The sequence below is a fragment of the Nereida sp. MMG025 genome (assembly GCF_021654165.1).
In the GTDB taxonomy this organism is placed as follows: domain Bacteria; phylum Pseudomonadota; class Alphaproteobacteria; order Rhodobacterales; family Rhodobacteraceae; genus Nereida.
In genome coordinates this window covers 799534-855383 of sequence record NZ_JAKFZN010000001.1, presented here as the reverse complement: position 1 = coordinate 855383, position 55850 = coordinate 799534, and the positions used below count along the sequence as shown (strand labels likewise).

At 57.3% G+C, this 55850-nt stretch carries 55 protein-coding genes (1 of these 55 running past the window's edge); 35 read left to right on the top strand and 20 right to left on the bottom strand.

The genetic code is table 11. The annotated features are described in order from the left end of the window. On the top strand, window positions 1-1753 hold the 3' portion of the coding sequence (locus L1065_RS04170; RefSeq protein WP_237094178.1) for an SLC13 family permease. Its footprint begins 29 nt before the window's first position; the window shows 1753 of its 1782 coding nt (coding positions 30-1782); its start codon lies beyond the left edge, outside the window; its stop codon occupies window positions 1751-1753. Here L1065_RS04170 and L1065_RS04165 read toward each other — a convergent pair. Then, a complete protein-coding gene (locus L1065_RS04165) occupies window positions 1750-3525 on the bottom strand; it encodes an SLC13 family permease (protein ID WP_237094177.1) in 1776 nt (591 codons plus the stop codon). The two genes, L1065_RS04170 and L1065_RS04165, sit on opposite strands and share 4 nt — an antisense overlap. Before the next feature lie 107 nt (window positions 3526-3632). Between L1065_RS04165 and L1065_RS04160 the strand changes: the two genes are divergently transcribed. Continuing rightward, on the top strand, window positions 3633-4382 hold the full coding sequence (locus L1065_RS04160; RefSeq protein ID WP_237094176.1) for a YebC/PmpR family DNA-binding transcriptional regulator: 750 nt from the start codon (window positions 3633-3635) through the stop codon (window positions 4380-4382). 17 nt (window positions 4383-4399) lie between these two features. Here the strand turns inward: L1065_RS04160 and L1065_RS04155 are convergent, their stop codons facing one another. After that, window positions 4400-5272, bottom strand: a complete 873-nt coding sequence (locus L1065_RS04155) for a LysR family transcriptional regulator ArgP (RefSeq protein ID WP_237094175.1) — start codon at window positions 5270-5272, stop codon at window positions 4400-4402. 68 nt (window positions 5273-5340) lie between these two features. Here L1065_RS04155 and L1065_RS04150 point away from each other — a divergent pair, with 68 nt between their 5' ends. The 6 genes from L1065_RS04150 (at window position 5341) to L1065_RS04125 (ending at window position 10855) form a co-directional block, all read left to right on the top strand. Continuing rightward, a complete protein-coding gene (locus tag L1065_RS04150; RefSeq protein ID WP_237094174.1) occupies window positions 5341-5952 on the top strand; it encodes a LysE/ArgO family amino acid transporter in 612 nt (203 codons plus the stop codon). Window positions 5953-5978: 26 nt separating this feature from the next. Next, window positions 5979-6860 (top strand): DMT family transporter, encoded by an 882-nt coding sequence (locus tag L1065_RS04145; protein ID WP_237094173.1) that lies wholly within the window; start codon window positions 5979-5981, stop codon window positions 6858-6860. After that, the gene (gene betC, locus L1065_RS04140) at window positions 6857-8365 is read left to right on the top strand and encodes a choline-sulfatase (RefSeq protein WP_237094172.1); all 1509 of its coding nucleotides are present in this window, start codon (window positions 6857-6859) and stop codon (window positions 8363-8365) included. Before L1065_RS04145 ends, betC begins: the two co-directional genes overlap by 4 nt. A 1-nt stretch (window position 8366) precedes the next feature. Further along, window positions 8367-9821, top strand: a complete 1455-nt coding sequence (gene betB / locus L1065_RS04135; RefSeq protein ID WP_237094171.1) for a betaine-aldehyde dehydrogenase — start codon at window positions 8367-8369, stop codon at window positions 9819-9821. A gap of 62 nt (window positions 9822-9883) precedes the next feature. Then, window positions 9884-10531 carry a thermonuclease family protein gene (locus L1065_RS04130; protein ID WP_237094170.1) on the top strand — a complete coding sequence of 216 codons (648 nt, stop codon included), beginning with the start codon at window positions 9884-9886 and terminating at the stop codon, window positions 10529-10531. Window positions 10532-10609: 78 nt separating this feature from the next. After that, window positions 10610-10855 carry a YdcH family protein gene (locus L1065_RS04125; protein WP_237094169.1) on the top strand — a complete coding sequence of 82 codons (246 nt, stop codon included), beginning with the start codon at window positions 10610-10612 and terminating at the stop codon, window positions 10853-10855. A 4-nt stretch (window positions 10856-10859) separates the two neighbouring features. Here L1065_RS04125 and L1065_RS04120 read toward each other — a convergent pair whose 3' ends face one another. The 3 genes from L1065_RS04120 to L1065_RS04110 are packed head-to-tail and all read right to left on the bottom strand — an operon-like array spanning window position 10860 to window position 14006. After that, on the bottom strand, window positions 10860-11339 hold the full coding sequence (locus L1065_RS04120; protein ID WP_237094168.1) for a CoxG family protein: 480 nt from the start codon (window positions 11337-11339) through the stop codon (window positions 10860-10862). A gap of 38 nt (window positions 11340-11377) precedes the next feature. Continuing rightward, complete coding sequence (locus tag L1065_RS04115; RefSeq protein ID WP_237094167.1) at window positions 11378-12760, bottom strand: short-chain fatty acyl-CoA regulator family protein; 1383 nt, start codon at window positions 12758-12760, stop codon at window positions 11378-11380. Window positions 12761-12812: 52 nt separating this feature from the next. Next, entirely contained in the window at window positions 12813-14006 is a 1194-nt protein-coding gene (locus L1065_RS04110) for a multidrug effflux MFS transporter (protein ID WP_237094166.1), read from the bottom strand. A gap of 177 nt (window positions 14007-14183) precedes the next feature. Between L1065_RS04110 and L1065_RS04105 the strand changes: the two genes are divergently transcribed. The 8 genes from L1065_RS04105 to L1065_RS04070 all read left to right on the top strand — a co-directional run bounded on the left by L1065_RS04105 (window position 14184) and on the right by L1065_RS04070 (window position 23032). After that, window positions 14184-15716, top strand: a complete 1533-nt coding sequence (locus L1065_RS04105) for an acyl-CoA carboxylase subunit beta (protein WP_237094165.1) — start codon at window positions 14184-14186, stop codon at window positions 15714-15716. Between the two features lie 4 nt (window positions 15717-15720). Beyond that, complete coding sequence (locus L1065_RS04100) at window positions 15721-16446, top strand: DUF6497 family protein (RefSeq protein ID WP_237094164.1); 726 nt, start codon at window positions 15721-15723, stop codon at window positions 16444-16446. 211 nt (window positions 16447-16657) lie between these two features. Further along, complete coding sequence (locus L1065_RS04095; protein ID WP_237094163.1) at window positions 16658-16807, top strand: hypothetical protein; 150 nt, start codon at window positions 16658-16660, stop codon at window positions 16805-16807. A 66-nt stretch (window positions 16808-16873) separates the two neighbouring features. After that, a complete protein-coding gene (locus L1065_RS04090; RefSeq protein ID WP_237094162.1) occupies window positions 16874-17221 on the top strand; it encodes a hypothetical protein in 348 nt (115 codons plus the stop codon). A gap of 376 nt (window positions 17222-17597) precedes the next feature. Further along, window positions 17598-17801 (top strand): hypothetical protein, encoded by a 204-nt coding sequence (locus tag L1065_RS04085; RefSeq protein ID WP_237094161.1) that lies wholly within the window; start codon window positions 17598-17600, stop codon window positions 17799-17801. A gap of 126 nt (window positions 17802-17927) precedes the next feature. Further along, a complete protein-coding gene (locus tag L1065_RS04080) occupies window positions 17928-19928 on the top strand; it encodes an acetyl/propionyl/methylcrotonyl-CoA carboxylase subunit alpha (protein WP_237094160.1) in 2001 nt (666 codons plus the stop codon). Window positions 19929-19932: 4 nt separating this feature from the next. Next, entirely contained in the window at window positions 19933-21465 is a 1533-nt protein-coding gene (locus L1065_RS04075) for a hypothetical protein (RefSeq protein WP_237094159.1), read from the top strand. Window positions 21466-21478: 13 nt separating this feature from the next. Beyond that, the gene (locus tag L1065_RS04070) at window positions 21479-23032 is read left to right on the top strand and encodes a hypothetical protein (protein ID WP_237094158.1); all 1554 of its coding nucleotides are present in this window, start codon (window positions 21479-21481) and stop codon (window positions 23030-23032) included. Between the two features lies 1 nt (window position 23033). On the opposite strand, the gene L1065_RS04065 is transcribed toward L1065_RS04070, so the two are convergent. Continuing rightward, window positions 23034-23501: a DUF4174 domain-containing protein gene (locus L1065_RS04065; RefSeq protein WP_237094157.1), complete on the bottom strand. Its 468-nt coding sequence runs from the start codon at window positions 23499-23501 to the stop codon at window positions 23034-23036. A 51-nt stretch (window positions 23502-23552) separates the two neighbouring features. Between L1065_RS04065 and scpA the strand changes: the two genes are divergently transcribed. The 6 genes from scpA to L1065_RS04035 are packed head-to-tail and all read left to right on the top strand — an operon-like array spanning window position 23553 to window position 28917. Continuing rightward, window positions 23553-25694 (top strand): methylmalonyl-CoA mutase, encoded by a 2142-nt coding sequence (gene scpA / locus L1065_RS04060; RefSeq protein ID WP_237094156.1) that lies wholly within the window; start codon window positions 23553-23555, stop codon window positions 25692-25694. Further along, window positions 25694-26302, top strand: coding sequence for a VOC family protein (locus L1065_RS04055; RefSeq protein ID WP_237094155.1), 609 nt, complete (start codon window positions 25694-25696; stop codon window positions 26300-26302). The genes scpA and L1065_RS04055 overlap by 1 nt, the downstream gene beginning before the upstream one ends. Further along, on the top strand, window positions 26299-26784 hold the full coding sequence (locus L1065_RS04050; RefSeq protein ID WP_237094154.1) for a GNAT family N-acetyltransferase: 486 nt from the start codon (window positions 26299-26301) through the stop codon (window positions 26782-26784). The genes L1065_RS04055 and L1065_RS04050 overlap by 4 nt, the downstream gene beginning before the upstream one ends. 32 nt (window positions 26785-26816) lie before the next feature. Continuing rightward, window positions 26817-27509 (top strand): molecular chaperone DjiA, encoded by a 693-nt coding sequence (locus L1065_RS04045; RefSeq protein ID WP_237094153.1) that lies wholly within the window; start codon window positions 26817-26819, stop codon window positions 27507-27509. A gap of 7 nt (window positions 27510-27516) precedes the next feature. Further along, the gene (locus L1065_RS04040) at window positions 27517-28521 is read left to right on the top strand and encodes an endonuclease/exonuclease/phosphatase family protein (protein WP_237094152.1); all 1005 of its coding nucleotides are present in this window, start codon (window positions 27517-27519) and stop codon (window positions 28519-28521) included. Between the two features lie 36 nt (window positions 28522-28557). After that, on the top strand, window positions 28558-28917 hold the full coding sequence (locus L1065_RS04035) for a hypothetical protein (protein ID WP_237094151.1): 360 nt from the start codon (window positions 28558-28560) through the stop codon (window positions 28915-28917). Here L1065_RS04035 and L1065_RS04030 read toward each other — a convergent pair. The 5 genes from L1065_RS04030 to L1065_RS04010 all read right to left on the bottom strand — a co-directional run bounded on the left by L1065_RS04030 (window position 28914) and on the right by L1065_RS04010 (window position 35216). After that, on the bottom strand, window positions 28914-30476 hold the full coding sequence (locus L1065_RS04030) for a Ppx/GppA family phosphatase (RefSeq protein ID WP_237094150.1): 1563 nt from the start codon (window positions 30474-30476) through the stop codon (window positions 28914-28916). The two genes, L1065_RS04035 and L1065_RS04030, sit on opposite strands and share 4 nt — an antisense overlap. 79 nt (window positions 30477-30555) lie before the next feature. Next, complete coding sequence (locus L1065_RS04025; RefSeq protein ID WP_237094149.1) at window positions 30556-32721, bottom strand: RNA degradosome polyphosphate kinase; 2166 nt, start codon at window positions 32719-32721, stop codon at window positions 30556-30558. A 69-nt stretch (window positions 32722-32790) separates the two neighbouring features. Beyond that, complete coding sequence (locus L1065_RS04020; RefSeq protein WP_237094148.1) at window positions 32791-33459, bottom strand: DnaA ATPase domain-containing protein; 669 nt, start codon at window positions 33457-33459, stop codon at window positions 32791-32793. Next, complete coding sequence (locus L1065_RS04015) at window positions 33456-34565, bottom strand: AI-2E family transporter (RefSeq protein WP_237094147.1); 1110 nt, start codon at window positions 34563-34565, stop codon at window positions 33456-33458. The genes L1065_RS04020 and L1065_RS04015 overlap by 4 nt, the downstream gene beginning before the upstream one ends. A gap of 135 nt (window positions 34566-34700) precedes the next feature. After that, on the bottom strand, window positions 34701-35216 hold the full coding sequence (locus tag L1065_RS04010) for a fasciclin domain-containing protein (RefSeq protein WP_237094146.1): 516 nt from the start codon (window positions 35214-35216) through the stop codon (window positions 34701-34703). Window positions 35217-35442: 226 nt separating this feature from the next. On the opposite strand from L1065_RS04010, the gene proS reads away from it, so the two are divergent. From proS to L1065_RS03975, 7 genes are all read left to right on the top strand, one after another. Continuing rightward, window positions 35443-36783 carry a proline--tRNA ligase gene (gene proS / locus L1065_RS04005; protein WP_237094540.1) on the top strand — a complete coding sequence of 447 codons (1341 nt, stop codon included), beginning with the start codon at window positions 35443-35445 and terminating at the stop codon, window positions 36781-36783. Between the two features lie 3 nt (window positions 36784-36786). Beyond that, on the top strand, window positions 36787-37290 hold the full coding sequence (locus L1065_RS04000) for a DUF2937 family protein (RefSeq protein ID WP_237094145.1): 504 nt from the start codon (window positions 36787-36789) through the stop codon (window positions 37288-37290). A gap of 115 nt (window positions 37291-37405) precedes the next feature. Further along, window positions 37406-38686, top strand: a complete 1281-nt coding sequence (locus L1065_RS03995; RefSeq protein ID WP_237094144.1) for a lipoprotein-releasing ABC transporter permease subunit — start codon at window positions 37406-37408, stop codon at window positions 38684-38686. After that, on the top strand, window positions 38679-39362 hold the full coding sequence (locus L1065_RS03990) for an ABC transporter ATP-binding protein (protein ID WP_237094143.1): 684 nt from the start codon (window positions 38679-38681) through the stop codon (window positions 39360-39362). The genes L1065_RS03995 and L1065_RS03990 overlap by 8 nt, the downstream gene beginning before the upstream one ends. Window positions 39363-39520: 158 nt before the next feature. Beyond that, window positions 39521-40423 (top strand): calcium-binding protein, encoded by a 903-nt coding sequence (locus L1065_RS15765; protein WP_239029948.1) that lies wholly within the window; start codon window positions 39521-39523, stop codon window positions 40421-40423. Window positions 40424-40534: 111 nt separating this feature from the next. Beyond that, entirely contained in the window at window positions 40535-41524 is a 990-nt protein-coding gene (locus tag L1065_RS03980; protein WP_237094142.1) for an Ldh family oxidoreductase, read from the top strand. 171 nt (window positions 41525-41695) lie between these two features. Continuing rightward, a complete protein-coding gene (locus tag L1065_RS03975) occupies window positions 41696-41983 on the top strand; it encodes a hypothetical protein (protein WP_237094141.1) in 288 nt (95 codons plus the stop codon). On the opposite strand, the gene L1065_RS03970 is transcribed toward L1065_RS03975, so the two are convergent. Next, complete coding sequence (locus L1065_RS03970; protein WP_237094140.1) at window positions 41980-42423, bottom strand: DMT family transporter; 444 nt, start codon at window positions 42421-42423, stop codon at window positions 41980-41982. The genes L1065_RS03975 and L1065_RS03970 overlap by 4 nt on opposite strands. 847 nt (window positions 42424-43270) lie before the next feature. Here L1065_RS03970 and L1065_RS03965 point away from each other — a divergent pair. Continuing rightward, on the top strand, window positions 43271-43921 hold the full coding sequence (locus tag L1065_RS03965) for a 3'-5' exonuclease (RefSeq protein WP_237094139.1): 651 nt from the start codon (window positions 43271-43273) through the stop codon (window positions 43919-43921). 9 nt (window positions 43922-43930) lie between these two features. On the opposite strand, the gene L1065_RS03960 is transcribed toward L1065_RS03965, so the two are convergent. Next, complete coding sequence (locus tag L1065_RS03960; RefSeq protein ID WP_237094138.1) at window positions 43931-45889, bottom strand: type IIA DNA topoisomerase subunit B; 1959 nt, start codon at window positions 45887-45889, stop codon at window positions 43931-43933. A 148-nt stretch (window positions 45890-46037) separates the two neighbouring features. Between L1065_RS03960 and ppk2 the strand changes: the two genes are divergently transcribed. After that, complete coding sequence (gene ppk2 / locus L1065_RS03955; protein WP_237094137.1) at window positions 46038-46907, top strand: polyphosphate kinase 2; 870 nt, start codon at window positions 46038-46040, stop codon at window positions 46905-46907. 47 nt (window positions 46908-46954) lie between these two features. Then, the gene (locus tag L1065_RS03950; RefSeq protein WP_237094136.1) at window positions 46955-48313 is read left to right on the top strand and encodes an MATE family efflux transporter; all 1359 of its coding nucleotides are present in this window, start codon (window positions 46955-46957) and stop codon (window positions 48311-48313) included. Between the two features lie 5 nt (window positions 48314-48318). Here the strand turns inward: L1065_RS03950 and L1065_RS03945 are convergent, their stop codons facing one another. After that, on the bottom strand, window positions 48319-48729 hold the full coding sequence (locus tag L1065_RS03945) for a hypothetical protein (RefSeq protein WP_237094135.1): 411 nt from the start codon (window positions 48727-48729) through the stop codon (window positions 48319-48321). Window positions 48730-48738: 9 nt separating this feature from the next. After that, window positions 48739-49941 carry a pyridoxal phosphate-dependent aminotransferase gene (locus L1065_RS03940; RefSeq protein ID WP_237094134.1) on the bottom strand — a complete coding sequence of 401 codons (1203 nt, stop codon included), beginning with the start codon at window positions 49939-49941 and terminating at the stop codon, window positions 48739-48741. A 75-nt stretch (window positions 49942-50016) separates the two neighbouring features. On the opposite strand from L1065_RS03940, the gene L1065_RS03935 reads away from it, so the two are divergent. The 3 genes from L1065_RS03935 to L1065_RS03925 all read left to right on the top strand — a co-directional run bounded on the left by L1065_RS03935 (window position 50017) and on the right by L1065_RS03925 (window position 51303). After that, a complete protein-coding gene (locus L1065_RS03935; RefSeq protein WP_237094133.1) occupies window positions 50017-50409 on the top strand; it encodes a helix-turn-helix domain-containing protein in 393 nt (130 codons plus the stop codon). Between the two features lie 2 nt (window positions 50410-50411). Then, window positions 50412-50711: a succinate dehydrogenase assembly factor 2 gene (locus L1065_RS03930; protein ID WP_237094132.1), complete on the top strand. Its 300-nt coding sequence runs from the start codon at window positions 50412-50414 to the stop codon at window positions 50709-50711. 70 nt (window positions 50712-50781) lie between these two features. Continuing rightward, window positions 50782-51303, top strand: a complete 522-nt coding sequence (locus L1065_RS03925) for a MarR family winged helix-turn-helix transcriptional regulator (RefSeq protein WP_370641134.1) — start codon at window positions 50782-50784, stop codon at window positions 51301-51303. On the opposite strand, the gene L1065_RS03920 is transcribed toward L1065_RS03925, so the two are convergent. The 5 genes from L1065_RS03920 to L1065_RS03900 form a co-directional block, all read right to left on the bottom strand. Further along, window positions 51297-52004: a DUF1194 domain-containing protein gene (locus L1065_RS03920; RefSeq protein ID WP_237094131.1), complete on the bottom strand. Its 708-nt coding sequence runs from the start codon at window positions 52002-52004 to the stop codon at window positions 51297-51299. The two genes, L1065_RS03925 and L1065_RS03920, sit on opposite strands and share 7 nt — an antisense overlap. Then, window positions 51994-52653, bottom strand: coding sequence for a DUF1194 domain-containing protein (locus L1065_RS03915; protein ID WP_237094130.1), 660 nt, complete (start codon window positions 52651-52653; stop codon window positions 51994-51996). The genes L1065_RS03920 and L1065_RS03915 overlap by 11 nt, the downstream gene beginning before the upstream one ends. A 38-nt stretch (window positions 52654-52691) precedes the next feature. Next, window positions 52692-53120 carry a VOC family protein gene (locus L1065_RS03910; protein WP_237094129.1) on the bottom strand — a complete coding sequence of 143 codons (429 nt, stop codon included), beginning with the start codon at window positions 53118-53120 and terminating at the stop codon, window positions 52692-52694. A gap of 71 nt (window positions 53121-53191) precedes the next feature. Then, window positions 53192-54577, bottom strand: coding sequence for a surface lipoprotein assembly modifier (locus L1065_RS03905; RefSeq protein WP_237094128.1), 1386 nt, complete (start codon window positions 54575-54577; stop codon window positions 53192-53194). A 16-nt stretch (window positions 54578-54593) separates the two neighbouring features. Continuing rightward, window positions 54594-55835 carry a hypothetical protein gene (locus L1065_RS03900; RefSeq protein ID WP_237094127.1) on the bottom strand — a complete coding sequence of 414 codons (1242 nt, stop codon included), beginning with the start codon at window positions 55833-55835 and terminating at the stop codon, window positions 54594-54596. Window positions 55836-55850 lie beyond the last annotated feature (15 nt).

The window sequence follows — 55850 nt, the reverse complement described above, 5'->3', positions numbered from 1 at the left end:
GGGCCAGGCGGTTTTGACACTGACCGTGGTGATCATGATGTTCGTGCTGTTTGTGCGCGAGACGTTTCCAACGGAAGTGACCGCCATTTTGGGCGTTGCGCTTATGCTGATCCTGGGTGTTCTGCCCTATGACAATGCGCTGGCGGTTTTGTCCAACCCCGCACCCTGGACGATTGCGGCAATGTTTATCGTGATGGGGGCTTTGGTGCGCACGGGCGCGTTGGCGGCCTTTACGCAATATGCCGAAAAGAACGTTGATAGTAACCCGCGCATGGCTGTTGCGGCTCTTATCGCCTTTGTCGTGATTGCGAGTGCGTTTGTATCAAATACGCCTGTGGTTGTTGTGATGATCCCTGTGTTTATCCAATTGGCCAAAAAGCTTGGCACGAAGCCTTCCAAACTACTGATCCCGCTGAGTTATGCGGCGGTTCTGGGCGGCACGCTGACGCTGATCGGCACGTCCACGAACCTGTTGGTTGACGGTGTGGCGCGCGAGCAAGGCTTGGAGCCCTTTAGCATTTTTGAGGTCACCCCTCTGGGCATTATTCTGGTCATCTGGGGCATGGTCTATCTGGGCGTGATTGCGCCCGCACTTTTGCCTGATCGCGACTCAATGGCGGGGATGCTGAGTGACCGGTCAAAGATGAAATTCTTTACCGAAGTTGCCTTGCCCGAAGGGTCAAACCTCATTGGGCAAAAGGTGGTCAATGTTGATTTGTTCAAACGCGAAGGCGTGCGGTTGATCGATGTGCTGCGCGGTGACGCATCGCTGCGCCGCGATCTGCCAAGTGTCGAATTGCAAGGCGGGGACCGCGTGGTTTTGCGCACCGAAATGTCCGAGCTGTTGGGCCTGCAGGCCAGCCGCGAGGTGACAACGGTGGATAAACTTTCGTCCGTTGAAACCTCTACCGTCGAGGTGCTGATCACTCCGGGGTGCAAAATGGTGGGCCGTTCGCTTGGCGCAATGCGTCTGCGACGGCGCTATGGCGTCTATCCGTTGGCGGTGCATCGGCGAAATCAGAACATCGGGCGCCAGTTGGATGATCTGGTCGTGCGGGTGGGTGACACGCTTTTGATCGAAGGGGCACCGGCAGATATCCAAAGACTGGCCAGCGAAATGGATCTGGTGGATGTCAGCCAACCGACAGAACGTGCGCTGCGCCGCCGTCATGCGCCTATCGCGATTGCGGCCCTTGTGGGGATCGTTGCACTTGCAGGCTTTGGCGTTGCGCCCATTTTCCTTCTGGCAATCCTTGCAGTGGCCTTGGTTCTGGTCACGCGGTGCATCGATGCAGAAGAGGCCTTTGGTTTTGTCGATGGGCGTTTGCTGGCGTTGATTTTCTCGATGCTGGCAATTGGTGCGGCGCTGGATGCGTCGGGTGCGGTTGCGCTGATCGTTGGCGCGGTGGAACCTGTTTTGCGTGTGCTGCCCCCATTCCTGTTGGTCTGGGTCATCTATCTGATCACGTCGGTGCTGACCGAACTGGTCAGCAACAATGCGGTGGCTGTGGTTGTGACGCCCATCGCGATTGGCGTGGCCGCGCAGCTTGGGATTGATCCGCGTCCTTTGGTGGTCGCCGTGATGGTCGCAGCCAGTGCAAGTTTCGCAACGCCGATCGGCTATCAGACCAACATGCTGGTGTACGGACCAGGCGGTTATTCCTTCACCGATTTCATGCGGGTCGGGATCCCGCTTAATTTGTCGGTCGGCATACTGGCCTCGGCGGTTATCCCGCTCATCTGGTCGTTTTAGAGCGGCCAGAACACCAAGATGGCGGGGATAGAAACACCCACCACGATGATCTCAAGCGGCAGCCCCATGCGCCAGTAGTCCCCAAACCCATAGCCGCCGGGGCCAAGGATCAGCGTATTATTCTTGTGACCAATCGGGGTCAGGAAGGCGGCCGAGGCTGCAATCGCCACGGCCATTAAAAAGGGATCAGGGCTGACGCCAAGCGATTGCGCCATCTGAATGCCAATGGGTGCGGCGACAATGGTGGTGGCGGTGTTGTTCAGCACATCGGACAAGGTCATCGTGACGACCATCAGAACGGTCAAAATCGCCCAAGCGGGCAGCCCTTCGGTCAATGTCAAAAGGGAGCCTGCGATCAACTGCGTCCCGCCGCTTGTTTCAAGTGCGGCCCCCAACGGGATCATGGACCCAAGCAGCACCACAACGGGCCATTCGATGTGGTCATACACTTCCGTAATCGGAATAATTTTCAAAAGCACAAAACCGACGACCACGATGCCAAGCGCGATGGGAAGGTAGACCCATCCAAGCGACGCCGCGACAACTGCGGCAGCAAACAGGCCAATGGCGATCCAGACCTTTTCGTCCTTTGTCACGGCCAAGCCGCGGTCGGCCAGTGGCAGACATCCAAGCCAATCGGTGACATCTGCTTCGGTCCCTTCGGGCACCAGCAACAGCAGGATATCGCCTGCCCGCAAGGGGGTTTTGCGGATCTGGCTGGTAATGGCTTTGCCTTCGCGGCTGATGCCCATCAGAACCGTGCGGCGCCGCCATGCAAGCCCCACCGACTGCGCTGTCCGTCCGTTCAAGCGGGAGTTTTCGGCGACGACAACTTCAATCACATTCAGGCCCGCGCCATCCGCACGCAGCAATTCTTCGCGCTTTTCATCCGCAAAATCGAGCGATAGGGCCGCGCGAAATTCATCCAAGGCATCGGGGGTTGCCTCAATGACCAGTGCATCGCCTGCGCGCAACGCGCGGTTGCGGGCCAAGCCGCGCAACCTTTTGCCATCGCGGATCAAGCCAATCAGGGCCACATCGTTTTTTTCAGCCAGCTCTTCAAGATCGGTAAGGGTTTGATCAATGAATTTCGAGCCCTCTGGCACCGTCAATTCTGCAAGATAGCTGGCGAAATCTTCGGAAAGTGCGTGGTCTTGGACGTTGCGCTGCGGGATAAATCGCCACCCCACAAGGGCCACAAAAGCAAGCCCTGCCAGCGCGGTGATCCCGCCGACGGGGGCAAAGTCGAACATCTTGAATGGTGCGCCAAGGCTTTCTTCGCGGATGGTTGCAATAATGATGTTGGGGGGCGTGCCGATCAGTGTGACCATGCCGCCCAAAATGGTGCAAAATGACAAAGGCATAAGTGACAACCCTACGCCGCGCCCTGCTTTTCGGGCCGTTTGAATGTCGACCGGCATCAGCAAAGCCAGGGCTGCCACGTTGTTCATAAAGGCCGACAGCACACCGCCAATCCCGCCCATCAGCGCAATGTGCGCGCCCAAAGAGCGGCTGCTGTCCACCAGCGTGCGTGTGATTAGATAGACCGCGCCAGAGCGAACCAGCCCTGCCGACACAACCAGCACCAAGGCCACAACAAGCGTGGCGGGATGGCCAAATCCGCTAAAGGCGTCCTTGGTCGGAACAACACCAAGGACAACACCAATCATCAACGCGGCGAAGGCCACCAGATCATAACGAAAGCGCCCCCACAGCAGCATGGCAAACACGCCGCCAAAGAGCGAAAAAAGGATAATCTGGTCACTGGTCATCATCGTCTCTCCCTGCGGGTATGGGAAAGGAAGCGGCGCGCCATTGCAACCCGCAAAGTGCCAAGGCTATAAGGCGGTCAACCGAATGATAACGATGGGGATGGACCATGGCTGGCCACTCAAAATGGGCAAATATTCAACACCGCAAAGGGCGTCAGGACAAGCTGCGCTCAAAGCTGTTTTCCAAACTGGCAAAGGAAATTACCGTTGCTGCGAAAATGGGTGACCCCGATCCCGAGAAAAACCCCCGTCTGCGTCTGGCTGTGAAAGAGGCCAAATCGCAATCGGTGCCCAAGGATGTGATCGAACGCGCGATCAAGAAATCGCAAGGTGGTGACGCGGAGAACTACGACGAAATTCGCTATGAAGGATATGGGCCCAACGGTGTGGCCGTGATTGTTGAGACGATGACAGACAACAAGAACCGCACCGCCAGCACCGTGCGTTCGACGTTTTCAAAAAACGGTGGCAACCTTGGTGAAACAGGCAGTGTCGGCTTTATGTTCGACCGTAAAGGACAGGTCAGCTACCCTGCATCTGTGGGCGATGCCGACACAGTTATGATGGCCGCAATCGAGGCGGGTGCCGAGGACGTCGAAAGCGACGAGGACGGCCACGTGATCTATTGCGCAGACACGGATTTGCACGCCGTCTCAACGGCTCTTGAGGCGGAATTGGGCGAGTCCGACAGCACCAAACTGGTGTGGAAGCCCACAACAACGACCGAGCTGGACCTTGAAGGCATGACCAAGCTGATGAAGCTGATCGAAGCGCTGGAAGATGACGATGACGTTCAAACTGTCACTGCCAACTTTGAAGCCAGCGATGATGTGATGGAGCAGCTTGGGGCGGAATAAAAGCCACTCCATATTTTTTAGAAAGCCGTCAGAGTTCTGGCGGCTTTTTCTTTGATGTGTTTGGTCAACGGGCTAAGCGCATCGCCCAAAAGTCGGCTGACTTGCCAATAAAGCGGCGTCGAAAACGGGGCATTGGCCAGCGCTACCAAACGGCCGGTATCCAGATGGTCTTGGACCAGAGGTGTCGGATTTAGTCCCCATCCCATCCCCAAAAGACAGGCCTCAACAAAGCCATGCGAACTGGCCAGATGATGGGTTGGTAGGGCAACGCGCTGACCTGTCACCTTTTCGACCCATCGGCGTTGCAGCGCGTCCATCGCATTGAATGTCAGGGCAGGGGCCGCCGCCAAGCTGGTGGCATCGACGCCATCTGCAAAGTGGCGTGCCATGAAATCCGGGCTGGCTGTGGCGACATAGGGCAAGACACCCAACGGCGTGCAATCGCATCCCTGAACGGGATCTGCGCGGCTGGTAATCGCGGCAGCCACATCGCCAGAGCGCAGCCATCTGGCGGAATGATCCTGATCGTCGATGGTGATATCGAACAACAGATCGTCGCTTTGCGCCAAAGCGGGCAGAAGCCATGTTGCCAGACTGTCGGCATTGGCCGCGATACGGATTTGCTGGCGCGGCGTTTGCACAGGCGTGTCGCGCAGGGCTTTGGCTTCCAGAACGGCAATGTCTTGATAATGACGAATCAGACGCGCGCCAATCTGCGTGGCAACGCAAGGTTGGCTGCGTATGACAACGGGCGCACCGATATGATCTTCCAACGCTTTGATACGTTGTGAAACGGCGGAAGCGGTGACCGATAATTGGCCAGCCGCCAGATCAAAGCTGCCAGTCTGGACAACCGCGTTCAGCGCACTCAGGTGACTTGGATCAATCATTAGTAATACTTAATCAAATAAAGAAGCCTTAATTTGAATAATGAAATTGCGTGCAGTAATCAACCGCCATGACCTTTCTTGAATCAAGCACCTTCGCGGCAGGTTTCCTCCTGTCGATTTCCCTTATCCTCGCAATTGGGGCGCAAAATGCGTTTGTGTTGCGTCAGGGATTGCGCCGCGAACATGTGCTGGCGCTTGTTTTATTTTGTGCAGCCTGTGACGCGCTGCTGATCACGCTTGGGGTGCTAGGCTTTGGGGCTATTTCCAAAGCGGCGCCGTGGATCACACCTGCTTTCACCTACGGCGGGGCGGCGTTTTTGTTTGTCTATGGCTTACGCAGTTTTATGGCCGCACGCAAAGGCGGGGCGGCTTTGATGCCAAGCGAAAATGCATCCATCAGTCTAACCAAAGCGCTTTTGACCTGTGCGGCTATCACCTTCCTGAACCCGCATGTTTATCTGGACACCGTCGTGCTGATCGGGTCCATCAGTGCCAATTATGACAACAAACTGGCCTTTGCGATTGGCGCATCTTTCGCCAGCTTCAGTTTCTTCTTCGCTCTGGGCTACGGTGCGCAGCTTTTGCGCCCGTTTTTTGCCAACCCACGCAGCTGGCAGATTTTAGAGATCATCGTGGGTGCCTTTATGTGGTCCATCGCGCTCAAGCTGCTCTTGTCTTAAGGGGCGGATTGGCGTCAGGTGCGTTTATGGATAGCGCATCACATTCACCTGCACGCGGCATTTTCTGGATGGTTGTCACGGGTCTGATGTTTGTGGCGGTCACGGCGCTTGTGAAATACACAGGCGGGCGGGTGCCTGCCGCGCAAGCCGCGTTTCTGCGCTATGTGCTTGGCTTGGTCTTTTTGATCCCGATGATCCCCACGATCCGTGCCGTCATACTTAGCCGCCAGCAATGGATCCTCTTTTCATGGCGCGGCGTGGTTCACACGCTTGCTGTGATCTGTTGGTTTTATGCCATGACCCGCATTCCCATCGCAGAGGTCACAGCGATGAATTACATGGCGCCCATTTACGTGACGATCGGTGCGGCGTTGTTTCTGGGCGAGCGTCTTGCGTTTCGCCGTATTATGGCCATCGGCATTGCGATGGTCGGTGCATTGATCATCCTGCGCCCGGGATTTCGAGAGGTGGATCTGGGCCATCTGGCAATGCTGTTTACCGCGCTGATGTTCGGGGTGGGTTACCTGATTACCAAGCTTTTGTCGGGCCAGGTCTCTGCCACCGTGATTGTCTTTATGCTTTCAGTGACCGTGACCATCGGCCTTGCGCCCTTTGCCATTGCGGTTTGGGTTCCTGTGTCTTGGTATGATCTGGGCATCCTTTTTTTGGTGGCGTGCTTTGCCACGGCGGGCCACTACTCGATGACACTGGCCTTTGCAGCAGCCCCTGTGACGGTCACGCAACCGGTGACATTTCTACAGTTGCTTTGGGCAACTATTCTGGGCGCGGTGGTCTTTGCCGAACCTGTGGACATCTGGGTGATTGCGGGCGGGCTCTTGATCCTTGGATCGGTTCTGTTCATCACATGGCGCGAGGCAGTGCTGAAAAAGGGAACCCTTGCAAAATGAGCAAACCGAATATTCTGATCCTGATGGTCGACCAGTTGAACGGTACGCTGTTTCCCGATGGTCCTGCCGATTGGTTACATGCGCCCAACCTCAAGAAACTGGCAGCACGATCCACACGGTTTGCCAATGCATACACGGCTAGCCCGCTGTGTGCACCGGCACGCGCATCGTTCATGTCGGGGCAGCTGCCGTCGCAGACGGGTGTCTATGACAATGCGGCCGAGTTTGCCTCAAGCATCCCCACCTATGCGCATCACCTTCGTCGTGCAGGATATTACACGGCCCTGTCGGGCAAGATGCACTTTGTCGGGCCAGATCAGCTGCACGGCTTCGAAGACCGCCTGACAACTGATATCTATCCCGCCGATTTCGGCTGGACGCCAGACTACCGCAAACCGGGGGAACGGATTGACTGGTGGTATCACAATATGGGCTCGGTCACGGGCGCAGGCGTCGCCGAGACGACGAACCAACTGGAATATGATGACGACGTGGCCCACCACGCCAAGGTCAAACTTTATGACCTGTCGCGGGGGACAGATGAACGCCCGTGGTGCCTGACCGTCAGCTTCACGCACCCGCATGACCCTTATGTCGCCCGCAAGAAGTACTGGGATCTCTATGAGGATTGCGCCCATCTTGATCCGCCTGTGCCCGCGATGGACTACGACGATCACGACCCGCACAGTCAGCGTATTTTTGATGCGAACGACTGGCGCAACTTTGATATCTCAACCCAAGATATCCGTCGCTCGCGGCAAGCCTATTTTGCCAACATCAGCTATCTGGACGACAAAATCGGAGAAATCCTTCAGGTGCTTGAAGACACGCGACAAGAGGCCATTATCCTGTTTGTCAGCGACCACGGCGATATGCTTGGGGAACGTGGTTTGTGGTTCAAGATGTCGTTCTTTGAAGGGTCTGCGCGTGTGCCCATGATGATTGCGGCCCCTGAAATGCAGGTTGGGTTGCAAAGAACTGCGGTCAGCACAATCGATGTGTGCCCGACGCTGTGTGATCTCGCGGGCGTCAGCATGGATGAGGTCATACCATGGACCACGGGCCAATCGCTTAAGCCTATGGGGCAAGGCGTTGAACGCACAGAACCCGTTGCAATGGAATACGCGGCCGAGGCATCTTATGCGCCGCTTGTATCGCTGCGATATGGCAAGTGGAAATTTAATCGATGCGCCCTCGATCCCGATCAGCTGTTTGATCTGGAGGCTGACCCGCATGAGCTGACCAATCTGGCGGACCACCCTGATCATCAAGGCACTCTGACAAGTTTGCGCGCCAAGGCAGAAGCGCGATGGGATCTGGACCGTTTTGACGCGCAGGTGCGCGAAAGCCAAGCCAAACGGTGGGTGGTCTATGAGGCGCTGCGCAACGGGGACTACTACCCGTGGGACTATCAGCCGCTTCAAAAAGCGTCCGAGCGGTACATGCGCAATCACATGGACCTGAACATTTTGGAGGAAAGCAAACGCTTTCCGCGCGGGGAGTAAAATGACCGAAACACAACCCAAGGCCAGCCATTTTATCGATGGCGCGTATGTGGAAGATACGGCTGGCACACCGATCCCCGTAATCTATCCCGCGACAGGCCAGCAGATCGCGCTAGTTCACAGCGCCACAGACGCGATTGTCGAACGTGCTCTGATCAGTGCAAAACGGGCGCAAAAGGAATGGGCCACATGGACAGGCACCGAACGGGGGCGGGTGCTAAAAAGGGCCGCCCAGATCATGCGCGAGCGCAACCGCGCGCTGTCGATTTTGGAAACCTATGACACAGGCAAACCGTTGTCCGAGACGCTCTATGTGGATGCGACCAGCAGTGCGGATGCGCTGGAGTATTTCGGCGGTCTTGCAGGGGCATTGACAGGCGAACACATCCCGCTTGGACAGGATTTTGTCTATACTGTGCGCGAACCGCTTGGCGTCTGCGTTGGCATCGGCGCATGGAACTACCCCACCCAAATCGCTGGTTGGAAAGGGGCGCCCGCGCTGGCATGCGGCAATGCGATGATCTTCAAACCTTCAGAGACTACGCCGCTTTGCGCCTTGAAAGTCGCTGAAATCCTGTATGAGGCGGGCGCACCTGCGGGGCTTTTTAACGTTGTGCAGGGGTTGGGTGATGTGGGCGCCAAACTGGTCAGCGACTGCCGTGTCGATAAGGTCTCGCTTACGGGATCCGTTCCGACAGGTCGCAAGGTTTACGCTGCCGCTGCGGATGGGATGAAACACGTCACAATGGAACTGGGCGGCAAATCCCCGTTGATCATTTTCGATGACGCTGATCTGGAAAATGCCGTCGGCGGGGCAATCCTTGGAAATTTCTATTCCAGCGGGCAGGTCTGTTCCAATGGCACACGGGTGTTTGTGCAAGAAGCGATGGTTGAACCGTTTCTAAGGCGTCTGTGCGAACGGTTGGACAACGCGGTGATTGGTGACCCGATGGATGAGGCCACAACATTCGGGCCGATGGTCAGCGAAAACCAGATGACAATCGTGGAAGGTTTTATTGCCAAAGGGCAGGCCGAAGGGGCGCGTCTGGTCTATGGCGGGGGGCGTGTGGCGCGAGAGGGGTTCTTTGTCCAACCGACTGTCTTTGCGGATGTCACAGATGACATGACCATCGCGCGGGACGAAATATTTGGGCCCGTTCTGTCGGTGCTGTCCTTCAAAACCGAAGAAGAGGTCATGGCGCGGGCAAACGATACGCAATTTGGCTTGGCCGCGGGCGTTTTTACAGCGGATTTGACCCGCGCGCACCGCGTGGTCGCAGGGTTTGAGGCAGGCACCTGCTATATCAACACCTATAATGACGCGCCCGTCGAAGCCCCTTTTGGCGGTAGCAAAATGTCCGGTGTGGGGCGCGAAAACTCCAAGGCCGCGATAGAGCACTACAGCCAACTCAAATCCGTCTACGTGCGGATGGGAGATGTCGAAGCACCGTTTTGACGCCTTAACCAAAACCCGCTTGGGTGGTTGCAATTCCGCTGTCTCGCCCTGATGTTAACGAAATGTTAACTTTTTGTGCTTTGTTCGGATTGCTGTGCGCGACCGCGGCGTCTGCCGATATCACGGGACCCATTCGGGTGATCGACGGTGATACGTTTGATGTTGGCACGACACGGGTGCGCATTCACGGCATCGACGCGGTCGAGATCGGCCAAACCTGTCAGACCGAGCAAGGCACGCGGTGGGATTGTGGCACCTTTGTCAAAGAGACCGTGCGCGCGCGCTACGATGGCATTCAAGCGCGCTGCGAACGTATTGAGACAGACCGCTATGGCCGCGCTGTTGCAAAGTGTTTTGTTGCAGATGAGGACATTGGCGCAACCTTGGTCAGCGATGGTTTGGCTTTGGCCTATCGGGAATATTCGATGGATTATGACCTTCTGGAAAAAGGTGCGGCCGTAAACGACCGCGGCCTTTGGGCGGGGACACTGCAAAACCCTTCCGTTGTGCGCGCGCAAAAGGCTGTGGGCCGCGTGCCGCCAAATCCCGCCTGTAACATCAAGGGGAACATTTCGGCCAACGGGCAAATCTATCATATGCCGGGCGATAAATATTATGAACGCACAGGCATTCGCACCGAACGCGGAGAGCGTTGGTTCTGCTCTGCTGCCGAGGCCGACGCAGCCGGTTGGGTGCGCGCAAAAAGGTAGCGTGTTTGATATGGCTCAAGGTCGCCTGCGACCAAGCGGCCTAGCATCTGAGTCGGAATGACAACACGGAGCGAACCCATGTCGAACACACCCCATGAATTGGCAGACGACTTCCCAGAACACGCGGCCCTTATCAGCGAGTTGAAACAATCCGACGCGCATTTTGCGGGCTTGGCCGAAGACTATCACGCGCTGAACCGTCAACTTCACCGCGCCGAAACCAATGTCGAGCCTATGGATGATTTTGCAATCGTGGAGCTGCGCAAAAAGCGCATGACGCTGAAGGACGAAATCTACGGCTTGCTGACTGGCGCGAACGCGTAACCCATCAGGCAGGCGCGGGTTCATCCTCGGCACTCTCTGCTGTGCCTTCGACCTGCGCCTGAAAATTCTCAAAAAACTGATCGGCCATCTTACGGGCAAACCCGTTGATCAGGCGGCTGCCAAGCTGCGCAATTTTACCGCCGACCTTGGCTTCGACCTCATAGGTCAGACGCGTGCCGCCATCATCGGTGTCAGCCAGCGTGACATCTGCGCCGCCCTTTGCGAAACCTGCAACGCCGCCTTTGCCCTCACCGCTGATCTTGTAGCTTTCGCCTTCAACAACATCCGACAGGGTGACGCCCCCTTTGAACGTCGCTTTTACGGGGCCGACCTTTTGTTTGACCACGGCCTCGAAACCTTCTTCGGGCGAGCCTGACAGCTCTTCACATCCCGGCACACTGGCGCGTAGCGTTTCAGCCGAGTTCAAATGCGCCCAAACCTCTGCACGCGGTGCATTGATGACGCGTTCGCCTGACATTTCCATGGGGTATCCTCCTGCTGATAGCCTAGCCGCGCGGAACCTTAGCTGTCTAGCGTATATGGCAATGTGCCGCGCGTGTTCACATCCGCCCGCAAGCGCCGCTCAAGCGGTGGGACGGACCGTTGATGACAATTTGCCCGCTCACAGATGCGACATGATACGCCAATCGGCTCAAAGGCCTGGGGCGTGTTCAAATCCAGATCATCGGCGTAAATCAAGGCATCGGCGTGTTGCACCTCGCAGCCCAAGGCGATGGCATATCGGCGCACTGGGGCATCAAATGCGCCACCTGATTTGGTGACATCACGCGCAAGGCTGATGTAGCGCACCCCGTCAGGTGTTTCGGCCAACTGCCGCAAAAACCGTCCCGGCGTTTCAAATGCGCGGTGCACATTCCAAAGCGGGCAGGCCCCACCGAAGCGTGCAAATTGCAACCGCGTCGATGAATGCCTCTTGGTGATCGTTCCCGCAGGATCCACGCGCACAAAGAAAAACGGCACACCCTTGGCGCCCGCGCGTTGCATCGTGGAAAGCCGGTGGGCGACCTGTTCTATCGACGCCCCGAAATGTGCTGCGATACGCTCAAGATCATGGCGGGTGGTTTGGGCCACCTCCAGAAATTGAGAATAGGGCATCAGCGCCGCCCCTGCGAAATAATTGGCCAAACCGATCTTTGCGATGCTGCGGGCCTCATCAGATTGGAACCGCGCCAAATCCAGCGTGGCATCAAGCAGCTTGTCTTGGGTGAGCAAAGCCAGTTGGAAAAGTGCTTGAAACCGAAAGGTGGGCAGGCTGGCGCGGGCCGAAATCGACAGGGTTTTGGACGCAGGATCATAGTGGCGCAGCGGCCCGTCTTCGGTGCGCCGAAGCTGCACGCCGACCTCGTCAAATAATTCTTGCAGCCCTTTGCCCGCTTGCACGAACCCTTCGGCCGCGCGGTCTACGGGATCAATGTAGTTGTCGCAGTAATGGAAAAAGTCGCGCACTTCCTCCCATGGGCTGACGCGCAGGGTCGATCCGTCACGTCCCAACGCTTCATCCAGAGAGGCAAGCCTGTCATGCGCCTCGCGGTACGAGCGGTGCAAATCCAAAAAGGCCTTGGCCAATCCAGGCGCGTTGGAACTGACAAGCTGCAGGTCCGCCAATGGCACGCTGTCTTTGGCAAAGACAGGGTCAGCCAGAACCTCGCGCAGGTCGGTCACCATCCGTTCGCTATCGCCAATCGACAGTTCGCGCACGTCGTAGCCAAACTCGGACGCAAGCGCCAAGACCACACCCGTCGCAAGGGGGCGATTGTTGTTTTCCATCTGGTTGAGATAGGACAGGGACACGCCCAAACGGTCCGCAAATAGCTTTTGGGTCAGACCAGCTTTGGTGCGCAATTCACGCAGCTTGACGCCCGCATAGAGTTTTTGTTGTGCCATTGGGCAAGTTTTGCAGCTTTACAGCTTTCAGGCAAGGCTTTGCAAAGCAGACTTATGCCTTCACCTGCCGGTCGCGCCGGATCGTGTAGACGATGCAACCGACCGCCGCATAGGAGGTAAGCACCATGATCCACAAAAGCGGCCAGGCACCCGTTTCGACGGTCAGCAAAGCGCCCGCCAAAGCAGACAAAGCCGCGCCGCCGCCGATCATCATGGCCCCGCCAAGGCCCGATGCAGTGCCTGCAAGGTGGGGGCGCACACTCAACATGCCTGCGGTGGCGTTCGGGATCACCATGCCGTTGCCAAGCCCCACAAAGGTCATGAACCCGAAAAAGACGAGAGCGGTTTTGAGACCTAAAGCAAAGAACAAAAGAGACAGGCTCATCCCCGTAGCGACCAGTAAAGCGCCCCAAAGCACCATGCGGTTCACACCAATGCGCACCGAATATCGGCCAGACAGGAAGTTGCCGACGAAATACCCAACAGCGGGCGAGCCAAAGTAGAGACCAACAAGCGCAGGCGACAGGCCAAAGACCTCAGACCCGACAAAAGGGGCCCCACCCAGATATGCAAAAAACGCGCCTGATGCGAAAGCCGATGTCATGCAGTATCCCCAAAACCGACGGGACGTCAGCAAGTCGGGGTAGTCTGCAAACTGGGCGCGAAAGCTGGTGGGCTGGCGTTTGGATGTTTCGCCTAAATCCCAGTAAACAAGGGCAAAAAGGAATATGCCACAGGCCAGCAACAACCAAAAATTGGCCTTCCACCCGAAAGCGCCATCCAGCACCCCACCGATGGCTGGCCCGATCATCGGCACCACGGCCATGCCCATCGTGACATAGCCAATCATCGATGCCGCTTCGTCCTGGGCATATAAATCACGCACGATCGCGCGCGATAACACCAGCCCCGCGGCAATCACGGCCTGAAAGCTACGCGCCAGCAGGAATGTCTCTGCAGTGGGCGCGATCAATGTGCCCACGGTTGCCACGCAGAACAAGGCAATCGACATCAGCAGTATCGGCCTGCGCCCAAAACGGTCAGACAGCGGCCCAAGGATGATTTGTAACAGCGCGTTAAACATCAGATAGAGCGCAACAGACAGCTGCATCACACCGTATTCCACACCGAAATGGGTGGTCATCGTTGGCAAAGACGGCAAAAAGATATTCATCGTCAGCGCCGATAGGCCAGCAAGGGCCACGAGCGTCAGGATATGTGGGGCAGAGGTGCTTGGCTGTCTCATGTGGCGGGCCTATCGCAAAGAAGGGGGAAGGCAAAGTCTCGAAGGTAGTTCGCAAGTTTGCAATTCGCAGATCATATGGTTTGCGAATTTTGCAGATACCCAAGAAATTGCTTCTGTGTCCTGCCATTGCAGCCTAAGACGGTTCCAAACGATTGCCAGCCGAAAGGGACTGCCGCCATGAAAGACATCCTGAGCGAACTCGACGACCGCCGCGCTACCGCGCGCAAAGGCGGAGGCGACAAACGCGTCGCTGCACAACACGCCAAAGGAAAACTTACGGCCCGCGAGCGTGTCGAGTTGCTATTGGATGAAGGCAGCTTTGAAGAGTTTGACATGTTCGTGGCGCACCGCTGCACCGAATTTGGCATGGAAAAGAACAAACACCCGGGCGACGGCGTCATCACAGGGTGGGGCACGATCAACGGGCGCATGGTCTATGTGTTCAGCCAGGACTTTACCGTTTTGGGCGGATCGGTGTCAGAAACCCACGCACAGAAGATTTGCAAGATCATGGACATGGCCATGCAAAACGGCGCACCTGTGATTGGCATCAACGACTCAGGCGGTGCGCGCATCCAGGAAGGCGTCGACAGTCTGGCCGCCTACGGCGAAGTGTTTCAGCGCAACATCATGGCCAGCGGCGTGGTCCCTCAGATCAGCCTGATCATGGGGCCATGCGCGGGTGGGGCGGTGTATAGCCCTGCGATGACGGACTTCATCTTTATGGTCAAAGACAGCAGCTACATGTTTGTGACAGGCCCCGATGTGGTCAAGACTGTCACCAACGAAGTGGTGACCGCAGAAGAACTGGGCGGTGCCAGCACGCACACCAAAAAGTCGTCGGTCGCGGATGCGGCGTTCGAAAATGATGTGGAGGCGCTGACCGAAGTGCGCCGTCTGGTCGATTTCCTGCCGCTCAACAATCGTGACAAATCCCCGACGCGCCCGTTTTATGATGATCCCGCCCGCATCGAAGACAGCCTTGATACACTGGTGCCTGACAACCCGAACACGCCCTACGATATGAAAGAGCTGATCACAAAGCTCGCCGACGAAGGGGACTTTTACGAAATTCAGGAAGACTTCGCCAAGAATATCGTGACAGGCTTTATCCGACTTGAGGGGCAAACCGTCGGCGTCGTTGCAAACCAGCCAATGGTGCTTGCAGGCGTTCTGGATATCGACAGCAGCCGTAAGGCGGCCCGTTTTGTGCGTTTCTGCGACGCGTTTGAAATTCCGATCCTGACCTTGATTGATGTGCCGGGCTTCCTCCCGGGAACAACTCAGGAATATGGCGGTGTGATCAAGCATGGTGCAAAACTTCTGTTTGCTTACGGCGAAGCGACTGTTCCAAAAGTCACGCTGATCACGCGCAAAGCATATGGGGGGGCCTATGTCGTGATGTCGTCCAAGCATCTGCGCGGTGATTTCAACTACGCGTGGCCCACCGCAGAAGTCGCGGTGATGGGCGCGAAAGGCGCTGTCGAAATTCTACACCGCGCCGATCTGGGGGATGCCGATAAAATCGCAGCCCACACTGCCGAATACGAAGACCGCTTCGCCAATCCCTTTGTCGCGGCGGAACGTGGTTTTGTGGACGAGGTCATCATGCCCCATTCGACGCGCAAACGCATCTGTCGCGCCTTCGCAAGCCTGCGCAACAAAAAGCTAGAAACGCCGTGGAAAAAGCACGACAACATCCCGCTTTGATCTGATGCGCAAAAAAGGCTGGCATATCACACGCGATGGCGCGCAGGTGACCCTGCGCCGCCCCGCCAATACGTCCCAGACTTGGGATGTGGCGGCGCAGGCGCATCTGCCCATGGGCACGCGTGGCGTGGGGCGTGCGCGGCTTGCCCATCTGATCCGCCAAGATGTCTGGCGCGCCCTGCAATCGCTGCGCGGGTTTTCCCCGATGGTGCAGGTGCAACGCGATGCGGATGGCTATGCCGTTCGGGCGGGAGGGTCGGTTCAGGGGGCTGTGCCATCGACGGCACAGGCAACGGTGCAATCGGTGCTTGGCAATCCGTCAAATATCAAACGGTGGGTCGGTGCGTTGGCGCTTTGTGTGGTAACCAGCACAGCTCAGTTGGCCGATGCAGCAAGCGCCGATCCGGGTGATCTGGCCCTGCCATCTGGCCAGAACGTGAGCCTGCAAGAGGTGCTGACCTCTGACACCGAGGTCAGGTTTCGCTTCGTCGCGCCCGACATCTCGCGCGACACAGGCTATCTGACCTACGCCGATGTCGAGCTGGATTTTCAAAGCCTTTGCGAGGAATTTGCCCTGCCGTGGTTGAAAGAACGTGACGCGAATGCCGGAATCGTGGTGATTTCGATGGCCGATCAGGAAACGGAATTTGGGAAGGTAAATACGCAGGTCACCCAGTTTTTCGAGGCATTTCGGCAGGAAAACGACCGCTGCATATGGGAGCAATTCTAATGCATATACAATATGTTGCGGGGCAAAGTTCATCTCGGCGGAAAATTGCGGCTTTTCGACCACAACCGCGTCAGGCGTCGCTGATTTCGTATCTTTTTGGCGCAATAAAACGTATGGTCGCCATGGAACCAAATACTTTGGTCCAAGTTGAGACACACAAGCACGGCAGTTTCGCTGACCGTGCATTCAGGATAGTGACTAGGAGAGCATCATGCCCAATTCCATCAAACTTATTGCCGTTCTTGGCCTCACAGCATTGCTGGCCGCATGTGGCGGTGGCAACAGCGAGCCAGAAGAATTCGTGGTTGTTGACCCAGAGCCCATCAGCGCTGAGCCAACATTCACTGGTAAATACAAATAAGCCAGTTTCGGGGGCGGCGGTTGCGCCGCTCCCATCCCGCTCCCTCCAATGCATTGGGGGTCGAGCATGCTAAAACACCGCGGATTTCCTGGCCGCCTTCCAGGAACAGACTTTCAATTTGTCATTCGCCGCCCGTCCAAAACAGGGCCAACCAAACTTGTCTCGCGCGAGCGGTTCAAAGATCGCCGTCCGGCCGACCGACGCGCCGACGAAGGGTTCATTCGTGCACTTTGGGAACAATTTGGTGACCAGCCTTTTGAACGCGGCAACCTTGATGCGGGACGGCTGAGCTGGTTTTTTGGCCGCGAGGTCGTGCCAGCCGAAGATCCCTTTGATCCCGAAAGCTATGATGCGCTTTTGGTGATTGATGTAAACCGTGCCCGCGCCGCCTTTCCCGATGTGATAGGTGACTGATGGGCAAATTTTGGCCGATACCGTCACAACTTGCGCGAGAACATGCGCAAAATTCAGACCTGTCTGAACGGCGCTTTTCTGTGGGTGAGAACCTTGTTCAACATAGCGGATGGGCGGCTTGGTCCCAACACGAAGGCCGCCTGGGTTTGGTAATTCCACACCCGTCCCCAACGGTTTGGCTTGGTGTGCTTCTGCTGCGCATCAAGCCAAGCTTCCTTGGTGCAAGCCCCTGTCAGATAAGCGAAAAATGGACAACTGCCGCTGAAAATGCGTGGCAAATTGCCTGTTTGCGCCCAAGCCAAGCTGCCGTGTTTTCAAACCTGCAGAACACCGTCTTTCTGGGTGACAAACGTCACCAAAGCAGAAAGGCACTGCAATGCACCTTCTTGGAAAGAAACCGGTCCTCCTTATTCCAGTCCTTCTGGCGCTTGCCGCTTGCGGCGAGACCGATCTTGAACGGGGCGTTACCGGCGCAGCCGCGGGCGCAGTCACGGCCAAGGCCGTTGATGGCGATGTCTTGCTTGGCACAGCCATTGGCGCGGCTGCTGGCGTGCTGTCGGACGATCTCGGTCTCAATTAACCACCGTTTAACCAGCGTACGCTGCGCTGATACAAAATTAACCTTACCTCTGCCAACTTACCCCAAGACGCGACTCTCGCGCCTTGGGTTTTTTGCGTCTGTGACGACGACTTGAAAGGACGAAACATGTTCAAAAAGATCCTGATTGCCAATCGAGGCGAAATTGCCTGCCGCGTCATCAAGACAGCCCGCAAAATGGGTATCCAGACCGTTGCGATTTATTCCGACGCTGACCGCAATGCCTTGCATGTCAAAATGGCGGATGAGGCGGTTCACATCGGCCCGTCCCCTGCAAACCAGTCCTATATCGTGATTGACAAAGTGATGGACGCCATCCGCCAGACAGGTGCCGAAGCGGTCCACCCCGGGTATGGTTTTTTAAGTGAAAACAAGCTCTTTGCCGAAGCATTGGCCAAAGAAGGGGTTGCCTTCATCGGCCCACCCGCGGGCGCGATTGAGGCGATGGGCGACAAGATCACCTCCAAAAAACTTGCGCAAGAAGCAGGTGTCTCAACGGTTCCTGGCTATATGGGCCTGATCGAGGATGCGGATGATGCCGTCAAAATCTCGAACCAAGTGGGCTATCCGGTGATGATCAAAGCCTCCGCTGGTGGTGGCGGCAAAGGCATGCGGATCGCCTGGAACGACGAAGAGGCGCGTGAAGGATTTCAGTCGTCCAAGAACGAGGCGGCCAACAGTTTCGGGGATGATCGTATCTTCATCGAAAAATTCGTCACACAGCCGCGCCACATCGAAATTCAGGTTCTGGCCGACAGCCATGGCAACACGATTTATCTGGGCGAGCGCGAGTGTTCGATCCAGCGCCGCAACCAAAAGGTCATCGAAGAAGCCCCGTCGCCATTCCTTGATGAAGCAACCCGCAAGGCGATGGGCGAACAATCCTGCGCACTGGCCGCCGCTGTGGATTACGCTTCGGCAGGAACGGTCGAATTCATCGTGGATGGGGACCGCAACTTCTATTTTCTTGAGATGAACACCCGCCTTCAGGTGGAACACCCCGTGACCGAGCTGATTACAGGCGTCGATCTGGTCGAGCAGATGATCCGCGTGGCCTACGGCGAAAAGCTGTCGATCACGCAAGACGACATCAAGCTGAACGGATGGGCCATGGAAAGCCGTCTGTATGCCGAAGACCCTTATCGTAATTTCCTGCCGTCAATCGGGCGTCTGCAACGCTACCGCCCCCCCGCAGAACTGGCCGAAGACACCCGCGTCGTGCGGAACGATACAGGCGTTTATGAGGGCGGCGAGATCAGCATGTATTACGACCCGATGATCGCCAAGCTTTGCACATGGGGGCCTGACCGCGCCACGGCGATTGAGCATATGCGCAACGCGCTGGACGGTTTTGAACTGGAAGGGATCGGACATAACCTGCCTTTCCTCGCCGCCGTCTATGACCACGAGAAATTCACCAGCGGCAACATCACAACCGCTTTCATCGAAGAAGAATATCCCGAAGGTTTCGAAGGGGTTACGCTGTCCGATGATAACGTCAAACGCCTGGCCGCGGCCGCGGCTGCGATGTACCGCGTGGCCGAAATCCGGCGCACCCGGGTGTCGGGGCGTATGGACAACCACGAGCGCGTCGTGGGCGCCGATTGGGTCGTCATGGCACAAGGGCATGACTTGCACGTCAGCATTGCGGCCGATCAATCGGGCGCGACAGTGACCTTTGCGGACGGCACGTCCCACCGCATCGAAAGCGATTGGACACCGGGCGACAAACTCGCAGAAGTGCATGTCGACGCAGAGGCCATGCTGATCAAGATCGGTAAGGTCACATCGGGGTTCCGCATGCGCTGGCGTGGCGCGGATGTCGCCCTCAAGGTCTATACACCCAAGCAAGCTGAAATGGCGCGTCTGATGCCTGAGAAAGTGGCGCCCGACACATCCAAAATGCTTCTGTGCCCCATGCCCGGCATGATCGTGAAGGTCGATGTCCAAGTGGGCGACGAGGTGCAGGAAGGCCAAGCCCTTTGCACGGTTGAGGCGATGAAAATGGAAAACATTCTTCGCGCCGAAAAGACCACCAAAGTGACAAAAATCAACGCCGCTGCAGGTGATAATCTGGCGGTGGACGATGTGATCATGGAGTTCGAATGATCCGATGAACGAAACGCCTGCTGCCCCCACAACACCAGCCTCGCTGGTTGTTCTTTGCGCTTTGGTTCCTGCTTTGGGGGCTTGGCTGGTGCTGATCATCTGGTCGTTTGTCAGGGCAGGTGGGTTGTTCGAATACCCCCTTGATGATGTCTACATCCACCTTGCGATGGCCGAGCAAATTCGCGCAGGCGGGTATGGTGTGAACGCGGGCGAATACACCAGCGCAGCCTCTTCGCCCATATACCCCTTCTTATTGGCACCTTTGACGGGCGGCGATTTTGCGCGGATGGTGCCTTTTGCGGTGAACCTGATTGCGCTTGTGGCGAACCTTTTGGTGTGGGCGCGGATCGTGATCAAAGCGCTGGAAGATGACGTAGCGCCCAGATGGGTCATGCTGGCTTTGGCCGCGGCGATGCCTTTGGCGCTGAACTTTGCAGGGCTGGCTTTCAACGGGATGGAACACGGGCTACACGTGTTTGCCGTTTTGCTGATTGTCGCGGGGCTCCAAACGCTAGTGCGCTCGGACCGCATCAGCGCTCTTTTGGTGATCGGCATCGCGCTTTCGCCGCTGGTGCGATTGGAAGGCGTGGCGCTATCGCTTGCGGCGGCTGGTGTGGTGTTTGTGGCAGGGCGTCGGGGTCTGGGACTTGGGCTGGCGGTGTTGGCCGTGGGGCCCGTGGCAGGGTTTATGTATTGGCTGACCACCCTTGGTCTAAGCCCGCTGCCCAATTCGGTCATGGCGAAATTGGGCGATGGTGCAGGCGGGCATGCAGGCTTTGTTCAGGGGCTTGCCGACAGTTTCGTGACCAATACCTCCAAAACGGGCGGCTTGGCGCTTCTTGGGTTCAGTATCCTCGCAATCCTTGGTGCGTCTGTCCAAAATGATCTGCGCAAATGGGTGCTTTTGGCGGTGGGGGCTGCGGCCTTTGCCCATTTGATGGCAGGACAAATCGGCTGGATGGACCGCTATGAGATTTATGCGCTTGTCATGGTGATCGCGGCCGTTGCGTTTGCCAGGCGCCTTGCGTTGCCTGCACTGGTCGCTGTCGTTGCGGCGGGGGTCTACTATGTGCCGCAAATCTATGCCTATCACTACAACCCTCGTGCCATTCATTTGCAGCATTCACAGATGGCGCGGTTCGCGCAGACTTTCGCAAATGTCCCTGTAGCGGTGAACGATCTGGGCCGCGTTGCATGGCGCAATCCCAATTATGTGCTCGACCTGTGGGGGCTTGCCAATGACGAGGCGCGCGCCTTGCGTCTTGGCGACACACCAAACGGGTGGGCAGGGCGTCTGGCGGATGAACGCGGTGTGAAGCTGGCGATGATTTACGACAACTGGCTGGACGAGGCCGTGCCCGAAGGATGGGTGCGCCTTGGCACCTTGCGGATGCTGCGCCCTGCGGGGTTCCTGGGATCGGATAAGGTGGCCTTCTACGCCACGGATCCCGCAGCCACCGAACAGCTGCGCGAGGCGATTGCCCTGTTCCAAACCGTGCTGCCAGAAGACGCGGTGTTCGAGGAGGCCGTGCAATGATGGTCGTGCGTGGGTGCCTTTTGTGACTGTGCCAGCCGCACATATGGACATGCAGCCCCGATTGGCGCAGGCGCGGCTTTGGGCTGCGACCCCTGTGGCCTTGGCCTATATGGCGCTTATCGGGTTGGCATACGTCCAAGCGGGCGTTTTTGAGTATCCATTGGACGACACCTACATTCACCTGTCGATGGCCGAACAAATCGCGGCAGGCGGGTATGGGGTAAATGCGGGCGATCCTGCCTCTGCGGCCTCGTCGCCGCTCTACCCCTTTCTTCTGGCACCTTTCGCGACGGTCGAGGCGGGACGATATATTCCGGCCTTGATCGCCGTTCTGTCGTTGGCAGGCAGCGTGCTGCTTTGGGCAGCTATCTGTGCACGTGCGGGCGATCATCACGGCATGGCGCGCTGGCAGGTCCTTGCTTTTGCAGCACTTGTCCCCTTTGGATTGAACTTTGCAGGCATTGCCATGATCGGGATGGAGCACGGGTTGCACGTGCTTGCGGTCCTTATGATCCTGCGCGGCGCACAGGATTTCTGCTATGACGGGCGTGTGTCGGGCTGGCTCTATGCAGGTGTTGCCCTTGGTCCCATGATCCGCCTGGAGGGGCTGGCATTGTCCCTTTTTGTGGCACTTGTCGTCGTCTTTTACCATAAGCGTGCGGGTGCTGTGCTGTTGGGCCTTGCCCTGACCCCCGCGATCCTCTTCGCAGGGTTCCTTGTCTCAAAAGGATTGGAGCCTTTGCCAAGCTCGGTGACGACCAAACTGGTTGGCAATGCAAATATCAGTGCGGATGCAGCTCTTTGGGTGCGTATTGCAGGAAATATGATGGCCAATGTTGGCAAGGGCGGGGGCATCGCGCTCGCGCTGTTGCTTGGCGTTTTGTTGGTGGGTCGCAAACTGCCTGATCCCAAAGCGACCTTGATCCTTGGTGCCTTTGCTTTGGCGGGCGTGGCACATTTGATGCTTGGGCGCATCGGCTGGATGGACCGTTACGAGATTTACATCCTCGTGGCCTTGGCAGGGGCTGCGGTCATGCTGGCGCGCAATTTGACAGGGCTTTTGATCGCCCTTGTGATTTGCACGCTCTTTTATGCCAAACAGCAATCGGAGTATCCGCCCTATCCACGGTCAATCTACCTGCAACAGGCGCAAATGGCTGATTTTGTGCAGAACTATGCGCAGGTGCCTGTAGCCGTGAATGACCTCGGGCGCGTTGCTTGGCGCAACCCGAACTACGTTCTGGACCTTTGGGGGCTCGCGTCATCCGAGGCGCGGTTGATCCGCCTGTCCAACCCTGAACGCGGCTGGATGACACCTTTGGTTGCACGCCACAACGTCGAATTGGCTTTGCTTTATGGAAACTGGTTTGTGGGCGAGCTGCCGGACACGTGGATCGCGCTTGGGATGCTCAAACACGTCAATCCTTCCGATATCTTGGGCGGCGATGTGGTGACCTTTTATGCGACTTCGCCTGCTGCCCGTGACACGCATCAAGACGCGCTGATATCTTGGGCTGCGAACCTGCCAGAGGGTGCGATCTTCGAGATGAAGGAGACGGCCCAGTGAGTTATTGCCGCCCCAGACTGTCTTTGATCTCTTGCTTGCGCAGTGGCATTTTGTCGATTGTGCGGGTCAATTCACGCACGTCCCACGGGAAGGGTTTGCGCAGTTTCACCCCGCCATCTTTGCCGATCAAAGCCAGCATGAACCCGCGCGGCCGCAACTTGGTGCGCAGCAGAGATTGCGCATCTGGGTCCGTATCCACCATGATCACGACATCGCGGGCCGCCAGATCATCCAGCCGCGCGTTCAGCAAATCCATCTGTTGGATGAAGCGCGGATCATTGGGCGTATCTGCAAAGACCACAATGGGACGGGCGATCCATTTGAAGTCATCCAGTGTGACCTCATCGGTTGCCAGAACGACAGCGCGATCCGCGCGCCATTCCTCTAACGGGGTGAGAACAGTGTCAGCTTTGGCGGCTGAAAAACTCAACATCAGCGCAGTCAGCGCGAGGGGCAAAAAACGTTTCATGCCCAATGATATAATCACCATTTTGCCGATGGACAGACCAGGAGGCGTCAGATGACAAAAAAGACCGAAGATAAAGCGCAATGGAAGGCTTTGGCCGAAAAGGAATTGCGCGGGCGACCCCTTGAGGACCTGACATGGCAAACGCCCGAAGGCATTGCCGTGCAGCCTGTCTATACCAGCGATGATGCTGCGGGTTTGGACCATATGGGCGGCATGCCGGGCACCGCGCCTTTCACACGCGGTCCGCGCGCCACAATGTATACGGGCCGCCCCTGGACCATCCGCCAATACGCAGGGTTTTCCACCGCTGAGGAAAGCAACGCCTTTTACCGCAAAGCGCTTGATGCCGGCCAACAGGGTGTATCCGTTGCCTTCGATCTGGCCACGCACCGCGGCTACGACAGTGACCACGAACGCGTCGAAGGGGACGTGGGCAAGGCAGGCGTGGCCATCGACAGTGTCGAGGATATGAAGATCCTGTTTGACGGCATCCCGCTTGATAAAATCTCGGTGTCGATGACGATGAACGGCGCTGTCATCCCCGTTCTGGCGAGCTTTATCGTGGCGGGTCAGGAACAGGGCGTGCCCACAGAACAGCTGTCTGGCACGATCCAGAACGACATCCTCAAGGAATTTATGGTGCGCAACACCTACATCTATCCGCCCGAGCCAAGCATGCGGATTGTGGCTGATATCATCGCTTATACGGCGTCGGATATGCCCAAGTTCAACTCGATCTCGATCAGCGGCTATCACATGCAAGAGGCGGGCGCGAACCTTGTGCAGGAACTTGCGTTCACCCTTGCAGATGGCCGTGAATATGTGCGCACAGCGATTGCCAACGGGATGGACGTTGATGCATTTGCGGGGCGTCTGTCGTTCTTCTTTGCGATCGGCATGAACTTTTTCATGGAGGCCGCCAAATTGCGCGCCGCGCGGTTCCTCTGGCACAAGATCATGGAAGAGTTTGAGCCCAAGAAGCCCGGCTCTCTCATGTTGCGCACGCACTGCCAAACCAGCGGCGTGTCCTTGCAGGAACAAGACCCCTACAACAACATCGTGCGCACCGCCTATGAGGCGATGTCAGCGGTGCTTGGCGGCACGCAATCGCTGCACACCAACTCGTTTGATGAGGCCATCGCACTGCCCACCGAATTCAGTGCCCGTATCGCACGCAACACGCAGCTGATTTTGCAAAACGAAACAGGTGTCACGAACGTCGTCGATCCACTAGCGGGCAGCTACTATGTTGAAAAGCTGACCAGCGACTTGTGCGAAGAGGCATGGAAACTGATCGAAGAGGTCGAAGAGATGGGCGGCATGACCAAAGCCGTTGCCTCTGGCATGCCCAAGCTGCGCATCGAAGAAGCCGCCGCGCGCCGTCAGGCCGCTGTGGACCGCGGCGACGAGGTGATCGTGGGCGTCAACAAGTTCCGCCTTGAGACCGAGGACGAGATCGACGTGCGCGACATTGACAACGCGTCTGTGCGCGAAAGCCAGATCGCACGTCTGAACCAGATCAAATCCAGCCGCAATCAGGCGGATGTGGACCATACCCTTCATGCTTTGACCGAAGCGGCGCAAAGTGGCGAAGGCAACCTTTTGGCATTGGCGGTCGAAGCCGCCCGCGCCCGTGCAACAGTCGGAGAAATCAGCATGGCGATGGAAAAAGCATTCGGACGTCACCGTGCCGAGGTCAAAACGCTAGCAGGTGTCTACGGTGCCGCCTACGAAGGGGACGAAGGCTTTGCCGCCATCCAGAAATCGGTCGATGATTTCGCCGAAGCCGAAGGCCGCCGCCCGCGCATGCTGGTGGTCAAAATGGGTCAGGACGGGCACGACCGCGGTGCCAAGGTGATTGCGACCGCTTTTGCTGACATCGGATTTGACGTCGATGTGGGGCCGCTGTTCCAAACCCCTGACGAGGCGGCGCAAGATGCCATCGACAATGATGTGCACGTCATCGGTATCAGCTCGCAGGCGGCGGGCCACAAGACCCTTGCGCCCAAATTGATCGAGGCGTTGAAGGCCGCGGATGCCGAGGACATCATCGTGATTTGCGGCGGCGTTATCCCGCAGCAGGATTACCAGTTCCTTTATGATGCGGGCGTCAAAGCGATCTTCGGGCCAGGCACAAACATCCCTGATGCCGCAGAAGACATCCTGAAAATCATCCGCGAGACACGGGGCTGATGCTGGCGCTGGATCATATTGCGGTGGCTTGTGATCCTCTGGAAGAGGGACGCATATGGGCCGAGCGGCATCTGGGAGGAGCGCTCGGCCCGCGGGGGGAGCATGACCACTTTGCGACCCATAACCATCTGATGGGATTGGGAGATTTGTATTTCGAGGTGATCGCCACGGACCCCGATGCAACGCCCAAGCAAAGCCCGCGCTGGTTTGACATCGACAATTTCAGCGGGCCGCCGCGTCTGACAAACTGGATCGTGCGCACCGATGATATTGACGCGGCGCTTGCGCGGCTTGGACCTGCGTACGGCGCCCCAGTTATGCTGGAGCGCGGTGACTTCCGTTGGCAGATGGCGGTGCCGTCTGACGGAAAGCTGCCCTTTGACAACTGCGCGCCAGCGATCATCAAGTGGCATGGGGATTTACACCCCGCGCCGCTGCTCGCCGATCAGGGGCATCGGTTGAAATCGCTGACAATTGTGCATCCAGAATGTGCGGAATTGGAGCGTGCGCTTGGGCCTTTGATGTCTGATGACCGCGTACGCTTTGCCACGGGTGAGGCTGCGTTGCAGGCTGTGATCGATACGCCAAACGGTCCGGTCACCCTATGATCCGCAAGGCCGAGCTGCGTGATGCGCAAGTGATCACCGACCTTTGGAACTGGTGTATCCGCGAGACAACCATCACCTTTACCAGCACCCCCAAACCCCTTGCGCAAATCAGCGAGTGGATCGAAACACGGCACACAAATGGCCATCATTTTCTGGTGCATGAGGCCGACGGAGCCGTGGACGGATTTGTGACCAGCTTCCCGTTTCGCGGTGGCGATGGCTATGCACGGGTGATCGAACATTCCGTTCTGTTGGCCAAGCCTGCTTGGGGCAAAGGTGTGGGGCGTGCATTGATGGAGGCGTTGTGCACGCGCGCCAAAGCCGATGGCATCCATTCGATTATGGCAGGGGTCAGCGGGGATAACCCCGCAGGCATGAATTTCCATGCGTCTTGCGGCTTTGAGGAGGTCGCGCGGCTGCGCGAGGTTGGCCACAAATTCGATCGCTGGTTCGATCTGGTCTTGATGCAAAAGTTCCTCTGACAATCCCAACTAAACCCGTTAGTATAGCGGCCATGTCGATCTGGTCCCGCATTGCTGACGCGCTATCCACTCTTGCCAAAGGCGAGGGTCTTTCGGCTGTGTTCGAACAATTGCGCACGCCGCCAGAACGCTCGGTCGCCTTTACGATTGCGGTGATCGCACTTGGGGCCAAGATGGCCAAGGCCGATGGATTGGTCACCCGTGATGAGGTGACGGCCTTCCGCGAGGTATTTCATATCGCGCAAGAAGATGAAGCCCAGGCCGCACGTGTCTTTGATATGGCGCGCACCGATGTTGCAGGGTTTGAGGAATACGCCAAACGCATCGCAGGGATGTTCGGGCGCGACACCAGCACCATTTGCGACCTGATGGAGGGGCTGTTCCACATCGCACTGGCCGATGGGGTTTATCACCCCAATGAGGATAAGTTTCTGACGCGCGTCGCTGATATCCTCGAAATGCCAGAGGCGAATTTCAAAAGGCTGCGCGCGCGTTTCGTGCCCGATGCAGACCGTGATCCCTACGATGTCTTGGGCGTGTCGCCCGATGCCGCTATGGACCAGATCCGCGCGGCTTGGCGGCAATTGGTGCGCGACACCCACCCCGATCGCATGGCCGCCCGCGGCGTGCCGGAAGAGGCGATCAAGATGGCTGAAAAGCGTCTGATTGCTGTCAACCGCGCGTGGGAAGAGATCAGCGAACGCCGCAGCCAGACCGCCAGCTGACAACGGGATGCGGATCGCCACCTACAACATCGAATGGTTCAACGCGCTTTTTGCCGATGATGGCAGTTTGCACAACGATGGCGATTGGTCGGCGCGGTGGAACGTCACGCGCGCGCAGCAGACCCAAAGCCTTGCCCGTGTGTTTCAGGCGTTGGATGCGGATGCGATTATGATTGTTGAAGCGCCCGATGCATCGCGCCGCCGTGACAGTGTCTTTGCGCTGGAAGGCTTTGCGCGTCATGCAGGCATTCGCGCGCGGCGGGCGCTTACGGGATTTGAAAACGACACACAGCAAGAGATTGCGCTGCTTTACGATCCCGATATCGTGGCGGTTCAACACGCGCCTTTGGAAAGCGCAGATGCCCCGCGATTTGACCAGAGCCTTTTGATCGACCTTGATATTGATGCAAAGGCCGATGAGGTGACGTTTTCCAAACCACCGCTCGAAGTGGCTCTGCAGGCGAAAGCCACGGGCGCACTTTGGCGGATGATCGGCGTCCACGTGAAATCAAAGGCGCCGCATGGGGCGCGTGATGCAGCCGAAGCGTTGCAGCGACAGGTCGCCAACCGTCGCAAGCAACTGGCTCAGTGCATCTGGATAAGACGCCGTGTGGATCACCTTGTGACGATGGGGGAAGATGTGATTGTTCTGGGCGATTTCAACGATGGCCCGGGGCTGGACAAATTCGAGGCTTTGTTCGGCAGATCGGGCGTTGAAATCGTGTTGGGGCAGGGGACGGGCGCCCTTTTTGATCCGCATGCTGCGATGGTTTTGGGCCAAAGAATTGGCGTGCAACCGACGACATCGCGCTTTTATTTGCGCGAACAGGAGCGATATTTTCAGGCGCTTCTGGACTACATCATGGTCAGTGATGGCATACGGCAACGTGGCGCGAAATGGCGTATCATGCACCCGCTGGATGACCCTGCATGCTGGCAGGATAAAACACTGTCGGATGCGCTTTTGACGGCCTCTGACCATTTTCCTGTTTTGCTGGATGTTGCGCTCTGACCTTTAAAAAACGGGTTGGCAAATTATGTAAGGGGGATGAAACACCGTGCTTTTGCCCTCGCCTTTGTCTTTTCTTTCGTCGTCGCCCCCGCCTTTGCCCAAGAGGAGGACACGGGAAAAACGCTGATGGAACGCGGCATCGAGATGTTCTTTGAAGGCTTCATGAAAGAGGTGGAGCCGCTGACCGAAGATCTTAAGCAATTTGCCGAAGACATGGAGCCGAACCTGCAGGCCTTGGCCGAACGCATGGGCCCTGCGCTGCAGCAACTGTCCGACAAGATCGATGACATGAACAACTATGAAGCGCCCGAAGTTATGCCGAACGGGGATATTATCATTCGGCGCAAGCCTGATGCGCCAGAACGCGTGAGCCCAGAAGGTGAAGTCGAGATTTAGGCTTTGGTGAAGCGCACGTGCGGTGTTGCACCCAAGCTATCGCAAAGCGAACGGAAGCGCGCATCAGCCACCTCGCCATAAAGCCGTTGGGCTTCGGGGCGCAAAAGCAGGTGGAGTTCTTTTTTCTTGGGCCGCCACTTCAACTCTCCCAGGGCTTCGGTCGTTTCCATCCAAAGCATCGCCCCAAACCGCAGTGCCTTGCCCAAAACCTCGGCTTGTTTCTGATCAACCTCTGGCAGCAATTCGGACAATTGATCAAATCGCGTGCCTTCGGCTTTGTTGCGGTAGCGGTGCAAAAGGGCCAGTCCCAGATACACCCTTTCGCCATGTTTCAATCCACCAAGGTTGGCGCGTGTAGCGGTATCAAAACAGACCTCTGCACGGTAATCGGGATGGGCACGCCAGCTGACATCATGCAGCAAGCAGGCGGCTTTCACCAAACGCATTCGGTGCTCTGGCAAGGCTTTGAACAGCGGTTTGATGAAGGTGTAAAGCGTGCGCCCCGAGCCGGGCAAACGTGCGTCTTTGTCTTCTGCAAAGCGGCACGCCTCAATCAGCGGATCGCGGGTGCGCAACCGTTCGGGCATCTGCTCATACAGCATGCCTTCGCGGATGCCATAACTTGAAATGGCAATATCTTTGGTCTTGAACTGACGGATGAGCGCCTTGAGCACCTCGGACGCCAAAGGCACCAACGCCATACGGCTTCCCGAGATGCCGCAGCGTGCGCGCAAATCTTCCAGATCGCTGTCGGCGATATATTTGACGGTGGCGCTAATCTGTTTTGGGGTCATGCGGTATTCATGCAGCACATGCAGCGGATAGCCACGCCGTTCCATATCGATGCGGGCAATCGCGCGCCATGACCCACCCACAAGAAATAACCGATCATTCTGGTCGCCCATCTTGGCGTGCAGTTTGTCCATCACCTCGTTGATATGGGCCTTACGCCCCTTTTTGCCGCCTTTGATATCCCGCAGCTTGAGCGGCCCGAGCGGGGAGGTCACACGCTTGCCGACGCGTCCATCGCGCACCTCGGCCAATTCCATTGAGGCGCCACCGATGTCACAGACCAGACCGTAGGACTTGGGCCAGCCCAGAAGCACGCCTTGCGCAGAAAGACGCGCCTCTTCCTTGCCGTCGATCACCCAAAGCTTCAGGCCTGTTTTCTGTTCGACCTCGGCACGAAAATCGGGGCCGTCGCTGGCTTCGCGCACAGCGGCGGTCGCAACGGTTGTCAGCGGCCCGATCCCAAGACCTTCGGCCAGCGCCACAAAGCGCGTGATTGCAGCGACAGCACGGATGCGGCCTTCGGGGTTCAATTTGCCAGTTTCCGACAGACCAGCGCCCAGACCACACATCAGTTTTTCATTGTAGAAATACGCAGGGCTTCGCGCTGCCCCGTCAAATATCACCAAACGGACAGAGTTTGATCCGACATCAATCACACCAACCCGAGACAAAGCCCGCGCAGACGCGTCCTTGAACAACGGACGCCCGAACGGACCCCAATCGGTTTGCTCGTCGCTTGCGGCGGTCTGATCGGTCTGTCCGTCCATGAGATCTCCCAAATCTCAGATGTGTAACGTATGCCTGATTCCCACCACACTGCAAAATGCTTCTTGCGTCTGTGTGCGGTTAATCTTCGGTGTGGGTAAGTTTGGGAACGTCTGATGCCCCTGCCGATCCGCGCCCCGAAAGTGATGGGTTTTCCATAAAGAAGCGGTGACAGTTGAAGGCGAATTTATCTTCGGGCAGGTCGGGGCGGTGCCAATCGCCGTTTGGCCCCATGATCCAGCTTTGCGCAACATCGGCCATATTGGCGGCCATCACTTGGCTTACGATTTGGGCCTTGACCGTATTGTTGTTGATTTCGACAAGTGTTTCCACGCGGCGGTTCAGGTTGCGCCCCATCCAATCGGCCGAACTGATATAGACCCGCGCCTTTTTGCTTGGCAGCCCCTTGCCGTTGCCAAAGCACACAATACGCGAATGTTCCAAAAACCGTCCAACGATAGACTTGACGCGGATGTTTTCAGACAGCCCTTTGATGCCAGGCCGCAGCCCGCAGATGCCGCGCACGACAAGGCTGATCTGAACACCTGCTTGGCTGGCGGCATAGAGCGCATCGATCACATCGCTTTCAATCAGGCTGTTCATCTTGGCCCAGATCATCGCGGGTCGGCCATTGCGCGCGTGCTCGGCTTCTTCTTCGATCCGTTCAAGGAGGGTCGATTTAAGTGTGGTGGGCGAGATCGAGAGGTTTTCCAACATCTCGGGTTCGGCGTAGCCCGACAGGTAATTGAACACTTTTGTGGCATCGCGCCCAAGGGCGGCATCGCAGGTGAAAAACGAAAGATCGGTATAAATGCGGGCCGTGTCGGGGTGGTAATTACCCGTGCCATAATGGGTGTAAGTGACCAGTTGATCGCCTTCGCGGCGCACAACGGTGCTGATCTTGGCATGGGTTTTGAACTGCATGAACCCGTAGACCACATGGGCACCCGCACGCTCAAGACGCCGTGATTGGCGGATGTTGGCCGCCTCATCAAAACGGGCCTTCAGCTCGACCAGGGCCGTAACTGATTTGCCGTCTTCGGCCGCTTCACACAGCGCGCTGACGATGGGCGAGTTTTTGGAGGTGCGGTAAAGCGTCTGTTTGATCGCCAGCACATTGGGGTCGCGTGCCGCCTGTTGGAGGAACCGCACAACCATGTCGAAGGTTTCATAAGGGTGATGCAGCAGCATGTCCTTTTGGCGGATCGCGGCAAACATATCGCCGTCATGGTCGGTGACGCGTTCAGGCACGCGCGGGGTGAAACTGGGCCACGTCAGGTCGGCGCGTTCCTTTGAAATCAGCTTGGACAGATCGGCCACACCCACCACGCCGCTGACCTCGATCACCTCGTCCTCTTCGATGTTCAGCTCTTCCATCAGCATGTCGCGCAGCGCAGCAGGTGGATTTTCCGACATCTCGGCGCGGATCACCTCGCCGCGGCGGCGCCGTTTGAGGGCCGTTTCAAATTCGCGCACCAGATCTTCGGCTTCTTCTTCGACTTCAAGATCACTGTCGCGCAGGATACGAAAGCTACATTGGCCCACGGTTTTATAGCCCGGGAAAATGCTGTCGAGACGCAACAGCATCATTTCTTCGACGGGAAGATAGCGTTGTTCCGAACCCGGCAGGCGGACAAATCGGTCGATCTGCGCAGGGATCGGCAATAGCGCTTGCAACGGTTCTTTGTCGCGGCGGCGTTGCAGTTGCAGCGCCAGCGCAAAGCCTGTGTTGGGAATAAAGGGAAACGGGTGCGCAGGATCAATCGCAAGAGGCGACAGCACAGGAAAGACCTTGTCCAGAAATTCGGTTTCCACAAAGGCCAGGTCCACCTCGTTGAGCTTGTCGCGCGACAGGATCACAATGCCTTCGCCTTCCATCTCGCGGCGCAGGGCGGCAAAAACCTGTTGTTGTTTGTCCATCAAAGCGCGGGCATTTTGATTTATCAGATCAAGTTGCTGGCGCGGGGTCAGCCCGTCGGCGGCAGGGGTCTGGTTGCCTGCATCGTCCAGTTCGCGCAGGCCCGCGACGCGCACGGTATAGAATTCGTCCAGATTGGTCGCACTGATCGACACAAAACGCAGCCTTTCCAGCAAAGGCACGCGCGGGTTTTCGGCCTCCTCCAGCACACGCCAGTTAAAAGCCAGCCATGAAAGCTCGCGGTTGAAAAACCGCTCGGGCGCGGTTGGATCAACGGCGTGGCTTTCGCCTGCTGGAAAATCGGATTTCAAAAAATCGGTAATTGTCATAAGGCGTTACGGCGCAGCTTTCTGGGTGGGCAAGGCTGCTTTATGCCCCAGATGCCTGCAAATCGCAAATCACCCTTGCGGTAGGCTGTCCAATACATCGCGGGCCAGATCACGGCTTATTTTGCGCCCTTCAGCCAAGGCGCGGCGGTCCATCTCGGCGACCAGTGTTGCCGCACTGTCGAAGCTGCGATCCATGTAGCGGATCAGATAGGTCAACAGCGGCGGGGTCGGTGACAGTTGTCTGTCATTAAACAGTTTGACCAGAACAGCCGTCAGTAGCGCATCATCAGGGGGCCCAAGGTGGGCCACATTCGTGCCCTGTAAACGGCTGGCCAAGTCGGGCAGAGTAATTGGCCAAGCCGAGGGCGCACCAGCGCCCGTCATCAGCAAACGCCCGCCGCGTGCAAGAATAGCGTTGTGCAGATGAAACAGCGCCTCTTGCGCCTGTGCGTCGGATGCGATCTTTGGCACATCTTCGACGGCCACGAAGGTGTCTTGCAAAGTTGGATCAATCTGGTCGGCCTGCACGATTGCGGCCCCTGTTTGTGCGGCCCAGACATTGGTCAGATGGGTTTTGCCCGCGCCCGTCGGGCCGCTCAGGATCAGTTTTCCCAACGGCCAGTGTGCGTGATCTTCCAGCGTGGCAAGGGCCACTGCATTGCTTGGCGAGACAAAAAAGTCATCGCGGCCCAAGGCAGGTTTGCTTGGCAAATCAAACGTCAGTTGTTCGCTGCTCATTTATCATCGGCCTGATCAAGACCGCGGTAAAGGCGCCCTGTCTTGTAGTGCTGCAAGCCAAATCGCACCAGCACGCCAATCATCGCGGCCACCGGGACCGCGACCAGCATCCCCACGAACCCGAAGATCGACCCGAACACGGACAGCGAAAAGATGAGCCACACAGGGTGCAGACCCACAGAATTTCCCACCAGTTTTGGCGTCAGAACATTGCCTTCCATCACCTGACCAAGCACGAAAATCGCGGCAACCAGACCAATGCGGACCCAATCGGTTGCAACCTGAACGCTTTGCCCGTCCACCATTTGTGTGCCGCCCCAGAACTGAAACAGCGCCAGACCAATGGCCAGCAGCCCCCCCACAAGCGCACCGACATAAGGAATGAACGTGATAAGCCCTGCAATAAAGCCAACAACCAGACCAAATTGCAGTCCCACGACCATCAGCGCGATTGCATAATACGTCCCAAGGACCAAACAGACCGTGCCCATGCCGCGTATGAAACTTGCCAGCGTATTGTCGATTTCGCGTCCCAGTCGGCGAACGGTCGGCGCGTGATCGCGGGGCAGTAAATCATCAATGCGCGCGACCATATTGTCCCAATCCAGCAGCAGATAAAACGCCACCACGGGGACCAAGACGATCAAGACGATGATGTTCAAAAGCCCCGCGGCAGAAGTCAAAACCCCTTCGATCAGCTCGCCGCCCTTGGCCTGGATCGTCTCGCCGATACTGGCAAGCTGTTTGCGCATGACTGAATCGGCGTCAATCAGGGATGGAAATCGTTCGGTCAGGGCCACGCGCAGCCGGTCGAAAAGATCGGGGGCCGTGTTGATCAGTTGGCCCGTTTGTTCAATCAAGGTGGGAATGACGAGCAAGAACGCCAAAACGAAAAACAGCACGGCGACAACCGTGATAATCACAGTGGCCAAAACGCGACTGGCCCCCATTTTTTCAAGCCTGTCGGCAATGGGATCCAAACAATAAGCGATGGCCCCGCCCAATACGAATGGCAAAATCACATCGCCCAGAAACCACAGCACGGCAAAGACGACCACAGCCGCAATGCCCCAGTATTTTGCTTGTTGTTCGACGGGTAAGGCCATGGTTGCGCTCCTGCTTGTCTCTCTACATTGCCCAAGGGATGCAGGGTTTCAAGTCAGATGCGCAAAACTGGGCCGTTCTGACAAAAGACCCCGCCTGCGATATGCGGGCGGGGTCTGTTGCAAGATACGCGTTCTTTAGTGGCAGGCGGGGCGTGTGCCGGGCAAAAGAACCTTGTCGATCACGTGGATCACACCGTTGTCCGCTTCGATATTGGCGATGATGACATTGGCCATTTCGCCAGTGCCATCCGCAATCGACACGCCATCTGCGCCTTTGGTGATGCACAGACGTTCGCTGGCAAGGATCGGTTTGAAGTAGTTCGACCCCCCCGGGATCATCTCGGCGGTCAGTTTGCGATCATCCACATGGTAAAGCAGGACATTTGTCAGATCGCCTTTGTTTTCGGGCTGCAACAATGTCTCAACCGTGCCGTCGGGCAGCGCGGCAAAGGCATCGTTGACAGGGGCGTACACCGTAAATGGGCCATCGCCCTGCAGAGTCTCGACCAATCCAGCCGCCGTTACAGCCGCAACGAGGGTCGAGAAACGCTCGTCTGCCGCTGCGATATCGACAATGGTATTTGCGCTGGCTGCGGTGCCAAATGTGACAGCCACGGCAGTGGTGGCGAAAGTCTTGAAGATCGTTTTCATGGTTCTTATTTCCCTTGTGTAAGTCAAAGCACGAAAGTTGTGTGAATGGCGCTTTGTGTATTGGCTTACGCACAGGGGCGTGATCGGGATCACCCTGGTCACGGCCCTGTGATATCACGTCATGTGGCTGTCATCGCATTGGTGCAGAGTTCATTCCCACATTGCCAAGGCCTGCGCCTTTGCCTAGACGTTTTGGCAATCACAAATCACATGAATGAGCCGTCCCATGCGCCTGAGCCGTTATTTCCTGCCCGTCCTCAAGGAAACCCCTTCCGAGGCATCCATCGTCAGCCACCGCTATATGCTGCGTGCAGGGATGATCAAACAATCCAGCGCAGGCATCTATTCATGGCTGCCTTTGGGCTACAAGGTTCTCAAAAAAATCGAAAACATTGTGCACGAAGAACAGGCGCGCGCAGGTCACATGGCGATGCTTATGCCCACGATCCAATCCGCTGATTTGTGGCGAGAAAGCGGGCGATATGATGCCTTCGGCGATGAAATGCTGCGCATCAAGGACCGCCATGACCACGAGATGCTTTTTACGCCAACCGCAGAAGAGTTGATCACCGACATCTTCCGCTCGAATGTTTCGAGCTACAAAGACCTGCCGCTGACGATGTATCAAATCCAGTGGAAATTCCGTGATGAACGCCGTCCTCGTTTCGGTGTGATGCGTGGTCGCGAGTTCCTTATGAAAGATGGCTATAACTTTGATCTGACCAAAGAAGACGCGCTGCATGCCTACAACCGCCACCTTGTTACTTACCTGCGCTCCTACGAACGTATGGGGCTTCAGGCCATCCCGATGCGCGCCGACAGTGGCGCAATGGGGGGCGACGACACGCATGAGTTTTTGGTGCTGGCCGATACAGGCGAAAGCGAAGTGTTCTATGACAGCGAAATCACAGATCTGACCTTCGGGGATCGCGCCGTGGATTTTGATGACGTGGCCCAATGCGCCGCCGTGATGGAGGAATTCACATCGCGTTACGCGCGCACCGATGAAACCCATGACGAGGCACTGTTCATGCAGGTGCCTGAGGACCGCCGCCGCACCGCACGCGGCATCGAGGTGGGTCAGATCTTCTACTTTGGCACAAAGTATTCCGAAGCGATGGGCGCGACCGTGCAGGGACCAGATGGCAAGGTCGTGCCTGTACACATGGGCAGTCACGGCATTGGCGTATCGCGTTTGCTTGGCGCGATTATCGAAGCCAGCCATGACGACAAAGGCATCATCTGGCCCGAAGGGGTCACGCCGTTCCACTGCGGGATCGTCAACCTCAAGACCGGCGATGCAGAGGCTGATGCTGCCTGTCAGGCACTTTACGACAGCATCACCGCACTTGGCCTTGAGCCGCTGTACGATGACCGCAAAATGGGCGCTGGCGGAAAATTCGCTACCATGGACCTGATCGGCCTGCCATGGCGCATCACCGTTGGTCCGCGTGGGCTCAAGAATGGGGTGGTCGAACTGACCAGCCGCCGCACCGGCGAAAGCGAAGAAATGCCGCCCGAACAGGCTGTGCTGCGCATTGCGCAAATCTACGGCAAGGCTGCCTGATCCATGCGGCTGCTGCGCTCCCTTGCTGTGGGCCTTGGTCTGTGCGGCGGGGCGTTGACTGCGCAATTCCCCGAATACGCGCAACAATACGTGCAACGCTTGGGCGGGGCCGTGGACGAGTTGAACCGCGTTGTCGAAGATTTCGACACCTCCGCGCGTGAATTCGGCCTGACCCGCGCTGCCGCCCTCGAGGCTATGGCAGGCAGTGATTTCGTGGGCCAGCGCAGTAAAGACATGTCAGCAACAATTGCACGCGCCGATAGGCTTCAGGCCGATCTTGCCGCCCTACAAGGCGCAAGCACCACGCAAAAACTGCTGCACTTTCCACGCCTGACCGATCCCGATATCGCCAAGGCCGCGTGGCATAGCTTTGAACCCGCAGTGCAACTGACCCCCCAAGGCATCCTCTTTGCGTTTGCAGGCTACGTCATCGGGTGGGGCAGCAGCACCGCAGTTGGGCGGATCATCGCGCGCCTGTTTCGCCGCAAGCAGCCCAAGCCTGCCTGATCTTCATTGTTGGCCAAATACCTCGGGGGTTTGGGGGCTGGCCCCCATGTGTAAGGTGGGTTTTAACCCACCGCCGCGTTAGATAGACTAATCCAAACAAAACAGAGACCCGAGCATGTCCAACAAACCCTTTGCCCCTTTTGAATGGATGATCGCGTGGCGATACCTGCGTGCCAAACGCAGCGAAGGGGGCGTCAGCACTATGACGTGGATCAGCCTGATCGGGATCACGCTGGCCGTTTTTGCCTTGATTGCGACCTTGGCCGTTAGGGCGGGGTTTCGGGCTGAATTTGTCGATACGATCCTTGGGGCCAATGCCCATGTGACCGTGTATCAAACCTCTGAAATTCAGGCCAATGGCGGCGCAAGCCGCGTGATTGAAGACTTCGATGCAATGGCCGCACGCCTTCGCGAGGTCGAAGGCGTGACGCGCGCAGCACCGCTGATCAAAGGCAATGTCATGGCCAACAATGCCGATCGCAACGCCGGCGTTCAGGTATACGGCATCACCTATGACGATCTTTTGGGCATCCCGCGTGTCGTAGCACCTGACGACGCGCTTGGAGACATTTCCCTGTTTGACCAAGGTGTTGCCATCGGCTCTGGTGTGGCGCGCGAGTTGGGGCTGATCCCTGGGGACCGCATCAAGATTATCTCTCCCAATGGGGCGCGCACCCCCTTTGGCACCAAGCCGCGCGTTATGGCCTATGAGGTGGTGTATATCTTCACCGCTGGCCGCTACGATATTGATCAAACACGTATCTACATGCCTTTTGCCCAAGCACAGTCCTTCTTTAACCGCGAAGGGGCGGCCGACGAGATCGAGGTAATGGTGCGCAATCCTGACCGTGTGGATGACCTTACCGTTCCTCTGCTGCGCGCGGGTGGGGATCGCGCATTGGTTTGGACATGGAAAGACGCCAGCGGCGCCTTCCTGCGGGCGCTGGATATCGAGGACAACGTGATGTTTATCATCTTGTCCATTCTCGTTCTGATCGCGGCGATGAACATTGTGTCGGGACTGATCATGTTGGTCAAAAACAAGGGGCGCGACATTGGTATCTTGCGCACCATGGGGCTTACCGAAGGGTCGGTTCTGCGGGTTTTCTTCATATGCGGGGCATTTACAGGCATCATCGGCACGGCTCTCGGTGTTGTGCTTGGGTGCCTCTTTGCGCTGTATATTGATCCGATTTTCAGCCTTGTGAACACAGTTGCAGGCGGCGGGGTCTGGGATCCGTCCATTCGCGGTATCTATCAGCTGCCTGCCAAACTACAGCTGGCCGATGTGCTGTCTGCCGTTGGTCTGTCGCTGATCCTGTCGTTTACCGTCACCATTTTTCCCGCACGCAAAGCCGCGCGGATGAACCCTGTCGAGGCTTTGCGCTATGAGTGATCCTATTCTGTCGCTCGTCGGCGTGACCAAAACCTATAACGCTGGCAAACCAAACCAGATCGATGTGCTGCGCGGCATCGATCTGTCGTTGGACGCGGGCGAAGTTGTGGCCCTTGTGGCGCCGTCGGGGGCGGGTAAATCCACTCTGCTGCATATTGCGGGACTGTTGGATACCGCCGACAAGGGCAGTGTGCATTTGGCAGGCCGCGATATGACGGATCAATCCGACCGCGTGCGCACAACCGCGCGGCGCGATGATGTTGGCTTTATCTATCAATTCCACCATCTTCTGCCCGAATTTTCGGCGCTGGAAAATATCGCGCTGCCGCAACGCGCCGCGGGCGTGTCTGTCCAGCAGGCACAAGACCGTGCCATGGCCCTTCTGGATAAGGTCGGCGTCAGCCACCGCGCCACGCACCGCCCCGCAGAACTGTCCGGAGGGGAACAACAGCGCGTTGCCTTTTGCCGTGCGTTGGCCAATGGCCCCCGCCTTTTGCTGGCAGACGAGCCGACAGGCAATCTTGATCCTGAAACCTCGGACCACGTGTTTTCAACCCTGATGGGCTTGGTGCGAGAGACAGGCTTGTCGGCCCTGATCGCGACCCACAACCTTGAGCTGGCTGGACGGATGGACCGGACGGTCCGCCTTGATACGGGACTACTTTCGCCGCAATAGCGCGTAATTGCTCCGTTTTTCAGATCAATTGGGGCAATGACATCCCACTGTTTCCATCTCATCGGCGCGAATTTGCCTTAAATGAGAGTTATCTTCTGTCTTTGAAGATCGTGCGATACCCTTGCGCGGTTACATAAGTCTGTGAAGGGAACAGCATTATGATCGACTCTGCTATTGTTCTGGCCCTGATGGGGTTGATGTTCGCAACGGGCTTCGGATTTTTCTCCGATGATGACCCGAACGAGGAAGAAGAGACGGTTGATCCCGTTGACCCGATTGACCCGATTGATCCTACTGATCCTACTGATCCTACTGATCCTACTGATCCTGTTGATCCAACGGACCCGACCGACCCAACGGACCCGACCGACCCAACGGACCCGACCGACCCAACGGACCCGACCGACCCAACGGACCCCACCGATCCAACGGATCCCACTGATCCGACAGATCCCACTGATCCGACAGATCCCACCGACCCTACGGATCCTACAGACCCCACTGATCCCACAGCGGCAGACATTACAGGTGACAATACCAACGAAACCCTGACAGGGTCTGACGTGGCCAACACAATCAATGGTTTGGGTGGCGCAGACAATATCGCGGGCTTGGCCGGTGATGATGCCCTGAACGGTGGCGAGGGCGATGATATCGTTCTTGGCGGTGCAGGTGCCGACGTCGTGAATGGCGATGCAGGCGATGATCAACTGGCTGGCAATGCGCTGTCGGGCGTGCCGTCTGACGCTGAAGCCGATACGCTGAATGGCGGCGCAGGGGATGATATTTTGTTCCTTGGTGGCTCGGACACTGGCACAGGCGGAACACAGGCCGATACCTTCCGTATCCTTTCCGATGTGACCCAGACCGTGACAATCACCGACTTCGTCAACGGCGAGGACATGTTGCTGGTTGAATACAACGGTGGCGATGCACCGACGATCACCGAAACCACGCCCGTCGTGGATGGTGTTGAACTCACGCTCAGCACAGGTGCAACGCTCATGGTGATGGGCGGTGATGTGACAACGGCGATCACCTTCATCGACATTTCAGCCTAGGCACACTTTGTAAAACCGCTCAAAGCCCTGCAGGACACTGCGGGGCTTTTTGCTTGTCTTTTTGCGCAGCCTCTGGCCACCTGCGAGGGTGATAAAAGAGGACCATGCCAGATGCCCACTATCTCTATTTCCCAGATCGAACAGACCAGCCTTGAGGCCTTGAAAGCCCATGGTGCCACGCCCGAAATTGCAAAGCATGTGGCCCGCGCGGTTGCCCGGGCGGAAAGCCTGGGCAATGTGATTTGCGGTCTGTATTATCTGGAAAGTTACTGCATACAGCTGGTCTCTGGGCGGGTGTCTGGCACGGTTACGCCTGACGTTCAGTTGCCGCGCCCGGCAACCGTGAAGGTCGATGCGCGTTTCGGGTTCGCGCAGCCTGCGTTTGCCGCGGGTCTGCAGGCGGCGGTCGAAGCGTGCCGCACCAATGGCGTAGCGACACTGGCCGTGGGCAATGCGCATACCTGCACATCGCTCGGTTTTTTCACTGAACAAATCGCAGGCCAAGGGATCATCGGGATTGGCGCCACCAATGCATCACCCGTGGTGGCCCCGCCCGGCGGCAATAAAGCGGTGATCGGCACCAACCCTTTTGCCATGTCGGTGCCCGACGCGGCAGGTGGGCTTGCGATGCATTTCGACTTTTCAACCTCCGCGGTTGCATTGGGCAAGATCACGATGGCCAAGGCCGCAGGTCAGACAATCCCGCTTGGTTGGGCCGTCGATGAGAACGGTGAGCCCACCACGGAGCCCGAAGCCGCCCTGCGCGGGGCGCTGGTCTCTGCAGGGGGCTACAAAGGGTGGGGGCTTGGTCTGATGGTCGAACTATTGGCTGCTGGCATGACAGGGTCGGTCAATTCCTTGGATGTTTCGGGCCTCAAGCTGCCCGATGGCCCGCCGCATGGTTTGGGCCAGTTCTACATCTTGATTGATCCCGCAACCTCACCCGATTTCGGCGCACGCTTTGCGCGGGTGGCCCAGGCCGTCGCGGCCCAAGATGGTGCGCGAATCCCAGGAGCCCACCGCAAAGAAATGGCGCAGGTTGATGTGCCCGACGCGCTTTGGGCGCTGGTGACAGAGCTTGCCCTGAAAAAGGCTGGTTAAGGGGCGCTTTGCACAATGAAAAGAAAGCACAGCCACGACAACGGTTTGCGCTTGAAAATATAGTTAACCATCAAATTTTAAGTCGAATTTTTTGGATCATTCGTTTCACCAATCGTCACATATCGTGCTGATTAAACCCACAATTTGGGGGCTTTAATCAGGAGCAGAATGATGAAGAATTGGATGATTTCAGGCGTGGTCGCAGTGTCGGTTATGGGCGCGGCGGGGCGGGGGGAGGCGTTTTTGTCTTTGGAGAACGACCGCAGCACGAAGCCGACGCGGGTGGGCAGTGCTGTGATGCCGCCGTCGGGATTTTCGGGCCAGCGCTGGGTGCATCCCAATGGCTGCCAATACAGCCGCGCGGGACGGCCTGGCGAGACGGTTTGGTATCTGGTGGCCACAGGCAAACGGGGCTGCGCGGCTTACATCGTGCAGAACTCGCCCTACGGCGATTACTAGGCCTTTTGGGTCAGGAAAACGCCCAGGGCCATGCAAGCAATCCCCGCTGCGCGTGTGAGTGTCAGCGGGGTGTGCTGCGCACCAAACAGTGCAAAGTGGTCGATGGCCGCGGCACTGATAAGTTGCCCTAATAAAACGAAAAAAACCGCATTGCCCACACCGAATGTGGGGGCGATGTAGGTGATCGACAGAACATAAAACGCGATGAGCACACCTGCAAAGAGCAGCCCCTTGGGCGCTGTGGCAAGCTGTGTCAGCGCGCCCGTCTGACGGGTCACTAAAATGGCGATCACAGTGGTGAAAAGCGCAATGGTAAAGAGCGCGACCGAGGCTGCTGCGGGCGCCGAGATATGCCGCCCGAGCGCCGCGTTCAAAGCGGCCAGAACGGGGACGGCGATGCCTGCGGCGAGCATGGTGAGGGCGGAAAAAGAGGGAGCCATCCGCAAAGGCTAGCACCCACAAGATGCTGTGGCGAGCCCGATATGCAGCGCAAGGGGGCTTTTGCCACAACATGTATGGCCTAGCGTATGCTCACGGTATGGCAATGCGTATGACGACTAAATTGGTCAGGTATTTGGGTAAGGTTGATTGAAATCCACCTTACGGGCAGGGAAGGGGCGACCCAGTGGCGGCGATTTTTCGAAACATGGCGGTGCTGATCGGGGCGCGGTATTGATGGGTGGTGCGTTTGGCAAAGCGAGCCGTGGCGCATCGCTGCGTATGATGTCGCGTTTTGACGTTGTTCAATCGCTGTAGTTGCCACCGCCTGTGGAGGGAGCACCCGACCTCTCGGTGTTTCCAAGCAGCTATCTGTCGGCAGTGCCTTGCTGATTACGACGGTCGTTCTTTTACGTGGATGGATGGATCGCAAGGATGGTGCCTTGCAGGCCTTTCTGATGTTCATGCCAAATCGTAGATTTGGCAGCGCCCGACCCTCCCCCATGGGAGGGCGCTTCACGCCCACCCTCGGGTGCGGGCGCTAGTTCTCGCTTTCAGTCGCGCGAGGGTTTCAAGAGCATTGAGGCTTAATAGACAAAGCTTCGCAAAAATGTCAGATCTGCAACTTCTGGTCTGGCAGGCTAAGGTGTTCACACACGACGCATTGCATATTTTCAAGCCTATCATGACGATGAATTTATGAATTTGGTGGAGTGAGATCAGTTGTGAACTAACCGAGCATCTTTGATACGCACGCAATATGACCAAGTCGCGCAACTATTTCTTTGTGCGCTAAATGATTTAAAAAGTTAGATTCAGTAAGAAATCAAACCATCGAGGACATGAAATTTGAAGTTTTGGGATCTTAGAGAAGCGGTGATATTGGACTGTGAAACTACAGGACTAAATCCTATTAAAGATAGAATTGTTTCGCTTGCACTTCATAAAATCGTTGTACCCAAATTGGATTTAAGACGTGGTGAAAGTCTCGAAATTACAGCGGAAACACAGTCGTATAAATTCAATCCTCAAATGGAAATTTCCAGCGAAGCAGAAGCAATTCACGGCTTTTCATTGGAAATGCTTAAAGATGAGCCAGTCTTTGAGGAAAAATCCTTGAAAATCCGAGACTTCATCGGTGATGCACCGATCGTGGCGCACAATATCGAATTTGATGGAGGTTTTCTTGACGCAGCTTTTCAGCGATCTGGTTGTCGTCCACTCCATGATAATGAAAGACTTTGCACAATGAAGGAGGCTCAAAAGAGAGCTTCTTTCTTTGCTAGGCGGCATGTGAAATATCCCAAACTAATGGAAGCTTTTGAGTATTCGGGCATCGCAGCGCCATTTGTTCAAAGTACAACACACAACGCGGAGCGAGATGCGTCTTTAGTTATGGGTTTAACAATTGGCTTTGCAAATTGTGATATTGATTATCGCGAGCGTAGTCTAAAATTTAAAAAGTGGACGTTTAAAGGATGGTTGTTCCCGAAGATTTGAACAAAATGTTCAAACATCCAACTCCTCAACGAACTGCGCGTTCGCCTGAATATACTCGAACCGTTTTTCGGGCTTTTTGCCCATGAGGCGCTCCACCAGATCGCCTGTTTCGCCCGGAAGGTCCTCGTCCACGGTCACGCGGATCAGTTTGCGGGTGGCCGGATTCATCGTTGTGTCTTTCAAATCCTTCGCGTCCATTTCCCCCAGACCCTTGAAGCGCGAGACATCGATTTTGCCTTTGCCGCCAAGCCCTTTTTCCAGCCACATGTCGCGTTCGGCCTCGTCCAGACAGTAGACGCGTTTGGCCCCTTGGGTCAGGCGAAAGAGCGGCGGGCAGGCCAGATAGAGGTGGCCTGTGTCGATCATGGGCCGCATCTGGGTGAAGAAGAACGTCATCAAAAGCGCCGCGATATGGGCGCCGTCGACGTCAGCGTCGGTCATGATGATGATCTTGTCATAGCGCAGGTCATCGACGTTGAATTTGGTGCCGAGCCCCACGCCAAGGGCTTGGGTCAGATCGCTGATTTCCGCGTTGCTGCCCAGTTTGGACGAGGCCGCCCCAAGCACGTTGAGGATTTTGCCGCGCAGGGGCAGGAGCGCCTGGGTCTTGCGGTCGCGGGCCATTTTGGCCGAGCCGCCCGCGCTGTCGCCTTCGACGATGAAAAGCTCGGTGCCTTCGCGGTTGGTGGCGCTGCAATCGACCAGCTTGCCTGGCAGGCGCAGTTTCTTGGTGGCCGATTTGCGGGCGGTTTCTTTTTCCTGACGGCGGCGCAAGCGTTCTTCGGCGCGTAGCACCAGAAAATCGAGTATGGCCCCTGCGGATTTGGTGTCGGCGGCCAGCCAGTTGTCGAAGTGGTCGCGCACGGAGTTTTCGACCATGCGTTGGGCTTCGACCGTGGCGAGGCGGTCTTTGGTTTGGCCCACGAATTCAGGCTCGCGGATAAAGCACGACACCAGCGCGCCTGCGCCTGTCGTCAGGTCTTCGCGGGTGATGGTGGCGGCTTTTTTGTTGTTCACCAACTCGCCGTAGGCCTTGATGCCTTTGAGGATCGCGGCCCAGAAGCCTGCCTCGTGGGTGCCGCCTTCTGGGGTCGGCACGGTGTTGCAGTAGGACTGGATGAAGCCGTCGCGGGCAGGCGTCCAGTTGATCGCCCATTCGACCTTGCCCGGTGCGTTGAACTTGTCGAATGAAACGGTGCCAGCAAAGGGCTGCTCGGCGTAGGTGGTGGCCCCTGCCATGGTTTCGGTCAGGTAGTCCGAGAGCCCGCCCGGGAAGTGGAATTTGGCCTCTAGCGGGGTGTCGCCATCGTTGATCGCGGTTTTCCAGCGGATTTCGACGCCCGAGAAGAGGTAGGCCTTGGAGCGGGCCATTTTGAACAGGCGGGAGGGTTTGAGTTTGAGCGCGCCGAAGATGTCGGCGTCGGGGTGGAAGGTGACAGCGGTGCCGCGCCGGTTGGGGGCCGCGCCGATTTTGGCCAGTGGGGCCTGTGGCACGCCGCGGCTGAATTCCATGGCGAAGAGTTCTTTGTTTCGGGCCACTTCGACACGCAGGTGATCGGAGAGCGCGTTGACCACGGAGGAGCCGACGCCGTGCAGGCCGCCTGATGTTTCATAGCTGTCGCCCGAGAATTTGCCGCCTGCGTTCAGAGTGCAGAAGATGATTTCCAGCGCGGATTTGGCGGGGTCTTTGGGGTGGGGCCCCGTGGGGATGCCGCGCCCGTTGTCGCGCACCGAGACATGGCCGTTCTCGTGCAGCTCGACCTCGATCCATGTGGCGTGGCCTGCGACGGCTTCGTCCATCGAATTGTCGATGATCTCGGCGACCATGTGGTGCAGCGCGCGTTCGTCCTTGCCCCCGATATACATGCCGGGGCGCAGGCGGACGTGTTCCATATCCTCAAGCACCTGAATGGAGGAGGCATCGTAGTCATCGGCTTTGGGTGTGCCTGACAAAAGGTCGTTGGACATGGGCGTGCTGCTTCTTTTCTTGGTGTTTGACGCAGTATGCCACGCGGCTCACGAGGGGGGAAGCAGGATTTGAGGGAGGTCAAAGCGCAGCCTGCCACAATGCGCTAAGCCAAAGGCAAGAGCCAACATGAAACGGGAGAGATGGCGCATGACCAATCAGATCGAACCAGCCAACAGCGTGGAATTGAAACGCTTTGAGGCGGGTGAATACCCATACAAAACCAAGCTGTCCAAAAAGATATATGAGGCGCAAAAGGCCAAATTGCAGGCCGAGCTTTTGAAGGTTCAGCTGTGGGCGCAGGACACGGGCCAGAAGTTTGTGTTGCTCTTTGAGGGGCGCGATGCGGCTGGCAAGGGTGGCACGATCAAACGGTTTACCGAGCATCTTAATCCACGGGCCGCACGGGTTGTGGCACTGAACAAACCCACCGACGAAGAACGCGGTCAGTGGTATTTCCAACGCTATGTCAATCACTTGCCCACACGTGGCGAGATGGTTCTCTATGACCGCAGCTGGTATAACCGCGCGGGTGTCGAGCGGGTGATGGGCTTTTGTGAGCCCACCGAATATCTGGAGTTTATGCGCCAGACGCCGGTGTTTGAGCAGATGCTGACGCGTTCGGGTATCAGGCTGTATAAATACTGGTTTTCGGTCACGCAGGACGAGCAGAAAGCACGCTTTGACAGCCGCGCCGATGATCCGTTGAAACGCTGGAAACTGTCGCCGATCGACAAGGCATCGCTGAACAAATGGGATGATTACACCGAGGCGAAAGAGGCGATGTTCTTTTATACAGACACCGCAGACGCGCCGTGGACGGTGATCAAATCAAACGACAAAAAACGCGCCCGCCTGAATTGCATGATGCATTTTTTGAACTCGCTTGACTATCCCGACAAGGACACGGATCTGATCACGGCGGCGGACCCGCTGATCGTATGCGGGGCCGATCATGTGATCCACAACTCCGATCAGATTTTGGGCCGTGCCATGCACCCTGACGCGCGACGGACCTGAACGCATGGTGGATTGAAATCCACCTTACATTCCGCCATTGCATAGCCATGCGTGCGACAGATCATTTCACGGCCCTTTTGAAACTGGGCCTGCCGCTGGTCGGCAGCCTGTTGGCCAGCTTTGTTCTGGGTCTGACCGATACGATCATGCTTGGCTGGTATTCGGTTGAGGCCTTGGCCGGTGTGACCATCGCCGGCAGTTTCTTTATGACGCTGGTGATCATCGGGTCGGGATTTTCGATGGCCGTGACGCCTGTGGTGGCAGCGGCGGCCGAGCAGGGTGACGATACCCAAATCAGACGCACCACACGTATGGGTTTGTGGTTGTCGGTGCTGTTTGGCGCGGCGATCATGGGACCGCTTTGGTGGTCGGAAGGATGGCTGATTGCGATTGGGCAAGAGCCGCAGGTGGCCGCATTGGCGCAGGATTATCTGCGCATTGCAGGGTGGGGGATATTTCCTGCGCTGCTGGTGCGCACACTGACCGCCTATCTGGCGGCGATGGAACGCACGCAACCGATCTTGTGGGCCACGCTGGCCGCAGCGGTGGTCAACATCGGGCTGAATTACGCCTTGATCTTTGGCAATTTCGGCGCGCCCGAAATGGGGGTGCGCGGTGCGGCGCTGGCCAGTGGGATCATCCAGTTTGGCCTGCTGGTGTTCTTTGCGTGGTATGCACAAAAGGTGATGCCCGAGCATGCGTTGTTCCAAAATATCTGGCGCAGGGATACGCAGGCGTTTGCGCATATTTTTCAACTGGGCTGGCCGATTGCCCTGACCAATCTGGCCGAAACAGGATTGTTTACGGCCTCGGCCGTGTTGATGGGCTGGCTTGGCACCTTGCCGCTGGCGGCCCACGGCATTGCGCTACAGGTGGCGACGGCGACCTTTATGATCCATCTGGGCCTTAGTCAGGCAACGACAGTGCGGGCGGGCCGCGCCCTGGGGCGGCGTGATGCAGACGGTCTGGCGCTTGGGGGCAAGGTTGCCATTGGCACGTCGCTTGGTGTGTCGGTCATGGCGGTGGCGGTGTTTATCGCGGTGCCAGGTGCTTTGGTGGGATTGTTTTTGGACCCCAATGATCCGATGCGCGATGCGATCCTGCCCATCGGCATCACGCTGATCTATATGGCGGCGCTGTTTCAGTTTGCAGACGGGTTGCAGGTGATTGCCCTTGGGTTGCTGCGCGGTGTGCAGGACACGCGCGCGCCGATGTGGATGGCGGCGGTCAGCTATTGGGGCCTGGGGTTGCCTGCGTCTTATCTGCTGGCGTTTACCCTTGGGCTTGGGGCTGTTGGGGTCTGGCTTGGATTGGTTGTGGGCCTGCTGGCCGCAGCGGTCTTGCTGCTGACGCGGTTCTGGGGGCGCGGGGCGGCGCGGTATGTGGTGCAGGTGGCGGGCACGTAGGCGTCTCAGCCCTTGGATTTTCCCATTAGCCTGTCGGCTTTTTTACGCACCAAGACGCTGCGCAGATCGTGCATGGCCATGAGCAGTGCATCGGTCACATCCTCCAGCTGGTCGTCACTGGCTTTGGACTGCACCCATTGGGTTGTGATGTTCAGGTAATCCACCGCGCGGTGGATATCGTCGATGTCGCGCTGCGCCAGAAGGGCCGTGCGGTCTGCCATCCAGTTTTCGATGCGTGCCAGATCTTCTTGCGACAGGATGCGATCGCCTTGGGGCTTTACCTCACCGTTGCGGATGTTGACCACAGCGATCGGGTCCATTTCGATGCGGCGCTGGCGGTTTTCGGTATCGACCCGAAAGACAAGCGCACCGTTTTCACGGACCCGAAAGTAATACTCTGGAAGCTCAGCGCTCATATCGACCCTCTAGCTTAGACCGTCACAAAAGGAGGCAAGGCGTTTGCAGGCTTCCTTGAGGTTTTCGTCAGAGGTAGCGTAGCTGATGCGGAAGTTCGGGGAAAGCCCGAAGGCCGCGCCGAACACCACCGCGACGCCCGTGTCTTCCAAAAGCGCTTTGGCGAAGGTTTCATCATTGTCGATCAGCACGCCTTTTGGCGTCGTCTTGCCGATCAGGCCTGCGATGTTGGGATAGACGTAGAACGCGCCTTCGGGCGTGGGGCAGGTGATGCCGTCGATTTTGCCAAGTGCGTCCAGCACCAGATCGCGGCGGCGTTTGAACATCACGTTGTTGGGTTCAAGAAAATCCTGCGTGCCGTTCAGCGCCTCAACCGCGGCCCATTGGCTGATCGAACAGGGGTTCGAGGTCGATTGCGATTGCACCTTGCGCATCGCTTTGATGATTTCCTCGGGGCCAGCGGCGTAACCGATGCGCCAGCCTGTCATAGCGTAGGCTTTGGACACGCCGTTACAGGTGAGCGTGCGATCATAGAGCTGTGGTTCCACTTCCGCGGGGGTCGCAAATTCGAACCCGTCGTAGGCCAGATGTTCATACATATCGTCGGTCATAATCCAGACATGCGGGTGGCGGAGCAGAACATCTGTCAGCTCTTTCAACTCGGCGCGGCTATAGCCTGCGCCCGTGGGGTTGGAGGGCGAGTTGAAGATGAACCATTTGGTCTTGGGTGTAATCGCGGCTTCAAGCTGGTCCGCGGTGATCTTGAAATTGTTGTCCAGCGTGGCCTCGACGGTCACAGGCGTGCCGCCGCCAAGCAAAACCATATCGGGATAGCTGACCCAATAGGGTGCGGGGATGATCACTTCGTCGCCATCATTCAGCGTGGCAATCAGCGCGTTATAAAGCGTTTGTTTGCCGCCCGTTCCGACGCTGACCTGCGCGGGGGTATAGTCCAGCCCATTGTCGCGTTTCAGTTTGTCGCAGATGGCTTGCTTGAGTTCGGGGATGCCGTCGGGGGCGGTGTATTTCGTTTTGCCTGCGGCGATGGCGGCAACGGCGGCATCTTTGATGTTTTGGGGCGTGTCGAAGTCAGGCTCGCCCGCGCCCAGGCCGATCACATCCATACCTTTGGCCTTCAATTCGCCTGCAAGGGTCGTCACCGCGATGGTGGGGGACGGTTTGACGCGGGCGAGAGTCGTGGACAGGAAAGGCATGGTCGTCTCCGTAGGGTTGTAGCGGCGTGTGACCGCGTTATTGATGTGTTAACCCATACGCCCAAGGAGATCACAATGGAAGACAGTGCAAAAGACTGGTTCAGCCCCGAGGCATCGACATTCGGAGATCGGGTTGCCGGCGCACGTGACGCAGCTGGCATGAGCCAGGAGCAACTGGCCAAACGCCTTGGCGTCAAATTGGTCACGCTTCAAAACTGGGAAAACGATCTGTCCGAGCCGCGCGCCAATAAGTTGACGATGATGGCGGGTTTGCTGAGCGTATCGCTGCGCTGGCTGCTGGAAGGCGAAGGCGACGAGATTGAAGCGCCCGGCACCGATGCAGAGGCGTTTCCCGAAGGTGTGGACGATTTGCTGCTGGAATTGCGCAAGGTGCGGATCGAGATGGAAAAGCAGGCACGCCGTGCAGGGGTCATTGAAAAGAGGTTGCGTGCTGCGCTAAGAGCGTAGGCATGAGTGATCTTCCCCAAATCCCGCAGCCACAGCCCCCCGCAGATGAACCACGCGAGACCCGCATCAAGCGGCTTTACATGCGTTCCATCCGCCGTGGCATCAAGGAGATGGACGTGATTCTGATGGGCTACGCCGATGCGCATCTGGCAGGTCTGAGCGATGACGAGCTGACGACCTATGATGCGCTTTTGGCTGAAAATGACCATGATCTTTACCAATGGGTCACAGGGCAGGTGGTCACACCGCCCGAGTTTTTGGACATGATCAGCGATATTGCGGCACATCTGAAAAAAACTTGAACCGCTTTAACGGCGAATTAGCGAATTAGCGGGTATCGCTATCTTCGAGCAGCAATGTCGGAGAAAGATGATGAGTATGCACAGCCAAATGACGCCCCCCACCCAAGGGACTGGTCAGGGTGGCGCAAATGCAGGGTTTGTTACAGGCTATCTGGATGCTTTGGCCCTGGTTGAACGTTTGCACAGGCTTTTGCTGGACGTGATCAAGGATGAATTTGAGCGCGTGGGCGTGATTGAGATCAACTCGGTGCAGGCGCTTTTGCTTTTCAACGTGGGCGACAACGAAGTGACGGCGGGTGAATTGAAAACCCGTGGCTACTATCAGGGTTCCAACGTGAGCTATAACCTCAAAAAACTGGTTGAAATGGGTTATATGCACCATCAGCGTTGCGAGGTGGATCGCAGATCGGTGCGCGTCAAGCTGACCGAAAAGGGCCGCATGATTTGCAAACTGGTTAAGGATCTATTTGAAGGCCATTCCGAAGGGCTGATGCAAAAAGCGGTTCTGGATATGGACGAATTGGACCGTATCAACACCGCGCTGCGCCGGGTGGAGCGGTATTGGACCGATCAGATCCGCTATATCTATTGAAGCGCGCCGATGGCCACGCTTTGTAACTCACGTATGAGTTTACGGGTCATCGCGGCTTCAAACGCCTCAAACCCGAGCGCGGTTTCCACAAAGGACTGTCGGCCAAGGACAACCTGGGTTTGGTAATAGGCAGAAAGCTCTGCAATATCGCCTTGCCGCTGATCATCGCGCCTTTGACTGTCAGAGCCGATGACCAGACCGTTGATCGTGATGCCCTGCATCTGCGGAATGGCGCGCACGGCTTGGGGGCGGGGGCCTGTGTTGTTCTTGCCATCGCCCGATATATCGAGGGTCTTGCGCCAACACGCGGGGCCTTGGTCCAGTGCGGTTGCGCCAAAGGACATGGCGGTGCCAAGCGCGGTGGACGGATCCGCAGCGACCCGTTGTGTGGTGCGCAGAACGGTGATGATACGGGCAAGATCGGAAGGGCCGGTGATGGGTGTCCAATCCAGCAAGACACGCTGATGGCTTGGGCCGCTCCATTCATAGATATGCAGCGCGACGGGTGTTTCGGGCATATCCAGAAGGATGTCTTGAACCGCGCGCGCACCAAGCGCATTGGCCAGTCCGTCAAGTTGCAAGCGGTATTCCTGTGCATCGACCGACCCTGACACATCCATCCCAAGCGACAGGGCCTGACGGCACGCAGCCGAGGCACTGCCGGCCATTGCTGCAAAGATCAGCGCGGCCCTAATCCACATCCAACACGCCCACGACGAGGCCCGAGACCTCGCGCTCCAGTTTGCGGCGCATGGCGCGTTCAAAATCCTCAAACCCTTGGGCCACTTCGAAAAAGGCAGAGGGGCCATGCAGCACATCCTGCGCGTAATACGCGATAAGCTGTGTTTCGGCCTCAAATTCCGCGGCGTTGACGACCAAACCGTTCACCGTGACCCCGTCATAGACCCCTGTGGCATAGACCTCGCGGGGGCCGAAGCCTTCGTTGTTGCTGCCATCGCCCGACATATCCAAGGTCTGCGCGGCGCAAGCGGGGGCGTCATCCAGAAGGGTGCGCCCAAAAAGAAGCGCTTCGCCCATTGCGGTGGGAAATTCAGCGTAGGCGCGTGTAGAGGTGGCAACGGTTGTCGATACGCGCTGCAGATCCTGTTGTGATGTGATCAGGGTCCAGTCGCGGATCAGCGTTTGGTGGTAACGCCCGCTCCATTCGTAGATGGCGATGGCCACGGGATCGCCGCCCGCCAAAAAGGCGCGCACCACATCAGGTGCCACCAGCGCGCGGGCCAAGCCACCGCGCTGCAACGCATCTTCACGCGCGTCGACCGAAGAGGACACATCCACCGCCAGCACCAGCGCCAAGCGGCACCCCGACCAAGCGGGCGTTGCCAGCATGACAGCGGCAAGACAAAGCGCCGCTGGTATCTTGAGGGCTACCAATGACCTGTGTTTTCCATGCTGGCCCATGGTTCTTGGGGGGCAAGTGCATCGCCTTCTTGCAACAGCTCGATCGAGATGTTGTCGGGCGAGCGGACAAAGGCCATGTGCCCGTCGCGCGGCGGGCGATTGATGGTCACACCATTGTCCATCAGGTGTTGGCAGAGCTGGTAAATATTACCGACGCGGTACGCCAGATGCCCGAAATGGCGGCTGTCGGATGGCAGCCCGTCGTCGCCATCCCAATTATAGGTCAATTCGACAGGGCATTCTTCCTGCCCTTCGGGGGCCATGAACACAAGGGTAAATCGGCCGCCTTCATTGTCCCAACGGCGCGTTTCCTTCAGGCCGAGCAGCGCATAAAAGGCCATTGATTTTTCAAGGTCTTTCACGCGGACCATCGTGTGCAGATATTTCAGGGTCATGTCATTGCTTTCGCTTTGTGGGCACATCTTTGTTAACCTAGCAAGGCCGCGCTTAAATGCGAGGTGCGTGTTCAAAAAACAGAGCCGATCCCGAAAGAGAGACCGATCTGTTCGGAGTCGTATAGATCGAGGTTGGATTGGGTTTGCGAGATCGACAGGCTGACCGTTGGCGCGAATCCGAACACGCTGGCATCTTTGAAAAACAGGCTGACGCCGCCGCTGTATTGTGTATCTGCGCGTGGGTCAGGCCCATAAAGCGAAACTGCACGGTCATAGCTGCGGGTCCCGACCGACAGGTTCAGCCGCGTGGTCGCGCCGAAGATGGGGTCGGCAAGGGCATATGATCCACTCAGGGTCGCGCCATCATAGGCCACAAATGCTGAGTCCGAGGCGGTATCGATCAGCGTGGCCGACAGGCGCAACCTGTCACGGTTTTCCAAAACCCGCGTCCAGCCCAAGGTTAGCTGAGTGACATCCGAGCTGCGTATTTCGGAGTCCTGCCGTTCGCGGATTGCATAGCTGAGCCGTCCGTCGAGGACCGTGCGATCATCCAGAAACCAGCGGCGCGCCAGATCAAGGGAAATGCTGTTGGTCAAACGGTCACCGCCATACCAGTTTGCCCCCAATGAAAGGCCCGCCGATGTGCTGCCCTTGTCTTGGCTCAGCCATGTGTAGCGGCCCGAAAGTTTAACCTCCCGAAAGGCGAAATCGCTGGCTTTCGCATCGGGGGCCTGTCTTTTGGCCTCGGACGACAGCAGATAGTCGCGCGCGTTCAGCGACAGGGCCAGTGACCAGCGATTGCCGGCGTCGGTCGGTTTTGAATAGCTGGCGTCCAGACCGTAGGACAATTCGGTGCCAGACAGGGCCCGTCCGCTGCCGCTCAGCTCAAACGGCAGACCGCCGATAATGATGGTTCCGTCGGTGGGGGCGTTGTTTAGATTGTCGGTGGGTTTGACGTTGAAGCTGAATTGCAGACGTATTGGATTGGCGTTGCGGACTTTTGCGTAGCTGCGGGCGAGGGCCTGTTTTTGGCGTGGCTCGGTTGCGTAAAATTCGGCTCTGCGCAGCCAGATTTGCGTTTGGTTCAGCTTGTCTTGTTGGGCAAAACTATCTGCGACTAGGGCCGCGGCTGTATATTTCTCGTTTGGTTTGTCGGATTTGCGAAAGGCACGACGGGCGGCGAACCGTGCCTTGGCAGGTTGTCCAAGGCGTGCTTCGGCCTGTGCAAGAATGAGGAGCGCGCGGATGTCATCGGGATCACCGCGCAAGATCCCAAGTGCGATTTCACGGGCGGCTTGGGGCTTTTTCTGCCGGATCAGGTTGAGTGCAAGGCTGCGGGCCTGCGCCACACTTAACGTGACACTGTCGGCGGATTGGGCCAGTGACGGCGCGGTGGGTGCTGCCGATATCAGCCCCGCAAGGCATATGGCCCAACAGAAGGTGGAAAACAGCTTCATCCTTGGGCCAAATGCATCAGTCGAAGTCGCCTTCGATGACCTCTCCAACAAAAACGCCAACCTCTTGCGCATTAAAATCGCTTTCAAACGGCTCGTCGTCGATGACAGTGCCTGTGACCACGGCACCCGGGGGCAGATCAGCAGGGTCCAGAGTGATCAGCGGCACGTTAAGGCCCGCATCAACCAGGTCTTGCGCGGCTTCGCGGGCCGCCTCGTCGAGGGCAGAGACTTCACCTTCGGTCACAACAACAAGTGGGTTGCCTGTTGCAGGGTCCAGCACGGGGTTGCCACCCGCGTCCAGAACGGGTTCGGTGATGGTGTATTGGACCACTTCGAAGCGCACCAATTCCGCATGGGCGACGCCGACCTGAATTTGGAAGCCACCCACATCGCTGGCGTCATCACCTGCCAGCAATCCTTCGTATTCGCCTTCGGTGACGCTGAAGCCTTCGGGCACGATGGTTGACGTCTCTCCAGCTGTCCATTCGCCTGTTGACGCGTCAAATTCGACAACCGCCAACAGGACATCTGGCAGATCATTCTTGACCGTGCCGTCAACGTAATGGGACTGTTTGTCATAGATCGTGCCTGTGATCGCACCTTCCAACCCTTCAACCTCCGGATCGAAGTCTTTGATGTCGAGCAGAAGATCCAGCTTGCCGCTGGTCAGTTCCAAAGGGCCGCCTTCCTCTATTTTGCGAGTGCCCGCATAGACGCCGCTATAGCGGAATTCACTTGGGCCAACGCCATCAACAACATCGGGCAGGCTATAGCTGTCGCGTTTAATGTTCGCCCCAGTGTAGCCAAAATCAAACCATTCTGCGCCCGCAACGGCTGCGCCCTGTATCACATCGGTTTCAACGTAAACGGCATAATAGGTGATCACGCCGTCTGTTTCGACACCGCCAATGGTTTCGGTACGGCTGCGAAAGACTGCGCCGCCGGCGACACCAGCATGGCCCGGCAGGGTCACACCTGTTTCATCATAGGTTTTGGTCGACCCATCGAAGGGCAGGTTGTTGATGACCAATTCGCGGGTGCCGTCATCATTTTCAACATATTGAACATCGTTGGCGGTAATGCCGCGGGCAGGGTCCCAAGCGAATTTATTGTCGACCACCACATTGGGATCGCCTTCTTCCAGCTCTTGGGTGATTTCTTCATCCACAAGGAACGGGTTGGTCCCGTCGCCACCGCAGGCGGCCAGTGCCAAAAGGGAAAGCCCGCCGATCATAAATTTGGGTGCAAAGCGCGTCATTGGTTCTCACTGCCC

What these genes read in the sequence shown, in the direction of transcription:
- L1065_RS03975 (WP_237094141.1), top strand. Translation starts at nt 41,696, where the DNA reads ATGAAGAATTGGATGATTTCAGGCGTGGTCGCAGTGTCGGTTATGGGC.
- betC (WP_237094172.1), top strand. Translation starts at nt 6,857, where the DNA reads ATGAGCAAACCGAATATTCTGATCCTGATGGTCGACCAGTTGAACGGT.
- L1065_RS03980 (WP_237094142.1), top strand. Translation starts at nt 40,535, where the DNA reads ATGCCCACTATCTCTATTTCCCAGATCGAACAGACCAGCCTTGAGGCC.
- L1065_RS04105 (WP_237094165.1), top strand. Translation starts at nt 14,184, where the DNA reads ATGAAAGACATCCTGAGCGAACTCGACGACCGCCGCGCTACCGCGCGC.
- L1065_RS03905 (WP_237094128.1), bottom strand. Translation starts at nt 54,577, where the DNA reads ATGAAGCTGTTTTCCACCTTCTGTTGGGCCATATGCCTTGCGGGGCTG.
- L1065_RS04035 (WP_237094151.1), top strand. Translation starts at nt 28,558, where the DNA reads ATGAAACACCGTGCTTTTGCCCTCGCCTTTGTCTTTTCTTTCGTCGTC.
- L1065_RS04065 (WP_237094157.1), bottom strand. Translation starts at nt 23,501, where the DNA reads ATGAAACGTTTTTTGCCCCTCGCGCTGACTGCGCTGATGTTGAGTTTT.
- L1065_RS04085 (WP_237094161.1), top strand. Translation starts at nt 17,598, where the DNA reads ATGCACCTTCTTGGAAAGAAACCGGTCCTCCTTATTCCAGTCCTTCTG.
- L1065_RS03940 (WP_237094134.1), bottom strand. Translation starts at nt 49,941, where the DNA reads ATGCCTTTCCTGTCCACGACTCTCGCCCGCGTCAAACCGTCCCCCACC.
- L1065_RS03935 (WP_237094133.1), top strand. Translation starts at nt 50,017, where the DNA reads ATGGAAGACAGTGCAAAAGACTGGTTCAGCCCCGAGGCATCGACATTC.
- L1065_RS03960 (WP_237094138.1), bottom strand. Translation starts at nt 45,889, where the DNA reads ATGTCCAACGACCTTTTGTCAGGCACACCCAAAGCCGATGACTACGAT.
- L1065_RS04050 (WP_237094154.1), top strand. Translation starts at nt 26,299, where the DNA reads ATGATCCGCAAGGCCGAGCTGCGTGATGCGCAAGTGATCACCGACCTT.
- L1065_RS04110 (WP_237094166.1), bottom strand. Translation starts at nt 14,006, where the DNA reads ATGAGACAGCCAAGCACCTCTGCCCCACATATCCTGACGCTCGTGGCC.
- L1065_RS04075 (WP_237094159.1), top strand. Translation starts at nt 19,933, where the DNA reads ATGAACGAAACGCCTGCTGCCCCCACAACACCAGCCTCGCTGGTTGTT.
- L1065_RS04150 (WP_237094174.1), top strand. Translation starts at nt 5,341, where the DNA reads ATGACCTTTCTTGAATCAAGCACCTTCGCGGCAGGTTTCCTCCTGTCG.
- L1065_RS04030 (WP_237094150.1), bottom strand. Translation starts at nt 30,476, where the DNA reads ATGGACGGACAGACCGATCAGACCGCCGCAAGCGACGAGCAAACCGAT.
- betB (WP_237094171.1), top strand. Translation starts at nt 8,367, where the DNA reads ATGACCGAAACACAACCCAAGGCCAGCCATTTTATCGATGGCGCGTAT.
- L1065_RS04000 (WP_237094145.1), top strand. Translation starts at nt 36,787, where the DNA reads ATGCGGCTGCTGCGCTCCCTTGCTGTGGGCCTTGGTCTGTGCGGCGGG.
- L1065_RS04165 (WP_237094177.1), bottom strand. Translation starts at nt 3,525, where the DNA reads ATGACCAGTGACCAGATTATCCTTTTTTCGCTCTTTGGCGGCGTGTTT.
- L1065_RS04125 (WP_237094169.1), top strand. Translation starts at nt 10,610, where the DNA reads ATGTCGAACACACCCCATGAATTGGCAGACGACTTCCCAGAACACGCG.
- scpA (WP_237094156.1), top strand. Translation starts at nt 23,553, where the DNA reads ATGACAAAAAAGACCGAAGATAAAGCGCAATGGAAGGCTTTGGCCGAA.
- L1065_RS04095 (WP_237094163.1), top strand. Translation starts at nt 16,658, where the DNA reads ATGCCCAATTCCATCAAACTTATTGCCGTTCTTGGCCTCACAGCATTG.
- L1065_RS04130 (WP_237094170.1), top strand. Translation starts at nt 9,884, where the DNA reads ATGTTAACTTTTTGTGCTTTGTTCGGATTGCTGTGCGCGACCGCGGCG.
- L1065_RS03990 (WP_237094143.1), top strand. Translation starts at nt 38,679, where the DNA reads ATGAGTGATCCTATTCTGTCGCTCGTCGGCGTGACCAAAACCTATAAC.
- L1065_RS04080 (WP_237094160.1), top strand. Translation starts at nt 17,928, where the DNA reads ATGTTCAAAAAGATCCTGATTGCCAATCGAGGCGAAATTGCCTGCCGC.
- L1065_RS04115 (WP_237094167.1), bottom strand. Translation starts at nt 12,760, where the DNA reads ATGGCACAACAAAAACTCTATGCGGGCGTCAAGCTGCGTGAATTGCGC.
- L1065_RS03915 (WP_237094130.1), bottom strand. Translation starts at nt 52,653, where the DNA reads ATGCTGGCAACGCCCGCTTGGTCGGGGTGCCGCTTGGCGCTGGTGCTG.
- L1065_RS03950 (WP_237094136.1), top strand. Translation starts at nt 46,955, where the DNA reads ATGCGTGCGACAGATCATTTCACGGCCCTTTTGAAACTGGGCCTGCCG.
- L1065_RS04090 (WP_237094162.1), top strand. Translation starts at nt 16,874, where the DNA reads ATGCTAAAACACCGCGGATTTCCTGGCCGCCTTCCAGGAACAGACTTT.
- L1065_RS04145 (WP_237094173.1), top strand. Translation starts at nt 5,979, where the DNA reads ATGGATAGCGCATCACATTCACCTGCACGCGGCATTTTCTGGATGGTT.
- L1065_RS04025 (WP_237094149.1), bottom strand. Translation starts at nt 32,721, where the DNA reads ATGACAATTACCGATTTTTTGAAATCCGATTTTCCAGCAGGCGAAAGC.
- L1065_RS03995 (WP_237094144.1), top strand. Translation starts at nt 37,406, where the DNA reads ATGTCCAACAAACCCTTTGCCCCTTTTGAATGGATGATCGCGTGGCGA.
- L1065_RS04120 (WP_237094168.1), bottom strand. Translation starts at nt 11,339, where the DNA reads ATGGAAATGTCAGGCGAACGCGTCATCAATGCACCGCGTGCAGAGGTT.
- L1065_RS03970 (WP_237094140.1), bottom strand. Translation starts at nt 42,423, where the DNA reads ATGGCTCCCTCTTTTTCCGCCCTCACCATGCTCGCCGCAGGCATCGCC.
- proS (WP_237094540.1), top strand. Translation starts at nt 35,443, where the DNA reads ATGCGCCTGAGCCGTTATTTCCTGCCCGTCCTCAAGGAAACCCCTTCC.
- L1065_RS04015 (WP_237094147.1), bottom strand. Translation starts at nt 34,565, where the DNA reads ATGGCCTTACCCGTCGAACAACAAGCAAAATACTGGGGCATTGCGGCT.
- L1065_RS03900 (WP_237094127.1), bottom strand. Translation starts at nt 55,835, where the DNA reads ATGACGCGCTTTGCACCCAAATTTATGATCGGCGGGCTTTCCCTTTTG.
- L1065_RS03930 (WP_237094132.1), top strand. Translation starts at nt 50,412, where the DNA reads ATGAGTGATCTTCCCCAAATCCCGCAGCCACAGCCCCCCGCAGATGAA.
- L1065_RS04155 (WP_237094175.1), bottom strand. Translation starts at nt 5,272, where the DNA reads ATGATTGATCCAAGTCACCTGAGTGCGCTGAACGCGGTTGTCCAGACT.
- L1065_RS04045 (WP_237094153.1), top strand. Translation starts at nt 26,817, where the DNA reads ATGTCGATCTGGTCCCGCATTGCTGACGCGCTATCCACTCTTGCCAAA.
- L1065_RS04160 (WP_237094176.1), top strand. Translation starts at nt 3,633, where the DNA reads ATGGCTGGCCACTCAAAATGGGCAAATATTCAACACCGCAAAGGGCGT.
- L1065_RS03920 (WP_237094131.1), bottom strand. Translation starts at nt 52,004, where the DNA reads ATGTGGATTAGGGCCGCGCTGATCTTTGCAGCAATGGCCGGCAGTGCC.
- L1065_RS03945 (WP_237094135.1), bottom strand. Translation starts at nt 48,729, where the DNA reads ATGAGCGCTGAGCTTCCAGAGTATTACTTTCGGGTCCGTGAAAACGGT.
- L1065_RS04100 (WP_237094164.1), top strand. Translation starts at nt 15,721, where the DNA reads ATGCGCAAAAAAGGCTGGCATATCACACGCGATGGCGCGCAGGTGACC.
- L1065_RS15765 (WP_239029948.1), top strand. Translation starts at nt 39,521, where the DNA reads ATGATCGACTCTGCTATTGTTCTGGCCCTGATGGGGTTGATGTTCGCA.
- L1065_RS04010 (WP_237094146.1), bottom strand. Translation starts at nt 35,216, where the DNA reads ATGAAAACGATCTTCAAGACTTTCGCCACCACTGCCGTGGCTGTCACA.
- L1065_RS03925 (WP_370641134.1), top strand. Translation starts at nt 50,782, where the DNA reads ATGAGTATGCACAGCCAAATGACGCCCCCCACCCAAGGGACTGGTCAG.
- L1065_RS04020 (WP_237094148.1), bottom strand. Translation starts at nt 33,459, where the DNA reads ATGAGCAGCGAACAACTGACGTTTGATTTGCCAAGCAAACCTGCCTTG.
- L1065_RS04055 (WP_237094155.1), top strand. Translation starts at nt 25,694, where the DNA reads ATGCTGGCGCTGGATCATATTGCGGTGGCTTGTGATCCTCTGGAAGAG.
- ppk2 (WP_237094137.1), top strand. Translation starts at nt 46,038, where the DNA reads ATGACCAATCAGATCGAACCAGCCAACAGCGTGGAATTGAAACGCTTT.
- L1065_RS03910 (WP_237094129.1), bottom strand. Translation starts at nt 53,120, where the DNA reads ATGACCCTGAAATATCTGCACACGATGGTCCGCGTGAAAGACCTTGAA.
- L1065_RS04040 (WP_237094152.1), top strand. Translation starts at nt 27,517, where the DNA reads ATGCGGATCGCCACCTACAACATCGAATGGTTCAACGCGCTTTTTGCC.